The organism is Streptomyces sp. NPDC004838 (genome assembly GCF_053600955.1).
Map to the genome: position 1 here is coordinate 1 of NZ_JBSGAW010000024.1, position 41858 is coordinate 41858.

28 protein-coding genes, 2 tRNA genes, 4 pseudogenes, 1 CRISPR repeat array and 1 riboswitch are annotated in these 41858 nt (G+C 70.6%); of the genes and pseudogenes, 9 read left to right on the forward strand and 25 right to left on the reverse strand.

Annotated elements, in window-relative coordinates:
• Positions 1–446: 446 nt before the first annotated feature.
• Positions 447–1025 (reverse strand): MarR family winged helix-turn-helix transcriptional regulator, encoded by a 579-nt coding sequence (locus ACWEFL_RS24990; RefSeq protein ID WP_451716574.1) that lies wholly within the window; start codon positions 1023–1025, stop codon positions 447–449.
• A 145-nt stretch (positions 1026–1170) separates the two neighbouring features.
• Here ACWEFL_RS24990 and ACWEFL_RS24995 point away from each other — a divergent pair, with 145 nt between their 5' ends.
• On the forward strand, positions 1171–2436 hold the full coding sequence (locus ACWEFL_RS24995) for an MFS transporter (RefSeq protein ID WP_451716737.1): 1266 nt from the start codon (positions 1171–1173) through the stop codon (positions 2434–2436).
• Between the two features lie 48 nt (positions 2437–2484).
• Here the strand turns inward: ACWEFL_RS24995 and ACWEFL_RS25000 are convergent, their stop codons facing one another.
• Together ACWEFL_RS25000 and ACWEFL_RS25005 are read right to left on the reverse strand one after the other, a co-directional pair.
• Positions 2485–4404: a SpoIIE family protein phosphatase gene (locus tag ACWEFL_RS25000; RefSeq protein WP_451716575.1), complete on the reverse strand. Its 1920-nt coding sequence runs from the start codon at positions 4402–4404 to the stop codon at positions 2485–2487.
• Between the two features lie 211 nt (positions 4405–4615).
• On the reverse strand, positions 4616–6304 hold the full coding sequence (locus tag ACWEFL_RS25005) for an NAD(P)/FAD-dependent oxidoreductase (protein WP_451716577.1): 1689 nt from the start codon (positions 6302–6304) through the stop codon (positions 4616–4618).
• Positions 6305–6630: 326 nt separating this feature from the next.
• Here ACWEFL_RS25005 and ACWEFL_RS25010 point away from each other — a divergent pair, with 326 nt between their 5' ends.
• Positions 6631–7455, forward strand: a complete 825-nt coding sequence (locus ACWEFL_RS25010) for a TetR/AcrR family transcriptional regulator (RefSeq protein WP_451716579.1) — start codon at positions 6631–6633, stop codon at positions 7453–7455.
• A 677-nt stretch (positions 7456–8132) separates the two neighbouring features.
• On the forward strand, positions 8133–10472 hold the full coding sequence (locus ACWEFL_RS25015; RefSeq protein WP_451716581.1) for a sigma-70 family RNA polymerase sigma factor: 2340 nt from the start codon (positions 8133–8135) through the stop codon (positions 10470–10472).
• Between the two features lie 112 nt (positions 10473–10584).
• Here the strand turns inward: ACWEFL_RS25015 and ACWEFL_RS25020 are convergent, their stop codons facing one another.
• Both ACWEFL_RS25020 and ACWEFL_RS25025 read right to left on the reverse strand, forming a co-directional pair.
• On the reverse strand, positions 10585–11283 hold the full coding sequence (locus ACWEFL_RS25020) for an alpha/beta fold hydrolase (protein ID WP_451716583.1): 699 nt from the start codon (positions 11281–11283) through the stop codon (positions 10585–10587).
• A gap of 109 nt (positions 11284–11392) precedes the next feature.
• Positions 11393–13492 carry an asparagine synthase-related protein gene (locus tag ACWEFL_RS25025; RefSeq protein ID WP_451716584.1) on the reverse strand — a complete coding sequence of 700 codons (2100 nt, stop codon included), beginning with the start codon at positions 13490–13492 and terminating at the stop codon, positions 11393–11395.
• Between the two features lie 1626 nt (positions 13493–15118).
• Between ACWEFL_RS25025 and ACWEFL_RS25030 the strand changes: the two genes are divergently transcribed.
• The 4 genes from ACWEFL_RS25030 to ACWEFL_RS25045 all read left to right on the forward strand — a co-directional run bounded on the left by ACWEFL_RS25030 (position 15119) and on the right by ACWEFL_RS25045 (position 20807).
• A complete protein-coding gene (locus ACWEFL_RS25030) occupies positions 15119–16543 on the forward strand; it encodes an MFS transporter (protein WP_451716585.1) in 1425 nt (474 codons plus the stop codon).
• Positions 16544–16923: 380 nt separating this feature from the next.
• Complete coding sequence (gene lhgO, locus ACWEFL_RS25035; protein WP_451716587.1) at positions 16924–18141, forward strand: L-2-hydroxyglutarate oxidase; 1218 nt, start codon at positions 16924–16926, stop codon at positions 18139–18141.
• Between the two features lie 212 nt (positions 18142–18353).
• A complete protein-coding gene (trmB, locus tag ACWEFL_RS25040; RefSeq protein WP_451716589.1) occupies positions 18354–19145 on the forward strand; it encodes a tRNA (guanosine(46)-N7)-methyltransferase TrmB in 792 nt (263 codons plus the stop codon).
• A gap of 405 nt (positions 19146–19550) precedes the next feature.
• Entirely contained in the window at positions 19551–20807 is a 1257-nt protein-coding gene (locus ACWEFL_RS25045; RefSeq protein WP_451716738.1) for a PrsW family intramembrane metalloprotease, read from the forward strand.
• A 390-nt stretch (positions 20808–21197) separates the two neighbouring features.
• Here the strand turns inward: ACWEFL_RS25045 and ACWEFL_RS25050 are convergent, their stop codons facing one another.
• The 7 genes from ACWEFL_RS25050 to ACWEFL_RS25080 all read right to left on the reverse strand — a co-directional run bounded on the left by ACWEFL_RS25050 (position 21198) and on the right by ACWEFL_RS25080 (position 27690).
• On the reverse strand, positions 21198–22235 hold the full coding sequence (locus ACWEFL_RS25050) for a M23 family metallopeptidase (RefSeq protein WP_451716590.1): 1038 nt from the start codon (positions 22233–22235) through the stop codon (positions 21198–21200).
• 11 nt (positions 22236–22246) lie between these two features.
• A riboswitch (cyclic di-AMP (ydaO/yuaA leader) is annotated at positions 22247–22393 on the reverse strand.
• Positions 22394–22736: 343 nt separating this feature from the next.
• Entirely contained in the window at positions 22737–23828 is a 1092-nt protein-coding gene (locus ACWEFL_RS25055) for a PP2C family protein-serine/threonine phosphatase (protein ID WP_451716592.1), read from the reverse strand.
• A 270-nt stretch (positions 23829–24098) separates the two neighbouring features.
• Positions 24099–24172, reverse strand: a tRNA-Met gene (locus ACWEFL_RS25060).
• Positions 24173–24453: 281 nt separating this feature from the next.
• Positions 24454–25209 carry a MerR family transcriptional regulator gene (locus tag ACWEFL_RS25065; RefSeq protein ID WP_451716593.1) on the reverse strand — a complete coding sequence of 252 codons (756 nt, stop codon included), beginning with the start codon at positions 25207–25209 and terminating at the stop codon, positions 24454–24456.
• A gap of 148 nt (positions 25210–25357) precedes the next feature.
• Positions 25358–26590 carry an RNA polymerase sigma factor gene (locus ACWEFL_RS25070; protein ID WP_451716595.1) on the reverse strand — a complete coding sequence of 411 codons (1233 nt, stop codon included), beginning with the start codon at positions 26588–26590 and terminating at the stop codon, positions 25358–25360.
• 172 nt (positions 26591–26762) lie between these two features.
• Positions 26763–27185 (reverse strand): YciI family protein, encoded by a 423-nt coding sequence (locus ACWEFL_RS25075; protein WP_451716597.1) that lies wholly within the window; start codon positions 27183–27185, stop codon positions 26763–26765.
• A 265-nt stretch (positions 27186–27450) separates the two neighbouring features.
• Complete coding sequence (locus ACWEFL_RS25080) at positions 27451–27690, reverse strand: hypothetical protein (RefSeq protein WP_451716598.1); 240 nt, start codon at positions 27688–27690, stop codon at positions 27451–27453.
• Between the two features lie 365 nt (positions 27691–28055).
• Between ACWEFL_RS25080 and ACWEFL_RS25085 the strand changes: the two genes are divergently transcribed.
• On the forward strand, positions 28056–28697 hold the full coding sequence (locus tag ACWEFL_RS25085) for an HNH endonuclease family protein (RefSeq protein WP_451716740.1): 642 nt from the start codon (positions 28056–28058) through the stop codon (positions 28695–28697).
• Positions 28698–28791: 94 nt separating this feature from the next.
• On the opposite strand, the gene ACWEFL_RS25090 is transcribed toward ACWEFL_RS25085, so the two are convergent.
• The 10 genes and pseudogenes from ACWEFL_RS25090 to ACWEFL_RS25135 all read right to left on the reverse strand — a co-directional run.
• Entirely contained in the window at positions 28792–29829 is a 1038-nt protein-coding gene (locus tag ACWEFL_RS25090; RefSeq protein ID WP_451716599.1) for a methyltransferase domain-containing protein, read from the reverse strand.
• A gap of 187 nt (positions 29830–30016) precedes the next feature.
• Positions 30017–30289: pseudogene (locus ACWEFL_RS25095) on the reverse strand (dihydrofolate reductase family protein); the annotation flags it as partial.
• Positions 30290–30601: 312 nt separating this feature from the next.
• A CRISPR array of direct repeats spans positions 30602–31118; the repeat unit is 29 nt; unit sequence GTTTTCCCCGCGCAGGCGGGGGTGTTCCG.
• 58 nt (positions 31119–31176) lie between these two features.
• A complete protein-coding gene (locus tag ACWEFL_RS25100) occupies positions 31177–31752 on the reverse strand; it encodes a hypothetical protein (RefSeq protein ID WP_451716600.1) in 576 nt (191 codons plus the stop codon).
• Positions 31749–33002 carry a DUF7224 domain-containing protein gene (locus ACWEFL_RS25105; RefSeq protein ID WP_451716602.1) on the reverse strand — a complete coding sequence of 418 codons (1254 nt, stop codon included), beginning with the start codon at positions 33000–33002 and terminating at the stop codon, positions 31749–31751. The genes ACWEFL_RS25100 and ACWEFL_RS25105 overlap by 4 nt, the downstream gene beginning before the upstream one ends.
• A complete protein-coding gene (locus tag ACWEFL_RS25110) occupies positions 32999–33745 on the reverse strand; it encodes an ABC transporter ATP-binding protein (protein WP_451716604.1) in 747 nt (248 codons plus the stop codon). Before ACWEFL_RS25110 ends, ACWEFL_RS25105 begins: the two co-directional genes overlap by 4 nt.
• 86 nt (positions 33746–33831) lie before the next feature.
• Positions 33832–34191: a hypothetical protein gene (locus tag ACWEFL_RS25115; protein WP_451716606.1), complete on the reverse strand. Its 360-nt coding sequence runs from the start codon at positions 34189–34191 to the stop codon at positions 33832–33834.
• A gap of 343 nt (positions 34192–34534) precedes the next feature.
• The gene (locus ACWEFL_RS25120; protein ID WP_451716607.1) at positions 34535–35095 is read right to left on the reverse strand and encodes an N-acetyltransferase family protein; all 561 of its coding nucleotides are present in this window, start codon (positions 35093–35095) and stop codon (positions 34535–34537) included.
• A 93-nt stretch (positions 35096–35188) separates the two neighbouring features.
• Positions 35189–35767 carry an HD domain-containing protein gene (locus ACWEFL_RS25125; RefSeq protein ID WP_451716609.1) on the reverse strand — a complete coding sequence of 193 codons (579 nt, stop codon included), beginning with the start codon at positions 35765–35767 and terminating at the stop codon, positions 35189–35191.
• Between the two features lie 13 nt (positions 35768–35780).
• A pseudogene (locus ACWEFL_RS25130) lies at positions 35781–35882 on the reverse strand (transcriptional regulator); the annotation flags it as partial.
• Positions 35883–36085: 203 nt separating this feature from the next.
• Positions 36086–36250 (reverse strand): annotated as a pseudogene (locus tag ACWEFL_RS25135) (4a-hydroxytetrahydrobiopterin dehydratase); the annotation flags it as partial.
• Positions 36251–36293: 43 nt separating this feature from the next.
• Between ACWEFL_RS25135 and ACWEFL_RS25140 the strand changes: the two are divergent.
• Positions 36294–37508 (forward strand): hypothetical protein, encoded by a 1215-nt coding sequence (locus ACWEFL_RS25140; RefSeq protein WP_451716610.1) that lies wholly within the window; start codon positions 36294–36296, stop codon positions 37506–37508.
• Between the two features lie 204 nt (positions 37509–37712).
• Here the strand turns inward: ACWEFL_RS25140 and ACWEFL_RS25145 are convergent.
• The 3 genes and pseudogenes from ACWEFL_RS25145 to ACWEFL_RS25155 form a co-directional block, all read right to left on the reverse strand.
• A tRNA-Lys gene (locus ACWEFL_RS25145) sits at positions 37713–37785 on the reverse strand.
• A 295-nt stretch (positions 37786–38080) separates the two neighbouring features.
• Positions 38081–41101 (reverse strand): FG-GAP-like repeat-containing protein, encoded by a 3021-nt coding sequence (locus ACWEFL_RS25150; RefSeq protein WP_451716611.1) that lies wholly within the window; start codon positions 41099–41101, stop codon positions 38081–38083.
• A 494-nt stretch (positions 41102–41595) separates the two neighbouring features.
• A pseudogene (locus tag ACWEFL_RS25155) lies at positions 41596–41858 on the reverse strand (DEAD/DEAH box helicase); the annotation flags it as partial.

Consider the following 41858-nt stretch of genomic DNA (forward strand, 5'->3'; position numbering starts at 1 on the left):
AACATATCTGGCGTTGACTTTTGGCACGCTGTTGAGTTCTCAAGGAACGGACGCTTCCATCAGACCCTTCCAGGCCCTCCGGGCTTTTCCCTTCGGTCTTGCGTTTCCGACTCTATCAGATCCTTTCGGGCCTGATTCCCGGTCGAAATCGGGTTGTCTTTCCGACCCTTCGGCCGTTCCGACGTTCAAAACTCTAGCGGATTTCCCCGGCGACTCCTAATCGGGTCTTTTCGAAACGAATTTCGGCATGCCGAAATTCATCCCGGCTGGGGGATCGTGCAGAGTTTTGGGTGCCGCATCAGCGGCGGGAGTGTTCATCGCGGGGCCGTTCCGGTCCCGTGACAACTCGAAGAACCTTACGGAACGATGGAGGGCGTGTCAACTTCCCTCGTTGCCCGCGCGCCAAACCGGTCAGGGCACATCTGGTGGATCCCGGTCGGGCCCGGCTAGTCCAAGTCCGTGAGGCGGCCGCCCGCGTCCGGTTGGGTGTGCTCGACGCGGCGCAGGACGCGGATCAGGAGCTCGCCCAGAACCACGCGCTCCTCGGATGAGAGGTCCTGGAGCAGGTCCTCCTCGAAGATCGTGGCCATGCGCATGGCCTCCAGCCACTTCGTACGGCCTTCGTCCGTCAGCTCGACGATGACGCGGACCCGGTTGTTCTCGTCGCGGTCGCGGGTGACGAGGCCCTCGCCTGCCATCCGGTCGATGCGATGGGTCATGGCGGCCGGGGTGAGGCCGAGCCGCTTGGCGAGTTCGCCAGGGCCCATGCGGTAGGGGGAGCCCGAGAGGACCAGGCTCTTGAGGACCTCCCACTCGGCGTTGCTGATGCCGAGGGCGGCGACCTGGCGGCCGTACGCGACGTTCATGCGCCGGTTGAGGCGGCCGAGGGCCGAGACGACCTTCTCGACCTGGGGGTCCAGATCGCCGTATTCGCGCTGGTACGCGGCGATCTGTTCGTCGAGGCTCGGCTCCGGGTCGGGGACCCGGGCCGGAGCTACTGGGTCCTCGGGGCTCGCGGTAGGCATGCCCCTGAGTATCGCATGACGTTCATTGGCGTTGAAGTCCTTCGACATGTATTGTTAAGCCTCTAACTTTAGCGTTGAAGTGTTGAAACTTCACTCCTTCGGCTTGATGAGGCAGGTGAGTGTGACCAGGGAGATGGGTGCAGCGATGCGCCGGATCCAGGCGGGAAGCGCGCTGAGCGCGTTCGGACTCGGATTCACGGTTCCGTTTCTGTACATCTATGTGGCGTACGTACGGGATCTTGGCTCGACGACGGCGAGTGTCGTCATCGGCGTCTTCGCGATGGCCGCGCTCGTCGCCCTGCCGTTCGTCGGGCGGGTCATCGACCGCCGGGGGCCGAAGCCCGTCCTGGTGGGCGCCTCGGTGGTGGCCTCGCTGGGAGCGCTGTCGTTCGGGCTCTCCGCCGACACGGTGACCGTGGTTCTCTCCGCCGCGCTGCTGGGCGCCGGTACGGCCGTGACACAGCCGGCCCTCGCGACGATGATCGTCTGGTCGTCGGACGCCACGACCCGTACGCGGGCCTTCGCCTTCCAGTTCTTCCTGCAGAACCTGGGCCTCGGCATCGGTGGCCTGATCGGCGGGAACATCGTCGACAAGAGCCGTCCCGGCACCTTCAGCCTGCTGTTCGGCATCGAGTCCGTGATGTTCCTGGTGCTCGCCGGAATCGTGCTCTCGGTCAGGCTGTCGCGCCCGGCTCCCCTCAAGGGGCCGGTTCCGCAGGCACCCGCCGGTGGGGGCATGAAGGCACTGCTCGGGCACAAGGCGATGGTTCGGCTGAGCATTCTGGGGTTCATCCTCTTCTTCGCCTGCTACGGACAGTTCGAGTCGGGGCTCTCCGCGTACGGCACCGAGGCCGCCGGGATCGAGCCTTCGATGTTCGGTACGGCGCTGGCCGCGAACACCGCCGTGATCGGGATCGCGCAGTTCGTGATCCTGCGGTTCGTCGACCGCCACAAGAGGACGCGAGTGATCGCCGCGGTGGGTCTGATCTGGGCCGTCGCATGGGCGGCTGCCGGATACGCGGGGCTCGGCGCGTCGAGCCAGGCCATGGCGACGGCCGCCTTCATCTCGACGTACGCCCTCTTCGGGCTCGGCGAGGCGATGCTGGCGCCGACCGTCGCGCCGCTCGTCGTCGATCTGGCCCCGGATTCGATGGTGGGCCAGTACAACTCCGCGTTCGCGCTGGTCAAGCAGCTCGCGCTGGCCATCGGTCCGGCCGTCGGCGGGCCGATGGGGGCCGCGCTGCACGGTCCGTACATCGTGACGTTCGTACTGTTCTCGCTGGGCATCACGGTGCTGGCGCTACGGCTGGGACGGCATCTCACCCCCGCACAGGACCAGCCCTCCGCCGCGGAGAAGACGCGGGTGGTGGCCCAGTACCAGCCCGCCGAACCGGTGAAGGCCGCGGCGTAACCCGTACCGCTCGGGCCGCGGGCTACAGGGCTGCCGCGGGGCACAGGGTTACAGATGCTGCGCGGGATGTACGGGCAGGGCGAACTCGCACCAGACCGCCTTGCCGCCGCCCGGGGTCCGGCGGCTTCCCCAGGACGAGGCGATCGCCGCGATGATGGAGATCCCGCGGCCCGCCTCGTCCTCCGTCTCCGCGCGGCGGGGGCGCGGGAGGTGATCGTCGCCGTCCGTGACCTCGATGATCAGGCGGCGGTCGGTGCGGCGGAGCCGCAGGCGCATGGGCGGGGTGCCGTGCTTGAGGGAGTTGGCGACCAGTTCGCTGGTCGCCAGGACGCCCAGGTCGTGCAGCTCCGGCGAGAAGCGCCAGGAGGCGAGGACTCCGGACGCGAAGGCGCGGGCGCGCGACGCCGCCTCGACGCCGCCGAGCAGTTCGAGCGCCGCGTTGTGGAACAGTTCGGCGGCCACTCCTGTACGCGACGGGTGCCGGACGACCAGCACGGCGACGTCGTCGTCGTGGTCGGCGGTGATGCCCATGGCACGGATCAGCCGGTCGCAGACGACCTGCGGGGTGCCGGTCGCCCCGGCCAGGGCGCGCTCCAGCGTGGCGACTCCCTCGTCGATGTCCTCGCTGCGCCGCTCGACGAGACCGTCTGTATAGAGGACGGCGCTGGAACCGGGCGGGAGGTCGATGGCGCCCGAGGTGTGGAGCCAGCCGCCGGTGCCGAGAGGCGGGCCCGTCGGGTCCTCGGCGCGGTGGACCGTGCCGTCCGCGTCGCGGACGAGGACGGGGAGATGGCCCGCCGAGGCGTAGACGAGCCGGCCCTCGTTCGGATCGTGGACCGCGTAGACACAGGTGGCGATCTGGCTGGCGTCGATCTCGGAGGCGAGGCCGTCGAGCAGCTGGAGCACTTCGTGCGGCGGCAGGTCGAGGCGGGCGTAGGCCCGTACCGCGGTGCGGAGCTGGCCCATGACGGCCGCGGCCCGCACTCCGCGGCCCATCACATCGCCGATCACCAGGGCGGTGCGCCCTCCTCCGAGCGTGATCACGTCGTACCAGTCGCCGCCGACCGCCGCGTCCTCGCCGCCCGGCTGGTAGGTGGCGGCGACCTGGAGATCGTCGGGCTGCTCCAGCTTCTGCGGGAGGAGGGACCTCTGGAGGGTGACGGCCGTGTCGCGCTGGCGGCGCTCGCTGGCGCGCAGGCGCTCGGCGGCCTCGGCGTGGTCGGTGACGTCGGCGATGAAGACGAGGAGCCCGCTGCCGCCGCTTTCCTTGGGGATCTCGACGGGCAGGCAGGTGACGGTGTACGAGCCGGCGTCGGGGATCCTGCGGGACTTCACGGTGCGGGGCTTGCCGCTGCGCAGGACCTGGTCCATGAGCGGAGGCAGGCCCAGCTCGGTCAGTTCGGGGCAGGAGACGGCGGCGATGCTGCCGACGGGGCGGGGGCCGAAGGCGGTGGCGTACGCGTCATTGACGTACGCGATGCGGTGCTCGGGTCCGTACAACAGAGCGACGAGGGCGGGCAGGCGGCCGAGGATCTCGTGGGACGGGAAGTCCTCCAGGGCGGGCGCGGGGGACGCCGGCCGCGTTTCGCGCTCGGCGCGGGCGGCGGGAACGGGGCGCTCGCCTCGGGATTCCGCGCGGTGTTCCGGATGGTGGCCGACTCGCGGGCCGATCCCCTGATCGGCGCTCCGGTCGGCTCGTCGGCCGGTCCCGGGGTCGGCTTCGCCGTCGGGGCCTGCTTCAGGGCCGTCTGCGGGGCGGTGGTCGGTGCCGCGATCGGCCGGGTGGTCCGCGTGGTCCGCGTGGCCCTCGTCGTACTTTCCGCAGTGCTCCCCGGTGCGCTCTCCGCCGTTCTCCCCGCTCCACGGGCCCCGCGTGTTCTCCGTGCTCTCCGCGCTCTCCGTGGATTCCTTCCGGTCCTCGTCACGGGCTTCCGCCCTGCTCTCTCCCCGCTGGACCGGCCGGGTCATGGGAAAGATCCCGCGGTCGGTCCTCCGCGCTGCCGCGCGGCGCTGCGTACCGGGGAGCCTTGCGCTCCAACGCGTGAAGTTCACTGACTTACTAGCCTCAATGGTTGTCGCCAAGGGTCACGAGGGTCACTCTGTGCAAATGTGAGCCCACCTATGGTCACACGTCCAGTGTGACCGAACGGACTGACAGTCGGTGTCGACTGGGCGTCTACTAGGTATCTCTGGGGTCCGTGGGATCGGTGTGACGATCGGATCGATCGGTGGGGTCGCTGCCGTTTTCCGGTGCACCAGGGCGTTTCCCGGGGCTGTTTCCGGCGCTGTCCCCAGGACGGTTTCCGGGGCTGTTCGTTCGGTCGCTTCCGGTGCCGTTCGCTCGGTCGCTTCCGGGGCTGTTCGCTCGGTCGGTCCTGGTGCTTCTTCGCGGACCGCCGGGCTGCGGGCCGTCGGCCTTGAGGTGGAGTCCGTGTCTGCCGCCCGCGGCGAGTTCGAACTCCGCGCGCGGGTGCTCCAGCGAACCGAGCGAAACGATTTCCCTCTTGAACAGCCCGGCGAGGGTCCACTCGGCGAGTACGCGCGCCTTCCTGTTGAAGGTGGGAACCCGGCTGAGGTGGTACATACGGTGCATCCACCAGGCGGGGTAGCCCTTGAACTTGCGGCCGTAGACATGGGCGACGCCCTTGTGGAGGCCGAGCGACGCGACGGAGCCCGCGTTGGTGTGCGCGTACTCCTTCAGGGGCCGACCGCGCAGTGACGCGACGACGTTCTCGGCGAGGACCTTGGCCTGGCGCACGGCGTGCTGCGCGTTGGGGGCGCACTCCGCGCCCGTGACGACGGACCTGACGTCGGGGACGGCGGCCGCGTCACCGGCCGCCCAGGCGTGTTCCGCCCCCGCGACGGCGAGCCGGGCCGTGCAGCGGACACGGCCCCGTCCGTCGAGGGGCAGATCCGTGGCGGCGAGGAGGGGCGCGGGCTTGACGCCCGCGGTCCACACGACCGTACGGGACGGGAACCGGCTGCCGTCGCTGAGCACGGCGATCCGGTTCTCGCAGGAGTCGAGCCGGGTCTCCAGGCGTACGTCGATGTTGCGGGAGCGCAGCTCACGGATGGCGTACGTGCCCATCTCCGCACCGACCTCGGAGAGGATGCGGTCGCCGGCCTCGACGAGGATCCACTTGAGGTCCTCGGGCTTGATGTTGTGGTAGTAGCGCGAGGTGTAGCGGGCCATGTCCTCGAGTTCGGCGAGCGCCTCGACACCCGCGTAGCCGCCGCCGACGAAGACGAAGGTGAGGGCCGCGTCCCGGACGGCGGGGTCGCGGGTGGAGGAGGCGATGTCCATCTGCTCGATGACGTGGTTGCGCAGGCCGATGGCCTCCTCCACCGCCTTGAAGCCGATGCCGTAGTCGGCGAGGCCGGGGACCGGGAGGGTGCGGGAGACCGAACCCGGCGCGAGGACCAGCTCGTCGTACGCGAATTCGACGGCCCCCGTGCCTTCCTCGGCGGTGGCGAGCGTGGTGACGGTCGCGGTGCGCTTGGCATGGTCGACGGATGTGACCTCGCCGATGAGGATCTGGCATTTGCCGAGAACTCGCCGCAGGGGAACCACCACATGGGCGGGGGAGATCGATCCGGCCGCCGCTTCCGGGAGAAAGGGCTGATACGTCATATAGGGGTCGGGCGTGATCACCAGGATCTCCGCTTCGCCGCGCGCCAGCTCTCCCTTCAGCTTCCGCTGGAGATGCAGAGCCGCATACATCCCGACATAACCACCGCCGATCACGAGAATGCGCGTACCGTTGACGCGGGTCGGCGGCGGGGTGCCGCGGGTCGAGCCCTGGGTGCTGGGGGTGGAACCCCGGGAGGAGCCGGGGGTCGAGCCCTGGGAGTTGGCAGCCGTCACCATCCCATGAGGCAACGGTCCCCGGCGTTTGTCCACAGCCCCGGCAAATTGTGTGACCGGAGGCTTGGACTGGGCGCGCGCCGGGCCGCTCCCGAGAAATAGGGAAGGCGCGCAGGTCAGGTGGCGTGGAGAGGGCGGTGCCAGGGGGCGTAAACAGGAGTGTTCCGGTCCTTGCTCCGATCGGGGGGCGCTCCGTGCGGAACTACCCCCTTCTGAATTGACCCTGGCTCAACTATGTTCGTACCTCGTCGGGGTGCCTGGCCAAGGCTCATCCGGCAGACCAGGTGGGGAGGTCTCCGGGGGGAGACTCAGTGACCGGGGGAACGTGTATGACCATTCAGGATTCTCATTGGCAGGCCGCCGTGTCGCCGACCGCGGACGGCCAGATCGGGCACGGCGGAGCAGCCGGGCACGGTGGGCATGTGAGCAGCGAAGGGAACGGACGGGCGGGATCGGGCGGGGCCAGCCGCTCGACGCCCCTGCGGGTGGACGCGCAGCGGAATCTGGAGCATGTGCTCAGGGCCGCTCGTGAGGTGTTCGGCGAGCTGGGGTACGGAGCGCCGATGGAGGACGTGGCGCGCCGGGCCCGGGTCGGCGTGGGGACGGTGTACCGCCGCTTCCCCAGCAAGGACGTGCTCGTGCGGCGGATAGCCGAGGAGGAGACCTCCCGGCTGACCGAGCAGGCGCGTACGGCTCTGGGGCAGGAGGAGGAGCCGTGGTCGGCCCTCTCCCGCTTCCTGCGTACGTCGGTGGCCTCGGGCGCCGGGCGACTGCTGCCGCCTCAGGTGCTGCGCGTGGGCGTGGATTCCGACGAGTCGACGGCCGTCGCGGGGGACGAGGCGCGGGTGCCGCATCAGCGGGCGGGGATTCAGGCCCCTGGTCCCGTTCCCGAGCTGCGGATCGTCGGGCAGCGTTCGGCCTCGTCAGCGTCGGCTCAGGATCTGGACGACGGCGGTGCGGGCGATCTGCTCGAAGTGGTGGGGCAGTTGGTCGACCGGGCGCGCGCGGCGGGTGAGCTGCGCACCGATGTCACCGTGGCGGATGTACTGCTGGTCATAGCCACGGCCGCGCCCGCGCTGCCGGACGCGGCGCAGCAGGCGGCGGCGTCGGCGAGGCTGCTGGACATCCTGCTGGAGGGGCTGCGGTCCAGGTAGGGCCGGTACGGCGGTGACGGCGACCGTGACGGTGACGGTGTGCCGTGGACCGGGGTGTGCTGTGGACCGGGGGTGTGCTGTGCCCTGGGCCTTCTCCTGACCGGCTGGGCTCTGCCCCCGGCCGACGGGGTGGCGGGTGGCCGGGCGGGCGCTCGGGCCTGGGCAGGGCCTGGCCGCGGGCTTCGGGTCTGACCGCGGGCTTCGGGCTTGGCAGGCCGGAGCTTGGCAGGCCGGGGTTCAGTGGCTTTCGGTACCGGCCGCGGTGTCGACGCCGAGCCCTCTGCGGCGTGACCGTCCCTCGCTTCCCGGCTCCGGCGGCCCGACCGCCCCCGATGGCCTTCCATGGCTTCGCGGCGCCCGGTGGGCTCCTGCCTCTCGGGGGCCGACTGTGGAGTCCGGCTTCCGCGGTGATCCCCGAACCGGCCTCCGCCGAGGGCCGGTTGGGACCGCGCTCCGCGGCCTGCGGGTCGCCTGGAGGCGGGGGCCGGGTCACCATGACAAGTAATTGAGCCATACACTAAAGGGTGATGGATAGCGCACGGATTCGACAGAACTCCCCGGATGAGTGGTTGGCACAGACAGAGGTCTTGATGCGCTCTCACCGTGTGGCACGCTGGCCCGGTGTTCGTGTCTGAGGGTGCTGACGGGAGCTTCCGCCATGAACGAGGGCTTCCGCTATGAGCGGTGACGGGCAGGACGCGCGGGACCGGTCACCCGGTGCCGGGGACGACGGGGGCCCGGTCGGGGCGCCATCGCGACAGGCCCCAGGACAAGTCGGGCCCAGTGGTTCCGGGTCGGCGTCCGGGTCGGCGTCCGGTTCCGGGGCAGGCCCCAGGGCAGGGGCCGGGTTCTCCGGAGCGGCCCGCAAGACCGATCCGGCCGGGGCGGCGGGCTCAAGCGGGTCAAGTGGCTCGGCGGGCACGGGGGTTTCCGAGTACTCGGTTCCCACGCAGGGGACGAGCGGCCTCAAGGCGGACGACTCCGCGTCGGGGAGCGGCTGGGCGGACGGCGTCCCCAGCGCCTCGTCCGGGACTTCCGGCGCCTCGTCCGGGTCCTCCGGCGGCGCGGCCCGTATGAGCGGCCCTCACGGTCCCGGCGTGGAGAGCCATGCCGTGCCCCAGCAGCGCGAGGGCGGGGCCTCCCTGCTTCCGCCGCCGCGTGAGCCGGTGCCGGCGGACGCCGAGTTGATCCAGCGGATGCGCAACGGCGACAACAGCGCGTACGAGGAACTGTTCCGGCGGCACTCCGATGCCGTGCGCCGGTACGCGCGCGGTTGCTGCCGGGACGCGCACACGGCCGACGATCTGACGGCCGAGGTGTTCGCGCGGACCCTTCAGGCCGTTCGTGGAGGCGCGGGGCCGCAGCAGGCGGTACGGGCGTATCTGCTCACCACGGTGCGCAGGGTCGCCGCGACCTGGACCAAGACCGCGAAGCGGGAGCAACTGGTCGAGGACTTCGCCGTGTTCGCCGCCGAGGCCGAGCGCAGCACGGATGTCGCGACGGATGACACCCTCGGCCTGGGAGCCGATGTCCGCGCGATGCACGAGGCGGAACGGTCGCTGGCCATGCAGGCGTTCCGGTCGCTGCCCGAGCGGTGGCAGGCGGTTCTGTGGCACACGACCGTGGAGGAGGAGTCGCCCAGCGAGGTCGCGCCGCTGTTCGGCCTGACCGCGAATGCCACCGCGGTACTCGCCAGCCGGGCCCGTGAGGGGCTCAAGCAGGCGTACCTCCAGGCTCATGTCAGCACCTCCCTGACCGCTGGCGGGGACTGTGCCCGTTACGCGGACCGGCTGGGCGCGTACGCCCGTGGCGGGCTGCGGATGCGGGCCGAGCGCGGGTTGCGCAAGCACCTGGAGGAGTGCGCGAAGTGCCGGGTGGCGGCAGGCGAGTTGGAGCATGTGAACGCCGGCATTCCGGCGCTGCTGCCGGTCGCGGTCCTCGGCTGGTTCGCGGTCGGTTACTCGCTCAAGGCGGCGGGAGTCGCCGCCGGTGGTGTCGTGGGCGCGGCAGGAGCGGGGGCGGCCGCCGCCGCCACGGGAAGCGTGGCGGGGAGCTCCGCTGGAACGGCGGGCGGGGCGGCCGGCGGAGCGGCGGGCGGGGCGGCCTCCGAGGGGCTGGGCACGCCGGTCAAGGTCGGCATCGGTGCGGCGCTGGCCATCGCGGCGGCGGCGGGAATGGTGTTCGCGCTCACGGGCGCGCCTCAGCCCGCGGCCGATTCGGAGGCGAAGCCGGCGGTCGGCGGTCCCGCCGAGCCGGGGAATCCCGCGCCGCCCGAGGATCCGGAGCAGCCGGCGCCGCCCGGAGCGAAGCCCGCGCCGAGGCCCGGCGCTGGTTCTGGGCCCGGAGCTGGGCCTGGAGCTGGTCCCGGCGCCGGTCCGGACAAGCCCGTGCCGGGGTCGTCCGCAGAGGCGACGCCGGGTGGTACACCGAATCCTTCGTCGGTCCCCCCGTCGAAGACGACGCCGTCGGAACCGGCGCCATCGGGCTCCGATCCCGCCGTGCCGACGGGGTCGAGCCCGCCCGCGACCAAGCCGACGCCCCCCGAGCCGAGTTCGGAACCACCGACGCGGCCTCAGCCCGAGCCGGAGGTCTACCAGCTCAACCGGCTGAAGTACAGCATCTTCGGCGACCAGACAGGTCCCGAGGTGGTGCTGGCCGAGAGCACCTGGCTCTGGCAGCGGACGAGCATGTCGATCGGCGGCGACAGTTACGCCCACGGAGTGACCGTGCACGGACGGTCGTCCATCACGATCCAGCTCAACCGCGCGTGCTCCACGTACAACGCGAAGGTCGGCGTCGACGACCTGGCGCTGGGGCTGGGTGCGATGCGGTTCTCCGTGTACGGGGACGGTACGCGTCTGTGGCGCTCCCCCGTCGTCCGCGGCGGCGACCCGGCGAGGACGGTCCACGTGGCGATCTCGGGCAAGAAGAAGATCCGCCTGGTGGTGGAACCGCACAAGCCGCTCGACGCGTTGGTGCTGGCGGGATGGGCGGAGTCGCGGATCAGTTGCGGGTGAGGTGATCGGTACGCATGCGTCTGTACGCATGCGTCCGTACGCGTGCCTCCGTACGCATGGGTACGGCGGCGGCGTGGCGGCGGCGTGATGGCATGGGCCCGCGGGCCCGCGGTCAGTGCTCGGCCGCGTCCAGGAGGATCCGTGCCAGCTCGTCCGGCTCGGAGAACATCGGCCAGTGGCCGGTGTCCATCTCGACCAACCGCCAATGATCGCCCCTCAACAGGTCGGCCACGTCGTCGCTCGGCTCCGGACCGTCGAGCAGACACTTCACATACGTCGTCGGGAGTTCGCCGAGCGGCCGGGCCAGGACGGCCGGGTCGGCCAGTGAGGCTCCCGGATGCGGCGTCGATCCGCCCACGATCCGGGCGATCTGCTCGTCCGTGAGCCCTTGACCGGCGCAGTCGGCCTCGGTCAGCGGCGCCCAGAGACCGTCGTTCCCGGCGATGGCCGCCTCCAGCTTCGCCGGGCCCTCCCACCAGGTGGAGACGAACGACTCGCCTTCGGCCGGCACGGCGGAGTCGACGAAGACCACTCGGGCCAGTCGGTCACCGATCCGCCCGGCGGCCTGGCCGACCGGGATGCCCGAGTAACTGTGTCCGACCAGCACGACATCGCGTAGATCGAGGCGCTCGACCTCGTCGACGATGTCCCGTATGTGAGTCTGCTTCCCGACGGGCACGGCCCGCTTGTCGGCGAGCCCGGACAGCGTCAGCGGGTGAACGCCATGACCGGCCTCACGCAGCGTGGGCACCACAGCGTCCCACGCCCACGATCCGAGCCACGCGCCCGCGACCAAGATGAAGTTCGACATGCCCGCACCGTAACGGAGGGCTCTGACAACGACCGGCGGAGACTCTCGATACGCGCCCCGGGGGCTTCGTCCGGATCAGGCGAGCCCGGCGGGATCCGAACCGGAAGGCTCAGGTGCGCAGGCTCGGGCGGGGCGGGACGCCACCGGCCACGGCCCGCTGCCTGGGGGCCGCGGTGCCGGTCCAGCAGGTGCCTCGGCGGGAGAGGAGGCGGCGGAGCCAGAGTTCGGTGGAGACGAGGTCGGCGAGGCCGTCGAGGGGCAGGGGTTCGCCCTCGGAGGCGGCCCGGAGCGCCTTGCGGACGACACGCGCCTCGATGAGGCCGGCGTCGGCGAGAAGGGGCGCGTCGAAGAGGGCCATGAGGTGGGGAAGGGCGGCACGGAGGCCCTTGCGTGCCGTGGCCGTCGAGGTGGCCTGGGTGGAGGTGCCCCATCCGGGGGGCAGGTCGTGGATGCCCGCGCCCGCGAGGACCGTGCGGAGGATGTCCCCTCGCGCCCCCGGCCGGACCCGCAGCGATTCGGGGAGGTCGCGGCAGGCGCGTACGACCTGGTTGTCGAGGAAGGGCGCGTGCAGGCGCTGGCTGCGGACCTCCGCGGCCTGTTCCAGGATGCGCTGATCCGTGGCCAGCCGGGCCAGCGCGGCGCGGGCGCGCGCCTCGCCGGGACGCTGCACGGGCACCGGCCTGGTCGCCGCCTCCGTCAGACGAACCGATACTTCAGCGAGGGCCTCACCCGTGAGCCAGCGCGCCGCCGGGCCGGGACGCGACCAGGTCAGCGCGGCCAGGGAGGCGTCCACCGGGCCCACGCCGTTGGCGCGGGCACCGGAGCGGTTCGCCTCCAGCAGTCGGTCGGCCGCCGTTTCGAGACCGGTGCGGTACGGCGTACGGGCCAGCCTGCGCGCGGCCCGGTAGACGGTGAGCGGGATGAACAGGGACTGCGGTGAAGGCCCTTCCGCCCTGGCGAGCGCGGTCACCGGGCGCAGCAGATGCCGGCGTCTTCGGTCCAGCAGGAGATCCGCGAGCCGCGCCGGGTGCGCGTCGAGGACCTGTCTGGCCCCCGCGCCGGTGAAGTGGTCGGCGCTGCCGGAGGCGAGCCGGGCGCGGTGGCGTTCCGCGGTGACCAGGGAGGGCGCGGGCTCGTCGGTGAGGGGCCCGTTCTCCAGGCCCGCGTACGGGAGCGCCTCCTCCCCCGACGCGACGACGACATGGTGCAGCCGGGGGTTCTCGGCGATGGCGCGCGCCCGTTCCAGTTCGGGCTCGCGGCCGTCCTCGGTGAGGTCGTTGAAGGTGACGGCGAGAAGGCGTTCACCGGCTCCCGTGCCATGGCCGAGGACCGTGCCGGGCACTCCGGGCAGCCCCGCGGCGAGCAGTGCCAGCGTTCCGGAGGCGCTGCCTCCGGAGAGGTCGGCGCCGATGCCGGGCGCGGGCGCGCCTCTGCGGGCGCGCCGTTCCGCGGGCCCCATGCCCGGTACGGGCCCCGGGTCCGGAGGCAGGGTCTCCGGCGCGTGCCGGGGTGCGGTGAGCCTTGCCCGTACCGCTTCGATCAGCGCGTCCCGTACGCCGTCGACCGCGCGGTCCGCCTCGATCTGCGGCCCGGCGACGGCGAGGGAGGCGACCGGCTCGTATCCGGTGATCTCGCGGGAGCCCTCGCGCAGGATCAGGGCGTGGCCCGGCGGGATGCGCTTCACACCGGCGTACGGGGTCGAGTCGCGCAGCGCCTCCGGCGTCTCCGGGCAGGCGAGCAGCGCGGCCAAATGTCCGATGTCGAGCTGCGCTTCGATCAGATCGGCGAGCGGGAGTGCGGCGGTGGCGTACGCGGTGCCGTTCGCCCAGGGGGTGTAGTAGACGGGCCGCGCGCCCGCGAGGTCGCCGGCGATCGTGATCCGGCGTCCGGTCTGGACGACGGCGGTGTAACTGCCGGGCCACGCGGTCAGATGCCGCAGCGCTCCGCCGCGCGCCGAGAGCAGTCCGGCGCGCAGTTCGTCATCGCCGACCGCGCAGCACCCGAGAACGGCGATCCTGGTGAAGGGGTCGATGCTGACGACGCGTACCTCGTCGGGCCGCCAGTCCCCCACCGCCCAGAGCGGATCGGGGTCGCCCCACAGGAGCTGGGAGCCGACGGGATGGACCGAACGTCCCTCGTCGGAGGCGCCGACGACCCCGGCCGAACCGAAGTTCGCGGCGATACTGCTCCACCCCACCAACCAACGCACCGCCGCCTCCACAGGCTGTGGACAAAATTCGCTCACCGAGCCGAGCCGGGCCGGGCCGGGCCGAAGGAGTCGGGCCGAGCCGAGTCGGGCCGGATGGTGACTCCCGGTCTCGTCGGCTTCAGGACTTCCCGCGGTCCGGGCAGTGCCGACGGTCCCCGGCGGTCCAGGTGTCCGGATTTCCGGGTACCTGGACCGCCGGGGGTCGTCGGAGGTCACTGGGCTACCCCGGCTGAACCCGGCCGTTCGGGAACATGCTGCCACGAAGGAGCGGAACAAGACGGACCCCGGGTAGCACGAGCAAAAAGTGAACGCGCCTGAGTCATGACCGATTTGGCGACGGTTCAGAAGACCGCGGAAGGATCACGTCAGCCCCATACATGTACAAAGACCACGAGAAGGACAGTCGACATTCGGCCATTTTTAGGGCGATCGGAACCGCCGTCCATCGGCACGGAGCGACACCGAACCGGTGCACAACCGTCCGGATCCGCGCCTCCCGGCGTGCCGGCGCCGCGCCCCGACGCGCGCTTGGATGCGGGCTGACTCGGCGCCCGCTCCGCATCCGTTCCGCGCCTGTTCCGCGCCTGTTCCGCGACTCCTCCACGCCCGGAACCGGGCCGGGTCCGGGCCTCGTCCGGGCAGCGTCCGCACCGGATTCACACGGTCCGTCTGTCGGGCCCGCGCAGGCCCGGCGCGGGATCGGCGCTGAGCCGACCACCGTGACCGATGCCGGATCACGTCGGCGGACGTACCGGCGGACCTGCGTATGAACGTCCCGTCGGCGCGCTCGGATACGCCAGTCCGGGAGGCGGGGTTCGCCTCCCGGACCGGTCCGCCGCCCGCGGGGATTGAAGGCGGCGGTGTCCCCCAGCCCACTGGTTCCAGTACGCAGCGGGCCGACCCACGCAACTCTCATGGAAGCCCTCGCACCACCCTGCGGCCAGAGCGCACGAACGGGCGCACGGCCACACAACGGGAGCACGACGAGGGGCGGTGAGGGGTACGGAAGGCGAGGCGGCGGACGGCCCTGGGCCCGCGCACGGACGAGCGGGGACGGCGCACAGGAGGAGTGCGGAAGGAGTGCGGAAGGAGTGCGGGAGGAGCGCGGGAGGAGCGCAAGACGAGCGCGGAACGGCCTCGGCAGGAGTACGGCGGGCCCGCTGGACGAGTTCGGGAGGCGGCACGGGAACCGCCCGTACCGCGGTGGCCGTCGGCGATGCTCCGGCAGCGGCCGCGGAGGCGGCGCGCGGACGTCACGGTACGGGCCGGAGGAGGTGCGCAAGGGGGCGCGCCGATGAACCCGCCGCGGTCACGCCATCCGTGGCCTGTTCACCGTCCGTCCGCGTCCGGTTCGCTCCAACGCACAACAATCTCGCCATACGGAACACCGCCTCTTAACGGTCGGGATGTGGCGAACTACGCTGGGTTTACTGATGTTCTCAACCGACGGGCATATTCCGAGGGGCTCGGCCAGGAGCTTTTGCAACCGGGATCCACACCGGGGCAGGAGCGGAACCCGAAAGGGACCCGGCCGGGGCAGCGGAAGCCGCCCGCCGGGGAGACTCAGCACGAATGCCGCGCGCCGGACAGGGACGCGGCGGCCGTCTGTGTGTCGAGGGGTGGCGCATGTCCAGGGAGCAACGCGGGCCGAACGAAAAGCTCGGCACCGTTCTCGCCCTCGCGGGAATCAGCAACGCCGGGCTCGCCCGGCGGGTCAACGACCTCGGAGCGCAGCGCGGTCTGACCCTCCGATACGACAAGACGTCCGTGGCGAGATGGGTGTCCAAAGGCATGGTGCCCCAGGGCGCCGCGCCCCACCTCATCGCCTCGGCGATCGGTGCCAAGCTGGGCCGTCCCGTGCCCTTGCACGAGATCGGACTCGCGGACGCCGACCCGGCCCCCGAGGTCGGACTCGCCTTCCCGCGTGATGTGCGCGCGGCGGTGAAATCGGCCACCGATCTGTACCGTCTCGATCTGGCGGGCCGGCGCGCCGGCAGCGGCGGAATCTGGCAGTCCCTGGCCGGTTCCTTCGCGGTGAGCGCGTACGCGACCCCCGCGTCCCGCTGGCTGATAACACCCGCCGACCCGTCGGTCGAGCGCACGCCGGAGGGCACGGCCGCGGAGGAGTCCCCCACGCGCGTGGGCCACAGCGATGTCACCAAGCTGCGCGAGGCGGCGGAGGACGCGCGCCGCTGGGACTCCAAGTACGGCGGAGGGGACTGGCGTTCGTCGATGGTCCCCGAGTGCCTGCGGGTGGACGCCGCGCCGTTACTGCTCGGGTCGTACTCCGACGAGGTCGGCCGCGCCCTCTTCGGCGCGACCGCCGAACTGACCAGGCTCGCCGGGTGGATGGCCTTCGACACCGGCCAGCAGGAGGCGGCGCAGCGGTACTACATCCAGGCGCTCCGTCTCGCGCGCGCGGCGGCGGACGTTCCGCTCGGCGGCTATGTACTGGCATCCATGGCGCTGCAATCCATCTACCGGGGCTTCGCCGACGAAGGCGTCGATCTGGCGCAGGCCGCGCTGGAACGCAACCGTGGCCTCGCCACCGCACGGACGATGAGCTTCTTCCGGCTGGTGGAGGCCCGGGCGCACGCCAAGGCCAACGACGCGGTCGCCGCGGGGGCCGCGCTGAAGGCGGCGGAGGGCTGGCTGGAACGGGCGCGGGAGGGCGATCCCGATCCGTCCTGGCTGGGCTTCTACTCGTACGACCGGTTCGCCGCGGACGCGGCGGAGTGCTACCGCGATCTGCGGGCCCCCCGCCAGGTCCGGCGCTTCACCGAGCAGGCGCTGTCACGGCCGACGGAGGAGTTCGTCCGCTCGCACGGCCTGCGGCTCGTGGTCAGCGCGGTCGCCGAGCTGGAGTCGGGGAACCTCGACGCGGCGTGCGCGGCGGGGACGCGCGCGGTGGAGGTCGCCGGCCGGATCTCCTCGGCGCGGACGACGGAGTACGTACGGGATCTGCTGCACCGGCTCGAACCGTACGGGGACGAGCCACGGGTGGTGGAGCTGCGGGAGCGGGCGAGGCCGCTGCTGGTGGCCCCGGCGTAGCGGGCGGGACGGCGAGCGGGCGAGTGCTTGCGGGCGTGGCGTGCTCGTGGGCGTGGCGTGCTCGCGGGCGGATTCCTGCGGGCAGGTGCTCGCAGGCAAGTGCTCGCAGGTGGACTCTTGCGGGTCAGTGCCTGCGGGTGCTCTTCCGTGGCCTTCCGGGGCGTCCGCCTCCGGGCGTCCTCCGGCTTTCGGGGCGTCCGCCGGTTCGCCCTCCGGTTCGCCCGCCGAGGCCGGAGGCCGCTGGCGCACCCGCCGGGCGCAGGCGGCCCTGGTCCGTCATCGCCCGCGATCTTCAGGGTCTTTCTCACGTCTGGATTTCAGCTGGTTTAACGCCATTGTCAGCGGGCCAGTGCACTATCGGGGTGGGAGGTGACGCGGTGATGGCGTCCAGGCATGGTTTCGACTGTGATGTGCTGGTGATCGGTGGCGGGATCGTCGGTCTGTCGACGGCCTACGCGCTGACCCGCGCCGCACCCGGGACCAGGGTCGTCGTCCTGGAGAAGGAGCCGGGGACGGCCCGGCACCAGACCGGGCGGAACAGCGGCGTCATCCACAGCGGGATCTACTACCGGCCGGGATCGCTGAAGGCGCGGTTCGCGGTGCGCGGTGCGGCCGAGATGGTGAAGTTCTGCGCGGAGTACGGCATCGCGCACCAGGTCACCGGGAAGCTGATCGTCGCGACCGGGCGGGACGAGCTGCCACGGCTGCACGCGCTCGTCCAGCGCGGCCGGGAGAACGGCATTCCGGTACGGGAGCTGGGCCCCGCGCAGATCACGGAGTACGAGCCGCAGGTGCGCGGCCTCGCGGCGATTCAGGTCGGCACGACGGGCGTGTGCGACTTCGGGGCGGTCGCCGGGCGGCTGGCCGAGGCCGCGGACGGGGCCGGGGCCGAGATCCGCTGCGGCGAGGAGGTCACCGTGGTGGACCGGCGCCCCTGGGGAGTCGCGGTGCGCACCGCCTCCGGAACGGTGCTCAGGGCGCGGGTGCTGGTGAACTGCGCGGGACTGCACTGCGACCGGGTGGCGCGGCTGGCGGGTGACGATCCGGGCATGCGGATCGTGCCCTTCCGGGGCGAGTACTACGAGCTGGCGGACCCCTCGCTCGTACGGGGCCTGGTGTACCCCGTACCGGACCCGGCCTTCCCCTTCCTGGGCGTCCACCTCACGCGCGGCATCAACGGCGGCGTACATGTGGGGCCGAACGCGGTCCCTGCGCTGGCGCGCGAGGGGTACGACTGGTCCACGGTGCGCCCGCGCGAGCTGGCCGGCACGCTCGGCTGGCCCGGCTCGTGGCGCATCGCGCGCCGCCACTGGCGGTACGGCGCGGGCGAGCTGCACCGGTCGCTGTCGCGCGGCGCCTTCACGGCGTCGGTCCGCCGTCTCCTCCCCGCCGTGACCGAGGCCGATCTGCGGCCCGCTCCGGCGGGCGTTCGCGCCCAGGCCGTGCTCCGGGACGGGACCCTGGTGGACGACTTCCTGATCCGCGAGACGCGGCGCGTCATCCACGTCCTGAACGCGCCGTCACCCGCGGCGACGGCGTCACTGCCCATCGGCCGGGAGATCGCCGACCGGGCGAGACGCCTGCTGGCGAACGTGTAGGGGCGGAGCCGCGTCCGTGTGAGGGGCCGCGTCCGTGTCCAGGGCCGCGGCCGTGAGGGCCCGTATCCGGAGGTGCCGCGTCCGGAGTGGCCGTATCTCACCGGTGCGGGGTGCCTCCGGTGCGGGCCCCCGCCGGGGCTCCGTCCCGCGTCCCGCGCCTCAGACGCCGGCGGGGCCGCACGCGCTCGGCGCGCCGTAGAATCGATCGCACTGTGTCCACACTCCGAAACGCTCCCAGCGACCCCACCCCGCCCCTCCGCCCCCGGAGCGCCCCCCGCTTCCCCGGAGGGCCGCTCGCCGACCCCGCCGGGTCGCATCATGAGCGCCGGATCCGGAGTTTTCAGCCACGGCGGAGCCGGGTGACCGCAGGGCAGGAGGACGCCCTCCAGCGGCTCTGGCCCGTGTGGGGTTTCGACATCGACGGGCGCCGGACCATCGATCTGGAGGAGATGTTCGGCGGGCTGCCCGTCGTACTGGAGATCGGCTTCGGGATGGGCGAGGCCACCGCACGGATGGCCGCGGACGACCCCGCGACCGGCATACTCGCCGTCGATGTGCACACGCCCGGACAGGGCAATCTGCTCGGTCTCGCGGAGCGGAACGGACTGTCCAACATCCGGGTCGCCAACGGTGACGCGATCATCCTCCTCCGCGAGATGCTCGCACCCCGCTCCCTGGACGGACTCCGCGTCTACTTCCCCGACCCCTGGCCCAAGAAGCGGCACCACAAGCGGCGGCTGATCCAGCCGGAGTTCCTCACGCTCGCCGCCGAACGGATGAAGCCCGGCGCGGTCCTGCACTGCGCGACCGACTGGGAGCCGTACGCGGAACAGATGCTGGAGGTTCTCTCCGGGCATCCGGAGTTCGAGAACACCCAGGAGGACGGCGGATTCGCCCCCCGCCCCGGCTTCCGGCCGCTGACCCGCTTCGAGGGGCAGGGACTGGACAAGGGCCACAGGGTATGTGACCTGCTCTTCCGGCGTCGCGCCCAGGAACCGTCCTAACGGCTCGCCCTTGGGAACCGCCTTGGGCGCGCGCCCTGGCAGCCCGGCGACCCGATTCGGCGGGCTGTTCCAGAAACCGTCTCGGGAACGGCTCCGGCAGCCGTACGAGACGCCCTCCCGGTTCCCTCCTGGTCCCTCCCGGCGCTGCCCGTGTGGCGTGAAAAGGCCGGATGCCCAGCCGGGACGGTCTGAAGCGCTTCGGCGTGTAACCGCCGGTCACCCCCTGCGCCATCGCCAGGTGTCAGTACTCCTCGTTAGGGTCGATGGGTGTACGAGCCGTCGCCCCAGCATCAGCCGCCGCATCCGGCAGCCCAGCCGCCGCCCCGTGCGGCGGATCCGCCTGTGCTGCCCGCGCCCCCGCACCCCGTTGTTCCGGCGTTCCAGGAGCAGCCGCTCTTCGACGCCATGCCCGAGCAAGCCCGCTGGCGCTACAAGCCGCGCCGGGCCTCCCGGCTCTGGCGCAGCAAGGCGATCCGGGCCGGAGTGCTGATCACGCTCCTCGCGCTCTCCGGGCTCGTCATCCTCGCCCTCGTGCGTGAACAGACCGGTACCGAGGGCTTCCTCGTCGGTATCGGGCTCGCCACGCTTCCCGTCCCGCTGCTCGCCGCGGCGTTCCGCTGGCTGGACCGGGTCGAGCCGGGCCCCTGGCGGAACCTCGCGTTCGCCTTCGCCTGGGGCGCGTTCGCGGCGGCGCTCGTCGCGATCATCGCGAACACTTTCGCGACCCGCTGGATAGCGACCGCCACCGCCGACCCCGCGAGCGCGGACACCCTCGGCGCGACGGTCATCGCCCCGATCGTCGAGGAGAGCGCGAAGGCCGCGGCGATCATGCTGATCTTCATCTTCCGGCGGCAGGACTTCACCGGGCTCGTCGACGGCATCGTGGTCGCCGGGTTCACCGCCACCGGCTTCGCCTTCACCGAGAACATCCTCTATCTGGGCACCGCGTTCGACGAGGACCAGGCGATGGGCTCATCGGGCTTCGCCTCGGTGACGGTGGCGACCTTCTTCGTACGGATCGTCATGTCGCCGTTCGCGCATCCGCTGTTCACCGTGCTGACCGGCCTCGGCTTCGGGATCGCGGCGCTGGCGGCCCGTCGGCAGCGGATACGCCGGGTCGCGCTGCCCCTGCTCGGCCTCGCCCTGGCCATGGGCATGCACGCGCTGTGGAACGGCTCGACCTCACTCTTCGGCCCTTGGGGCTTCTATCTGGTGTACGGGGTGTTCATGGTCCCCGTCTTCGGGCTGCTCACCTGGCTGACGATCTGGTCCCGGCAGCGCGAACTGCGCACGGTCTCCACCGAACTGCCCGCCTACGCCGCCGCGGGCTGGATCGCGCCCGCCGAGCCGCCGGCGCTTTCGTCCATGAAGGCGCGCAAGGCCGCCCGGACCTTCGCCATGCAGCGGCAGGGACCGGCAGCGGCACACGCCGTGTCGGAGTACCAGCGCTTCGCGACCTCGCTGGCGTTTCTGCGCCACCGGGCGCGGCGCGGCGCGGCGGACCCGGACTTCGCCGAGCGGGAGCAGGAACTGCTGCACCACATGTGGCAGCGGAAGGACATGGCGGGCCCGGCGCTGACGTACGCGGCGCGCGCGACGGGACGGGTGTGGGCACCGCCCCCGTACCGCGACTACGAGGGGTACAACCCCTACCGCGCCTGACCTCACCGGCGACCCCGGCACCGGCCGAACGAGGGAAACGACGGAACAGCGGGAGAGCGGAACGGCAGGTCGGCAGTGCGGGGAAGACCGGCAGCCCTGACGTCGGGGGGTGAGCGCCAGAGCTGCCGGAGATCGTCGTGCACCTTCTGAGGATCGCGGAGGGCGGCTCGCGGAGCACGGGTCAAGGAGCACGGAGCGCGGGTCAAGGAGTACGGAGCGCGGCTCGCGGAGCACGAACGCCGTCCGCCTCCGGACCGCGCAGGACTCGAGGCCACGATTCCGCGTCCACGATCGTGGGGCCATGCGCCGCAGACCGCGGGCCATGCGACCGCGGGCCCCCACGGGCCGCCGCAGATGTCGGCGACCCCGTGTACCGCGTGTCAGCCCGTGTCAGATGTTGAGTCCCTTGCTCCGCAGCCACGCCGCCGGGTCGAGCGTCGAGCCGCCCGCGGTGTGGACCTCCAGGTGCAGGTGAGCGCCGGTCACATTGCCGGTCGCGCCGACGCGGCCGATCGTCTCGCCCGCGCCGACCTTCTGGCCCGCGCTCGCGGTCATCGACGACAGGTGCGCGTACCAGACCTCCGTACCGTCGTTCAGCTCCAGCACGATGCGGTAGCCGTACGATCCGGAATAGGCCGCCGACTTGATGGTGCCGCCGGCCACGGCCTTGACCGGGGTCCCGCTCGGGGCCGCGAAGTCGAGGCCGGTGTGCTGGCCCGACGACCACAGCGAACCGGACTGGCCGAAGGTGGAGGTGATGGTGTACGAGGAGGTGGGCAGCGAGAAGCTCTTCGCGAGCTTGGCGAGGCGTTCGGCCTCCGCCTTGGCCTTGGCCGCTGCCTCGGCCTTCTTCTTCTCGGCGTCCGCCTTCGCCTTGGCCGCCGCCTCGGCCTTCTTCGCAGCGGCCGCGGCCTTCTCGGCGGCTGCCCTCTCCGCCTCGGCCTTCTTCTCGGCCGCCGCCTTGGCCTGCTGCTGCTCGGCCTGCTGAAGGATCCGGGAGCGCAGGGCCTCGCCCGCGCCGTCCTTGGTGTCGCCGGCGCTCTCGGCCTCGGCCGCGCCGCCGATGGTGCCCATCGCGGCGAGCGCGGTGTTGCCGCCGTCCGCGTCCTCGGAAGGGGTCAGGCCGTCGGGCAGGTTGTCCGAGATCTGGTCGGGAAGCGAGATGGAGAGCGCGGGCTTGTTCTGCGCGGTGGCGATGCCGCCCGCGCCGACCGCCGCGATCACGCCGACGCCGAGGACCGTGGAGCTACGGGCGAATCCGCCCCGCTGCTTCATGACACGGTGCCGTCCGCGTACCGGACGGACGCTCTCCTCGGTGGGGTTCCATTCCCCGAATGACCGCTCGGCCCCCTCTTGGCTGAAAACGCCGGTGGTGGAGGGCCTCACGGACCTGACGGGCGCTTCCGGGGCAGGGCTGTTGGACGCCACTGAGGCGTACTCCTTTCCTTCCTTCTCGCCTACCGGGTTAGCTGACGGGTTCGGAGCAGGAAGGTCTCCTACGAGAGTCTCCGCAGGGTGCGAAGACGCCCGATTCACCCCAAAAGGTGGTTCCCCGGTTCCCTTGCGGGATTCGGCGCATGCGCGCGGTGCCGCCCTGACGGCGGCTGGGACGACCGCGCTGCGTTATCGAACGTTAATAGACTGGGGGGCCGGATTCCAAGCCGTTCCGGGTGATCGTTAACGCGCTCGCGCCAGACCAACCGGGACACAAGAGGCCGGAGTCGGGCGACTTGAACGTCACTTCAGCAACATCACACGCCTGACAGTTCGTCAAATTCTATGCGGAGAGCCGTCCTTCGACTACACATGGTGCTGACGGCCCGGTGAGAGAACATTCATGCGATCGTGGCCCGCCTCTCACCACCGGGCCCTCGGTCACCCTCATGGCTGTGGGACAGCCGACATCGCGCTCCGGCGTGTCAGCCGTTGTTAGCCCGGCCGGGTGACCGCCAGCAGCGCCAGATCGTCCGTCAGCCCGTTGCGCGTATGCCGTCGCACATCGTCGACCAAGTCGTCCAGCAGCTCTTCCGGTCCCGGAAAGGGCCGCCCGGTGAGGCGGGCCGCGGGGTCGTAGAAGAATCCGGCCTTGTTCCGCGCCTCGGAGAGGCCGTCCGTATAGATCAACAGCGTCGCCCCGGTCGGCAGGGGATGCGTCTCGGCCCGGTCCGGCCAGTGCCCCAGATCGCCCATGCCCAGCGGAAGCGCCGCCTCCAGCGGCGCCAGATAGTCCACCCGGCCGTCGCCGTACAGCAGCAGCGGCTCCGGGTGTCCCCGGTTCACCAGCCGCACGGCACCGCCGCCGCGCGGAATCTCGGCGAGCACGGCGGTGGCGAACCCCTCGAAGGCGTCCAGACTGCCCTGCCGCTCGGCCTCGCGGATCAGCGCCCGGTCCAGCCGCCCGGCGACCGCTTCCAGTGAACTCTCCTGCTCAGCCGCCTCCCGGAACGCCCCGATGATCACCGCCACCGCCTCGACCGCCCCCAGCCCCTTTCCCCGTACGTCCCCGACCACCAGCCGTACACCGTGCGGAGTGTCCTGTACGGCGTAGAGATCCCCCCCGACGAAAGCGTCCGCGAGCGCCGCCTCGTAACGTGCGGCGGTACGGAGCCCTCCGATCTCCGCGGAGGGGGTGGGCAGCACGGCCCGCTGGACGGTCTCGGCGATGACCCGGGCGGACGCGAGCCGCTGGCCGCTGCGCTGGACGACGCGATTGATGAGTAACGCCAGCGCGGAGACGGTGACCACCGTGCTCAGCTCGGTGTACGAGTGAGGCTGCCCCGCAGTCCCGTTGTAGACGTTCAGACTCAGCTCGGCCAACGTCACCATGATCCCCGTCAGCAGGGTGTTGAGCCACGAGAAGAAGGGTGCGGCGACCAGCGGAGCCGCCGCGAACATCGGCACGGCGGTGTAACTCGGGGGAAGTCTGAGGTCGTAGGCCACTCCCACGACGATCATCAGTACGGGCAGCATGCGGACGAAGCGGCGCGCACCGTACCCACTGCGCTGCTCTTGGTGCGCCAAGGGTGCACTCCTCCCCGGTCCGCCAGCGGCAGCGGACGGTACCGCGCCCCTCTACAGGCTCGCCGCGATGGGGCTCGGGGGCGAGCCGCCATCGGCCGAATGGGGTAACGCGGTGCGCTGCGCGGTCGGTACGCACGGTCAGTACGTGCGGTCGGTACGCGGGGTCCGCACGCGCCCGTCGGCACGTGCCGTCCGTACGCGGAGGCCCGACCGGACGTGGATACGACGGTGGCCCGGCACTCTCGCCGAGTGCCGGGCCACCGTCTTCAGTAGCGGGGACAGGATTTGAACCTGCGACCTCTGGGTTATGAGCCCAGCGAGCTACCGAGCTGCTCCACCCCGCGTCGTTGGACATAACCTTACGCCATCCGAAGCAAGATCCACTCCATTTTTCCGGCGCGGTACGGCACGAGGTCGCGGATCAGCCGGTATGACCGGAACCGGGATCAGACCGGACCGACGGCAGCGGGGCGGCGAGCCGGTGACGACGGGGTCGGGAACAGAGGAGCAGGAGCAGGATCGAGAGCAGGATCGGGGTCGGATCCCGCTCGGGTCCTGCTCGCGTCCTGCTCGCGTCCTGCTCGGGTCGGGTCGGGTCGGCTCGGGTCGGATCGGGTCACCGGGTTCAGTCGGTGAGGTGCCGCTCCCCGTACACCTTCATCGCGTCCCGGACGAAGGCCGCGGTCCCCTCCCCGTACCGGTCGTAGTTCTCACCGAAGCGCGAATCGGCGACGTACATCTCACCGAGTCCGACGAAGTGCCCCTTCGAGGGGCCACTGCCGCCGCCCGCCAGGGACTGCCACGCGTACATACGGCGGGTGATCTCCTGCGCCTCCTCGCTGTCGGCGGACCTGCCGTCCCGCAGCGCGCGGGCGTAGTCGCGGGCGATGGTGTCGTGCTCCTGGAGGTGTTCCTTCTTCTGCCGGTCGGTGAGCTGACGCCACCAGCGGTCGCTCTTCTCGTACGCGTCCCGGCCCCAGCGCTCGGTCACCTCCTGCTCGTACTGCGAGTGATCGAACCCGTCGAACACTTCCTCGGCCATGAGTTCCTCTCCTCTCTCGGTCTTGCGGAGAGTGGTCCGCACCGAGGCGATCTGCCGCCGGATGCGCTCTCGCTCCTGCTCCAGCAGCCCCAGATGGGCCCGGAGCGCGGCGGCCGTGTCGCGCTGCCCCTCCAGCACCTCGGCGATCGCGGGCAGACCGAGTCCCAGTTCCCGCAACAGCAGGATCCGTTGCAGGCGCACGAGCGCGTCCGGCCCGTAGTAGCGATAGCCGTTGGCGCCGATACGGCTGGGCTCCAGCAGTCCTACGTCGCCGTAGTGCCGCAGGGTGCGGCTCGTCGTGCCGGCGCGGCGCGCGATTTCCTGGATCGACCACTCCATGCCCTGAACGCTAAATCTTGACGTTGCGTAAAGGTCAAGCCCGGACGGCCCGCACAGCCCGTGCCCGGATCACGGCCCGCACCACGGAAGAGCGCCCGCGCGACGGGGAGTCGGCGGCGGGCGCGGGGAGCCTGCGGCGGGCGCGGGCTCAGGGCTGGAGCCGCGCCGCGCGGGCCGTCAGATAGCGCGCCTCCGGAACGCTGAGCGTGCGCCGGGCGGCGAGTCGATAGGCGGCACAAGCGCCGTCCGGGTCCCCGGCCTTCTCCAGCAGATGCGCGCGTACGGCGTCGAGCCGGTGGTGCCCCTCCAGCCGGTCCTCCAGCTTGGCCACCTCGGCGAGCCCGGCCTCGGGCCCGTACACCATCGCCACGGCGACGGCTCGCCCCAGTTCGGCCATCGGCTCCGGAGCCAGCCGTACGAGCAGGTCGTACAGCGCGAGAATCTGCGGCCAGTCGGTGGCGTCCGCGCTCTCCGCCTCGTCGTGGAGCGCCGCGACGGCCGCCTGAAGCTGATACGGGCCGGCCGGCCCCTGACGCAGGGCCTCCTCGACCAGCGCGACGCCTTCCTCGACGGCCTTGCGGTCCCAGCGGGTGCGGTCCTGTTCGTCGAGCGGGATCAGCTCGCCGTGCGGCCCGGTTCGGGCGGCGCTGCGGGCGTCGGTGAGCAACATCAGCGCGAGCAGCCCGGTGACGGAACCCTCGCGCGGCAGCAGCCGGCGTACGGAGCGGGTCAGCCGGATCGCCTCGTACGCCAGGTCGGAGCGGTGGAGGACACTGCCGGACGTGGCCGTATAGCCCTCGTTGAAGATCAGATAGAGGACCTGGAGCACGGCGGCGAGCCGCCGGTCGCGGTCCTCGGGCCCCGGCGCCCGGAACGGCACCCCTTTGATCTTCTGCTTCGCGCGGCTGATCCGCTGGGCCATCGTCGCCTCGGGCACCAGATGCGCGCGGGCGATCTCGGCGGTGGTCAGCCCGCCGACCGCGCGTAGCGTGAGCGCGATCTGCGCGGCCGGGCTGAGGTCGGGGTGACAGCAGAGGAAGAGAAGGGTGAGGGTGTCGTCCTCGGACGGCGCGCGGCTCTCGCCGGGCGGGGGCGCGGTGAACGCGTCGCGTGGCGCGAGGTTCGCGACGGTCTCCTCGCGTCGCCGCCGGGCCTCCTCGCTGCGCAGCAGGTCGGTGAGCCGCCGGGAGGCGACCTTGATCAGCCAGCCGCGCGGGTTGTCGGGGATCCCTGTGCCGGGCCACTGTTCGGCGGCGGCGAGGAGCGCTTCCTGTACGGAGTCCTCGGCGAGGTCGAAGTGACCGTACCGGCGCACGAGCGCACCGAGGACCTGCGGCGCGTGCAGGCGCAGCAGGTCCTCGATCGTGGTCGTGCGGTTCATTCAGTTGTGGATATCACACCGGACTGTCACTCACCCCGGCGATCCCGACCGGCCGGGCATCCACCGGTCAGGCATCCACCGGTCGGACATCCACCGGTCGGACGTTGACCGGTCAGGCATCGACGGGTCGGACATGGACGGGTCAGGCATCGACGGGTCAAGCGTCCTCCGGTCAGGCATCGACCGGAGGAGCGTCCTGGATGGGGATGGGCCGGATGACGATCGGGAGCGGGACGGTACCGGCGGGGCACGGGCAGGAGGCGACGCGGGCGGCGATCTCCGTCACCCGCTCCAGGCTCTCGCAGTCGAGGACCCAGTACCCGGCGAGGACCTCCTTCGTCTCGCCGTAGGGGCCGTCCGTGATCACCGGCCGCCCGTCCTTACCGGCCAGGACGTACCGGGTCTGGGCGGGCTCGCCGAGCCCTTTCGCGTCGACGAGTTCGCCGGACTCGGCGAGGTCGTTGTTGACGGCTCCCATGAACTGGAACATCGTCTGGAGGTCCTGCTCGCTCCAGGCCGGGTTGCCTTCGGAGCCCTTGCCCGACATGGCCTCGTAAGCGGCCTGGGTGCCCTGGACCATCACCAGATACTTCATGACTTCACTCCCTCGGATGCGGGGTCGCCCTCTCCCGGGCAACTCTCACAGGGGACGTCGGAACCGATGACGGGTTCTCTACACATGCCGCGAAAGAACTTCGGATTTTTTCGACGCGCGTGGGCGGGGAGGGCGCGGGGGTGGGGGACGGACGGGTCCGGCGGGGACGGACGGGGCCGGCGTGCGGGTGGGCGGGTCCGGCGTGCGGGAGGGCGTGCGGGTGGACGGACCGGACCGGTGGCCCCGGAGGCCGGGGCCGGATCCGCTACTGGACCGCGCCGGCGACCTGGGCGACGGGGTCCGTGAGCGGCGCGAGCTGGTTGGGAACCTCCATGAGCTGATTGAGCCGGTTCAGCTCGTTGAGCTGGTTCAGCCCACTCAGGGAAGTCGCGTCGGGGGCGGCCTGCCCGCTGGTGTGCCCCGCCGCGGCCGCACCGGTGACGGCCATGGCGGAGGCTCCGGCGGCGAGGGCGAAGGCGGCGAGCATGCGCTGTGTCTTGGTCATGCCGGGGACAACGGCCCCGAGGCGCGGGGGGTCACGGCCACCGGGCGCGTACCAGAACGCCCAGGAAGGGAACCGGGTATGAAGAATCGTTTCTACGGTGAACTGGCGCGCCCGGATGGCTCAGTTGTTCGGTTTGATTCCCCTCTTGAGAGTGAGACGCGCGTACTCAAGTTGACGTGATCAAGAACCTGAAGCGCACCACTCTGGCCGCGGCCTTCGTCCTCCTTCCCCTCGCCCTGACCACGCCCACGGCCTCGGCCTCGGCCCATGCGGTGCCCTCGGCTCCGGTGGTTCCGGTGGCCCCGGTCAACCCTCTGGCACCGGCGACCTCGGTGGCCCTGACAGCGCCTGCCGCTCCCGGAGCCATTACCGCGCCCGGCGACGTGCAAGCGGCTCGGGCGCCTCAGACGGCTCGGGCGGCTCGGGCGGCTGAGACCGTGCCGATCCTCATCGCGATCAGCCGTCTGTCCGTCGCCAAGGAGAGCAGGGAGGGCTACCAGCGGGACCTCTTCAAGCACTGGAACGCCGGTCTCGACCCCCGTGACGGCTGCAACACCAGAGCGGAAGTGCTCATCGCGGAGGCGGTCGAGGCCCCTGCGGTCGGAGCCAAGTGCGCGCTGACCGGGGGCTCCTGGTGGTCGTACTACGACGACCGGACCGTCACCCCCGCCACCGCGCTGGACATCGACCACATGGTCCCGCTGGCGGAAGCCTGGGACTCCGGCGCCTCCGCCTGGACCGCCTCCCGCCGCGAGGCGTACGCCAACGACCAGGGCGCACCCGCCTCCCTCGTCGCGGTGACCGCCCGCTCCAACCGCTCCAAGGCCGACCAGGACCCGGCAGAATGGCTTCCCCCGTCTCCGGACGCGCTCTGCCGCTACCTCTCGGAGTGGACCGCGACCAAACTCCGCTGGGACCTCGCGGTGGACGAGACGGAACAGGACCGGCTGTTCACCCTGGCTATCGGCTGCATCGGCGACGAGGTCACGTACGAACCGGCCCCGTAGCCTCTGAGCGGGCCCTCTCCTCGGGGGCGAGGGCCCGCCATATCCCCTGACCGCTGGCCCCTGGTTGCTGAGCGGCGACCGGCGACCGGCGGGCCTATTCGGCCACTTCCGCGACGACGACGTACAGCGTCACGGCGGCGAAGAACGGTTCCTCGGCGAGGTGGTCGAGCCACTGCCGGGAGACCTCGGCGGAGAGGTAGCCCGCCGCGACGGCCCGTTCCGTAGTGCGCTGCAGACCGAGGATGGCGTCCGCGGCCCGCACATCGCGGAAGACCGACGTCACGGGGACGACCGCCGGGACGGTGAATCCGGCGTCCGTCGCAAGCCGGGCGAGTTGCCGCCCGATGACACCGTTGCGGACGATCCGGTCGGTGATGTGCCGGGCGTACGCGCGCGGGACGTCGAGGTCCGGGTAGTCGACGGCCAGCGAGTCCCAGTCGGGCTCCCCCATGACCAACCGCCCGCCCGGCCGCAGTACGCGCCGGGCCTCCGCGAGCGCCGTGGCCGGATCCGCCACATGCTGGAGCACCCGGTCGGTCCGGGCGCGGTCGACGCTGCCGTCCGCGAGGGGCAGTCGGTGGACGTCTCCGTCCCGTACGTCGACGGCGGACAGTCCTGCCGTACGCTCGCGGGCCCGGCCGGTCATCTCCGGGCTGGAGTCGACGCCGATGACCGCGCCGGAGTCTGTGACCGCACGGGCGAGGGCTTCGAGGTCGGTCCCCGGCCCGCAGCCCAGATCGAGGACGGTCTGACCGGGCCGCGCGTCGAGCGCGTCGAACAGGACGCGCTTGTACGCACGACCGACGTCGGAAGCGGCGGTCCGGTCCAGATAACCGACCTCATCGGGAACCGCGGTCTCGAACACATGCCCGCTCACCCTGGCCATGGAGCGCGCCTCCCGTTCCAGGGCCGCCCGCCCCTGATCCGTGAGCCGGAACGGCCGCTGCCTGCCCTGCCCTTCGAGCGGCTCCACCAGATTCTTCGCCTCCAGGCGCGCGATGGCCCCGTACAGGCTTCCGGGTCCAAGACTCCGGCCGGACAGCTTCTCGATGGCGGTGTTGATGGCGTAGCCGTGCAGGGGCCCGTCGGCGAGGGCGGAGAGCACGAGCATCTGGGCGTCGTTGGTACGCATGACGCTATACTACGTGCTGCGTACTACGTGGCACGTAGTATCTCAGTATCTCTACAACTCCTCCGCGAAGGAACCTCATACGCCGTGTGGCGTTCCCCTGCGCTGCCCTCCTGCCTCCCCTCCCCAGTTCCAACGCCGGGTGGTCAGGGCCGGCCGGTGAACCGTTTCGATCAGTCCGGTCCGGCGCCTACGCGTCGTGCCCGTACGTCCCGTACTCCGGAAGACCCGTCGACTCGTAGACATGCACGGCGATTCCGCTCGGCGTCGTCTCGTTGTGCAGCAGGCGCAGGCCGGCCGGGGTACCGCCGTCCGGGAACAGGCGCCGTCCGCTGCCCACGACCACCGGGGCCATGGCGAGCCGCAGCTCGTCGATCAGACCGGCGGCCAGCAGGGACTGGCCGAGCCGGGCGCTTCCGTGGATCTGAAGCTCGCGGCCAGGCTGCCGCTTCAGCTCGGCGACTCAGACTCCGTGAAGTGCGGAAATTGATCGGTCACGCCTCGGCGCACCCTCGGACAACGCGATCCCACTACCAGCGGACGAACGGACCGATGGACCAAGGGCCGGGAGTCAGGGGAACGTTGACGATCGAGTCCTGGGGGCATGGTGCTCGGTTCGCCCCAGGATTCAGAGAGGAGCACCGCGCCACCCTCGCCGGGGTGCGATGCGGGTGATGGAGACGTTTTCGCCGCGTGCCTCTGACACCATGGAGCCGTGAGAACGAGCCATGGTCAAGTAACTGCAAAGCCGCTCTGACGTCGCAGCTCAGGAAGGGTTTTCCCCGCGCAGGCGGGGGTGTTCCGTCCTTGAGCTGATCGCCGACGGGCGTACGAACGTTTTCCCCGCGCAGGCGGGGGTGTTCCGACTCACGGTGGTCACAGGTCGTCTCCGTCCGGGTTTTCCCCGCGCAGGCGGGGGTGTTCCGCCGCTGGCCCCGCCCCGATCCGCAGGAGCACCGTTTTCCCCGCGCAGGCGGGGGTGTTCCGGGCATCTTCGTAGCGGCGGACGCGGCGAACACGTTTTCCCCGCGCAGGCGGGGGTGTTCCGGCGGTCGGCTGGGTGCCCAGGGCGACGCTGGAGTTTTCCCCGCGCAGGCGGGGGTGTTCCGGAGGAGAGGGGCAGAGATCGGGGCTCTGGTCAGTTTTCCCCGCGCAGGCGGGGGTGTTCCGACGGACCCCCGGCGGGTCCCGGTCCCGTACGGGTTTTCCCCGCGCAGGCGGGGGTGTTCCGGCGGCCTCCGTCTCACTGGCGAGGCAGGGCCTGTTTTCCCCGCGCAGGCGGGGGTGTTCCGTCCCTGAACAATCGCCGCGGAACCCCGGACCGATTGGCGGATTCCGAGGCTCCGCCGCTCAACGGGTCGCCGAGTCGCGTGCGCGCGGCAGCAGTAGCACCAGGACGAGACAGGCGACCGCCACCAGCCAGGCCGCCGGACTGCCGGGCGGGTGGAGGGGTACGGCCCACCACATGTGCGCCGTACGGCCGTCGGGGTTGGAGGCGCGGCCCAGGATGAGGTTGAGGATGAGGAACATCAGCCCCGAGGCCACCGCGACGGCCTCGTTCGCCACACGGTGCGCGATGAGCGCCAGGGCGAGCAGGAGTGTGGTGTTGCGGGCGATGTCCAACCCCACGGCCGGTACCGCCGCGTGCATGAGAACCACGGTGAGGACGACCGCGCCCCGGTCGAACAGGTGGACCGGTAGCACCGCCGTGCCCTCGGCCTGGTGAAGCCGCCGCTCCAGACAGTAGACGACAGCGGCGACGATCAGGACCGGGGTGAAGTAGGCGAGCTGGGCACTGCCCATACCACCGGTCAGGCTCGGCACCGGGACGTCGCTCGCACCCACCGTCCAGCACAGCACGACGACGAGCGCGACCGCTGAAGGAACGGCCCACCAGTGACGCACGGTGAGCGCGTAGAACTTCATGAGGCTCCCTTGGCGCAGCGTTCCTGGCGCACCGCCGCCGTGGCGAACCAATCAGCCTGTTGGTCGACCGGAAGCCGCCGGATCTTCTGGAGCGCCGCCCATTCCGGAGGCGGCATCGCCGTCCGTACGGATTCCTCGTCCACTCCGATCACCAGTGCGGCCCAGGCAGCGGCGGAAGAGCCCGGTTGCCCGCAGTCACGCACACCGGCGAGCGCGGCCGTACCGGCCACCGCCGACTCCGCCATGTCCGCCGCGAACCGCGCGGGGTCCTGAGCTCCGCGCTGTGGCGGAAGCGTCCAGTACAGCGGCCATGTGCCCGGTTCGAGCCGGGTCTTCACCGAGGCGATGCGCAACTCCTGCGGGGCGGCCACCCCTGCGTCCCTGAGCCGCTGGACCGGTGCGAGGGCATCGCGTCGAAGCTGTGGCAGGTATGACGCGTACTCCGGCGGTACGCAGAGTCTCGGTGACTGCCCAGCGCAGGTGTAGCCGACGCCGCGGGGGTTCGACGGGCGCTGGTATCCCCAGTCGCTGACCACGGCACGGCCGGCGACCAGGGTGACGGCCGCGGTGGCGCAGGCGGCCGATACCGCCCAGGGCCTTCGACGCGTCCTGGCCGCGAGCCACGCGGCGGCGGCAAGGCCGCAGGTGACGGCCCACGGGACGACGTACACCGCCGGAGTGCGCACATCGGTGACGGTCGACAGTCCGTCGATGAAGCCGCCCAGGTGCCGCACCCATGGGTTGTCCGTGGCGTGCGGCAGGGACAGCCAGGCCCAGCAGCCGATGCCCGCGGCGGGAGCCGCGATGCTCCTGGGCAGAGCCTGCCCGAGGCACCGGCCGATGACCAGCCAGCCGCAGGAGAGCACCACCAGGTGCGCCACGGCCAGCCATCCGCCGCCCGTCGGTAAAACGCCCACGGATCGGCGGGCCATCACGAGCGACCCGACGACGAGAACGAGCAGCAGCATCAGTACGGGCGCGGACGACCACAGGAACCGCCGGAACGCGTTGCGGCGGGCGGTCCGGCCCCATGCGTCGAGCACGCGGTGACGGCCGGCCTCCCAGGCGGCGGCTCCGGCCACTGCCGGGGCGACGGCGGCAATGCCGTAGGCGGCGAGTTCCCCAGAGTGAATCCCGTATTCCGTTGGTACGGGATACGCGGCGTCGTCGATGTAGAGAACCGCGTAGAACAGGATCGGAAGTACCAGCCAGGGCGCTGAGGAGGCACGGAGATTCGCCCAGGTGATCACTCGGCCGCCTCCAGGAGCGACGCGTAGGCGCTCTCCAGCCGCCGGCCCGGAACGCTGTCCGGGGCCGCCCGGTTCGCGAAGTCCCCGACCGAGCCCCGGTACCTCGGCCGTCCCGATTCGAGTACCACGACCTCGTCGAAGGCTTCGTCGAGATCGCCGATGTCATGCGTGGAGACGATCACATGGACCTTGCCGCGCAGCGAGATCAGCAAGTCGAGAAAACGCCGTCGCTGATGCGGGTCGAGCCCCACGGTCGGTTCGTCGAGCAGCAGCACCTCGGCGTCGTGAACCAGTGCCTGCGCGATGGCGACCCGCTGCTGCTGACCACCGGAAAGGGTTCTGATCCTGCTGTCGGTCTTCTCCGTGAGCCCGACCCTTTCGAGCGCCTCCGGCGCCGCCCGCCAGGCGTCCCGTTCCCGCAGCCCTTTGAGCCAGCCCACATAGGCCACATGCTCCCGGCACGTAAGCCCGGGAAGGAACCCGGAACGCTGCGGCAGCCAGGAGACCTTGCTCCGGTAGGTCCCGGCGTGCCTGCGAACGGCCGGGTCGAGCCTGCCGTACCGGATACGCCCCGCCTGCAAGGTCAGAGAACTGGCGCCGAGGGCCAACAGAGTGCTCTTGCCCGCGCCATTGGGACCGAGAAGGACGGTGTGGCCGGGCGAGAACGCCAGATCGAGCCGGTCGAGGACCACCCGGGCCCTACGGCCGTATCGGAAGGTGCAGGACTCGTACAGCAGGGGCATGTGAAGGACCTCGCGCGCTGGGGTCGGGACCCCTTCCCGGCGGGTGCTCATCCGGCACGGAGCGCCCGCCGAGAAAGGGGCGGGCTTCAGTACGTCACGGTCAGCGAGTTGACCGACACCCACAGGCTGACGGCGCCGTAGTTCACCGCGAAGTAGTAGTCACCTGAACCGTGGTTGGACCAGTTCCCGGAAGACGTGGACGTACTGCTGACAAAGCAGTTGGTGAAATTGGCGGTCGAGTACTGCGGGTCGGGGCCGAAAGTGTCCTTGCGGAGAGTGACATTGACGCCGCTATTGCTGCCGCTGTCCTCGCAGCCCGTGAACTTGATGTTGGTGGCACCGCCGGTGTCATACCAGCGACGGGATTCAAAGCCGGGACCGGCATTCACCAGATAGCTGGACCAGCTCGCTGCCTGAGCCGGTGAAATGAGGAGGCCCAGAGCCATGGCAGCACCCGTCACCACCACGGTTGTGCAACGTCTGGACTCACGCAGAGATAACAAGCGAGTTGATCTCATACACGCCTCCCGGAATAGCGGAATTGAACGACTCGAAAGGACACTCTTGACCAATCCCTGGCCAGAAAACAGAGAAAATCCGGCCGTCCCTGCGCAGGGCCGGTAGCGGAGTCCACTGCCCCATCGTGCGGCGGGTCCAGCCCCGCAAGCCGCGCCACCCGGGCGGCGGCATCGGCGGGGCGTGAGCACGGTCGAGCAGCAGAACCGGGTGCGGTTTTCCCCGCGCAGGCAGGGGTGTTCGCGTCCCGCCGGAGGGCCGGCACCTGCCCGGTCAGCCGTCTTCGGTCCTGAGGAGCAGCAGGTCGAACTCGGGCCCGTCGGGGGTGTTGCGGTACGGGCCCGCGTACTCGTATCCAAGTCGGGCGTACAGGTCGTGGCCGCGCCGGTTGGACGGCAGTGCGAGCAGGGACGACCAGCGCGGGGCGATGGCCTTGAGCAGTTCGCCGTGTATCCGGGAGCCGATGCCCTGGGACTGCCATGGTGGCCGGACTGCCAGCTCGCACAGGCCCATCAGCCGTTCGGTGCGCGCCCCTTCGGGCACGTGGTCGACCAGGCCGGGGCCGAACCAGTAGTCGGCCGAGCAGGGGAAGGCGTAGCCGAAGCCGACGGCCGTCCCGCCCGCGTAGGCGACGACCAGGGTGAACCCCTGGCGCTTGAGGTGCCCGGTGATCTGGCGGTGGAGCGCGGGAACGGACAGGCCCTCGGTCTCGGCATCGGGGTTGCCGACCAGCTCGGGGTGCGCGTCCGCCCAGATGTCGGCGACGACGTCGAGCATCCGCGGGACGTCGCCCGGTCCGTAGGTGCGGATCACCATGTCGGCGCTGGTGGCCACCGATTCCTCCTCAGCTGATGCCGGTGGTGGTGCGGTACTCCTCCAGCCGGTCGGCGACCGCAGGGACGGCGGCGTGCCGTCGCACGTCCCGGCTCAGGAGCCCTCGCCCATGGCGGAGCGCAGCCAGTCGAGCGGCCCCTGCGCGAGGAGTTCGTCGGCGAGCCGCTGGGCGGTTTCGGTCGTCAGGCGGGCGCGGCTGTTGTCGATCCACCGCTGTGCGCTCTCGTACCCCTGTGCCCGGTACTCGATCCCCTGAAGCATGCACTCCAGCTTGTCGGCGTCACGGGCACAGATGGCCTCGGCTGTCTCCTTCGCCTCGTACTCCGCGACCAGCTCGCGCACCGTCGACGCGAGCGCCTCAGGCATCCCGGCCGTCTGGTCGGCTGTCACGGCGAGCGGATCAGCGCCGGTCGTGTACTTCTTGCCGAGGTGGTTCACGTCCCCGGTGCGGGTCTCCTGCGAGTCGTGCCACACCGCGAGGAACGCCGCGCGCGCCGGGTCCGCACCTTCGAGCTTCGCAATGACGGACGCGATCAGAGATGTGCGCCACGCGTGCTCGGCAACACTCTCGGGATCCCGGATGCCAGCCATCCACCAGCCGCTCCGGCGGGTGTTTTTCAGTGTGCCCGCCTCGTACAGGAAGTGCGCCACAGCGGACAGGCCGTCAGCCACGGTCCGTCTCCTCTCACGCCTCGGCGAGGCGGATCGCGTATCGGAAGCCTTCCAGCTCACGGCGCGCCCGCGCCAACAGCTCTGGGCTATCCAACATCACCGGCAGGCGATCGCGTGCTGTCCGGCGCGTGAGAGCGGCCAGCCTCCGCGTCGCGTGCTGACAGAGCTCGCGGATCTCGGTCGCGACCCGTTGCGAGTACGAGGCGGGCACGCTGAACAGCGACTCGCAGCAGGCTGCAGCCTGACGTCCAGCCCCGTGGGCGCGGCCCGCGGCCGCTCACGCAACCCAGCGCCGGCCGGTGGGCGGGTGGCCCGTGCTCAGTCGTTGACCGGCTCGGCTCCGTGCGCCGCCGCGATCGCGTCGATACGGCGCGCGAGATCGAAGTCCGCCGCGGTGAGCCGGTGGCCCGCATCGTGGGTGGTGATCCCGAACCGCACGCGGTCCCATCGCAGATCGATATCCGCATGGTGGCCGATCAGCCGCAAATCGGGTGAACACACAGAGGATCTACCGGAAGATGCCTACGTGAGCACCCAAGATGAACCCACCGTTGTCCTAATCACGATGGACCGAGAGACGGCGTCCATCGTCTTGTCGCGCTCCGACGGCAAGGAGGCACGGTTCCCCATGAGCTCTTCGCCGTTCGAGACCAGCAGCGCGCTAGCGAGACTGCATGTCGCATTCCCTCCCAAGGTGCTGCTGGCCAGCACGCTCTCGGGTGACGACATCCTATTTGAACTACCACAGCACGACGCCTCACAGGATCAGTTGGCTGGGCGCCTCGTCGTGTACCTCGATCAGAATAAGTGGAGCGAGATCGGAAATGCGTTTCACGCACCCTCAAAGGTTGGCGAAGAAAGTCGTAAGGCCGCCGAAAAGCTGGCCCAGTGGGTGACTGAGGGACGCATCATCCTGCCTGCATCTGCTGGCCATCACAACGAAACTACAAAGCGGTTCGATACTGAAAAACGATACAAGCTCGGCCTGACGGTTCTGCAGTGCAGTCGCGGCTGGCAGATGCGGCACCCTCTTCAGGTACGAAGCAACGAGCTCTACGACAACTTCTGCCGCCGTTCTGGCCAGCCTGCGAAGGCCCGCTCAGCCCCGGTGTTCACCCTGGCCCCGGATGCCTTGCACTCAACTGCCGAGCGCGGTATGCAGCACTATTCGGCGCCAGCGGACTTCGATCCAGCCCAATCGTTCGTGACCGAGGCCTTGGTCGCGGCCACTGTTTCGATCGACGTAATGCTGGACACAGAACGAATCGGTCCAGGCCCAGAGACGGGCTGGGTCGAGGCAAATCAACGCTTCAGCGACTGGCTCGACGAGCAAGACCTCGACTCTCAGCAGAAGCGTAAATCCATTGACGCCTTCTTCCTGTCCGACGTCAGTAAGGAAATAGCCAAGGAGGCTTATGCCGCAACCCTCACCGTTGAGGATTGCGGCCACTGGTTCCGGAAAGAAGCAACTAGCGATATCCGCACCCTTCCGGCTCTTGGCCTCTTCCGCGAGATGATGCACAGTCGCCACCTGAACAAAGGAACAAAGTGGCGAATAAATGATCTTACGGACATGTTCTACTTGTCCTGCGCAGCGGGCTACGCCGACTTCGTCGTGTGCGAACGGCACATGCGTGATCCCCTGGCTCACGGCCTAAAGCGCTTGGGGCTGAAGACTCCGGTCTACCGCCACCTTGCCGACGCCGTGGAGGCCATCGAAGAGGCACTAGCAGGCCCGTAGTCGGCTTGCCGAGACACCCACATCACGGGGGGCGCCTGTCAGCGCTACCTACCGCTGGCAGGCCCCCGCAAGAATGCATCGTTAGCGCCTGCCGCCGGGACGCCCGCTCACGCACGAGCCCCCCAACACCGAAGCGCCCCACCTGGCCTCAGCCGGATGGGGCGCTTCTTCGCAGGTCACGGGCTTGCACCCGGCCCCGCGCGGTAGGCCGTGTGGGACTCGAACCCACAACCAACGGATTAAAAGTCCGCTGCTCTGCCAATTGAGCTAACGGCCCTCGGCGAAGTACCCCCTGAGCATAGCCGGACCGGACCCCTGAACCGATCGGGTATCCGGGTCGCGGTGTGGTGAAGTCCGTCGGCGGTGGTGGGGCGGGGGTGCGCTGGCGGTCCGGAAGCGCGTCTGTGGCCGTTCCGCGGCCCGGAACGGGGCGGCTCCCGGCCGGTGTGACTTTCGCCGGCGGAATGGAGACGGACGCGGGGTTCTACGGGCGGGCGGTCGCCCGGTCATGGGAGCACCGCCGCCCCACAGGTCACCGGCCCGCGCCCGCGGGCCGGTGACCGCGCGTCGCGTCAGTGCAGCGTCGTGTAGCGCTGCCAGCCCGTGCCCACCTGGACAGTCGCGCGGAACGATCCCTTTCCGGTGCCCATGTTCCCGAAGAGCCTGCCCTTCGTGTCACGGGAGAGAAGGTCGTACTTGCCGTCCGCGTTGAGGTCGACCATGCCGACGAACGCGTTCCGGCCGACGCCCCAGTCCTTGAACACCAGTGCGCGGGGCGCGAAGCCGCCCTTGCCATTGCCGTTGTAGCGCCACAGCTCGCCCCCGGCGTCCCTGACCAGGAGATCGCCGTGGCGGTCGCCGTTCAGGTCACCCGCGCCGATCAGCGTGAGGCCCTTCCAGTTGCCGGAGAACTTCACGCCCGGCTTCAAGGTGCCCGAGCCCTTGTCCGCGTACATGTAGAGAAGGCCCGTGGACTTCTGGCGGGCGAGGAGGTCTGGGCGGCCGTCGCCGGTGAGGTCGCCGGGCGTCAGAACGGTGTCGAAGGTGCCGAATCCGGCGCCGATCTTCAGCTTCAGGGAGGTGGGACCGGGCACGCCGGCGCAGTTTCCGCTGTACCGGTTCAGGTCGCCCGTGTCCGTACGGACGACGATGTCGTTGCAGCCGTCACCTGTCATGTCGCCCATGGGTACGACGGCGTTGATGCCAGTCCAGCCTCGCGAGACGGTCGTGGAAAGGCCCGAACTCCAGTCCCGGGTCAGCTGCTCGTGCGCGATGAGGTCCTTGCCCGATCTGGTCAGAACCTCCGGGACGCCGTCGCCGTCGTGATCACGCGGGCCGTCGAGACCGCCCGAGATCGCGACCTTGCCGGTCCATACCTGCTTCAGTCCGTTGCCGTCACCGCCGTCGGCGCCGAGTGTCACGGTGTAGCCGCCGCCGCGCACCTTCTTCCCGGAGTCGTTCCTGCCGTCCCAGCTCGCCGTGATCTTCGCGCCCGTGCGTTCCGTGGACGAAATCGTCCGTACAGTACGGCCTTTCGCATCCTGGACGACGACGCGCCACCCGGCCGGCGGACGGCTCAGCTGGAAGGCGCCGTCCCAGGTGGACTCCTCCCCCGTACGGTGGAGAGCCGCCGTGGAATCCGCCTCCGCCTCGATGACACCCACCGGGCTCCTCGGCACGGTCACCGGCCTGATCCGGACCGCCTGGTCGGCATCGGTGAACGCGACATGGCCGCCGAACTTGTCCACGGCCCACTTCCCGTTCGCGGGCAGCTCGGCGAACTCGGTCGTCGTCGCCGTGCCGCTGCCCGTGTGGAAGTCGCTCAGCAGCAGCTTCCCGCCGTCCTGGCGTACGACGAAGCCGTCGCCGAGGCGCGCCGCCCCGGCCGCCGGAAGAGGGGTGCTGATACGGGTCTTCTGGTCCCACACACCCGACTTGGCCGTCTGACCGCTACCGCAGCTCCAGTAGACCCAGCGTCCGACGGCCTGGAGGTCGTTCGGCACACAACCCGAGCCGAGGGCCAGGTCCGGCGAGGACTTCCGGGACTTGAGGTCGTACGAGACCACGCTGCCGGTGGTCTTGCCCGGGGTCCACAGGGTGGAGCCCCAGACGGTCGCGGCGGTCACCGGGCGGGTGAGCACGACGTTGTCGCCGTTGTACACCTCCAGATCGCCGATCCGCTGCCTGCCGTCCCGGCCATTGATCACGGAGTAGCGGCCGGTCGCGTCCACGAGCCTCGCCGTGCCGGGCACATGGACGAAGCTGAAGCTGCTGAGGGTGATCGGGACATGGATGCCGTTGACAGCCGGGTAGGCGGAACGGCCGTCACCGATGGCGTGCAGGTCACTGGGTGTGTCGTTGACCAGGCGGGACCGGTGCTCGCGCTTCCCGATGGACAGGGTTCCCGAGCCGGTCACTTCGTGGTCGTACATGGACACCAGCGGCGATTCCTCGGCGAGTGCGATGTAGCTGAGCTTTCCGGCACCGAGTGCGAGGGCGTCCACCTTCGACTTCACGGGCGGCAGCGCACGGACCGTGGTGAGTTCCGGGGTTCCGCCGGGGGCCGCGGTAACCCGCCGCACCGCCCAGTCCTTGAGGCCGCTGCCGGCGGTCACCAGCACGCTGCCGTCGGGCGCGACGGCGAAGTGGGGGCTGGAGTAGCGCGCCAGCTCGCGCGTCTGGCCGCCGCCGATCGGCGTGGCGTAGAGCCGTACGCCGGGAAGGGACGGATCGCCCGTGTTGGACCGGGTGTACAGGATCCAGTCGCCGACAACGGAGTACTCGATGATGAAGCCCTCGCCGGCGGCCCGCTTCGGCACCTCCGTGACAACCGGCAGCGCCTCGGGGTTGCTCCGTTCCAGGGTGGTGAACCTGTCCTCGTACGCCTGGAAATTCAGCAGATGACGCTCGGCTACGACTCTGAGGTCGTCGAGCGCCTTGTGGACAGGGGTCACACGTCCGGTCTCGTAGTCGAGGTCATACGGAACAGCCCAGAATTCGTCGGTATCCCCGATCCGCAGGATCGCGCCCCGGGCGTCCTGCTCCCTCGGGTAGACGATTGCCTGCCGCTGCCCTTCTGGCAGTCCGGTGATCGGCTGCTCGTCGATCGTCCCGTCGGCGGTGCGCCGCAGCACGCTCGCTGAGCCGACGGTGCCGTCCTGCTTTTCCTGGTAGACGATGACCGAGTCAGCGGTGTACCCCTCGGTCCACACGTACCCCTGGGGCACGTTCACCGTGGTGACCGAACCGTCGGACAGATCGGTGATGCGGACGTCGTACGACCCGTCGGGCTTCAGCTCGTAGTCCGACTCGGCTCTGAGTCCCGAGTGCCCCAGTTCGTCGGCGATGACGGGAGCCACAACGCGGCTCTGCCCCGTCGCGTAGTCCGTCCAGTACTTGAGGCGTTTGCCGTTCTCGACCCGGGTGCTCAGATAGCCGGTGGCCCCGGCCTCGACCGGTTCCTCGATCGTCATCGTCGGCAGGAAGAAGGGTGGCAGCACGGCGTCCTGGTCCCCCGCGCCGGGACCCGGTGCGTCCGCCGCGACCGCCGCCGGAGCGGTGACGGTGCACAGCCCGCCGCCGACGGCGATCACGACCGCCGTGGCGGCCGCGCGTCTCAGAGCGGTACGCCTCAGAGCAGTACGTCGGAGAGCAGCGCGTCTGAGAGCAGTACGTCTGAGAAAGGAGCGATGTTGCACTGAAGGTCCTCCCCAAGTGCCCCGTCGGGCACGAAAAGTCGTTGTCCCACCAGGTGGCGGGAAGGCCGCACTCGGACGACCGGTGCCGCGTCACGTGCCGTGTCGGCGCCGCGGCGTGAACGAGTTGGCGGCCGGACCGGCGACGGGGACACGTGTCATCAATTCCGGAGCGCCGGAGACGACGGTGTTTCACCGTTGCCCGGAGATACCCCACCCTGACCGGCACTTGCTCTGCCCCACCTCAAGCACCGGATGGTAACAGCGACCTCATCAGTAGCAACAGCACTTTCACACACCGAATTGAACGCGTTCAACGCGGCGGGCCCGCACCTCGCATGGAGGTACGGGCCCTGACGGCGTGCCGGTGACGGTGCCGGTGCGACGGATCGTCAGCCGTTGCGCTTCCAGCGCGGCTTGTCGTCGCGGCGGCCGAAGGTGCCGGTGTTCGTGCCGGTGCTCCGGTGGTCGTCGCGACGGCCGTGGGGGCGGTCCGACGAGCCCGCGCGGTAGCCGCCCGAGGGGCGGTCGTCGCGGCGGTCGCGGTTGAACGGGCGGTCGCTGCCCCGGTGGCCGGTGGTGGGGCGGTCGTCGCGGCGGAAGCCGCCGGACGGGCGGTCGTCACGACGGTCATCACGACGGAAACCACCGCCCC

What these genes read in the sequence shown, in the direction of transcription:
- ACWEFL_RS24990 (WP_451716574.1), bottom strand. Translation starts at nt 1,025, where the DNA reads ATGCCTACCGCGAGCCCCGAGGACCCAGTAGCTCCGGCCCGGGTCCCC.
- ACWEFL_RS24995 (WP_451716737.1), top strand. Translation starts at nt 1,171, where the DNA reads ATGCGCCGGATCCAGGCGGGAAGCGCGCTGAGCGCGTTCGGACTCGGA.
- ACWEFL_RS25000 (WP_451716575.1), bottom strand. Translation starts at nt 4,404, where the DNA reads ATGACCCGGCCGGTCCAGCGGGGAGAGAGCAGGGCGGAAGCCCGTGAC.
- ACWEFL_RS25005 (WP_451716577.1), bottom strand. Translation starts at nt 6,304, where the DNA reads ATGGTGACGGCTGCCAACTCCCAGGGCTCGACCCCCGGCTCCTCCCGG.
- ACWEFL_RS25010 (WP_451716579.1), top strand. Translation starts at nt 6,631, where the DNA reads ATGACCATTCAGGATTCTCATTGGCAGGCCGCCGTGTCGCCGACCGCG.
- ACWEFL_RS25015 (WP_451716581.1), top strand. Translation starts at nt 8,133, where the DNA reads ATGAGCGGTGACGGGCAGGACGCGCGGGACCGGTCACCCGGTGCCGGG.
- ACWEFL_RS25020 (WP_451716583.1), bottom strand. Translation starts at nt 11,283, where the DNA reads ATGTCGAACTTCATCTTGGTCGCGGGCGCGTGGCTCGGATCGTGGGCG.
- ACWEFL_RS25030 (WP_451716585.1), top strand. Translation starts at nt 15,119, where the DNA reads ATGTCCAGGGAGCAACGCGGGCCGAACGAAAAGCTCGGCACCGTTCTC.
- lhgO (WP_451716587.1), top strand. Translation starts at nt 16,924, where the DNA reads ATGGCGTCCAGGCATGGTTTCGACTGTGATGTGCTGGTGATCGGTGGC.
- ACWEFL_RS25045 (WP_451716738.1), top strand. Translation starts at nt 19,551, where the DNA reads ATGCCCGAGCAAGCCCGCTGGCGCTACAAGCCGCGCCGGGCCTCCCGG.
- ACWEFL_RS25065 (WP_451716593.1), bottom strand. Translation starts at nt 25,209, where the DNA reads ATGGAGTGGTCGATCCAGGAAATCGCGCGCCGCGCCGGCACGACGAGC.
- ACWEFL_RS25070 (WP_451716595.1), bottom strand. Translation starts at nt 26,590, where the DNA reads ATGAACCGCACGACCACGATCGAGGACCTGCTGCGCCTGCACGCGCCG.
- ACWEFL_RS25075 (WP_451716597.1), bottom strand. Translation starts at nt 27,185, where the DNA reads ATGAAGTATCTGGTGATGGTCCAGGGCACCCAGGCCGCTTACGAGGCC.
- ACWEFL_RS25080 (WP_451716598.1), bottom strand. Translation starts at nt 27,690, where the DNA reads ATGACCAAGACACAGCGCATGCTCGCCGCCTTCGCCCTCGCCGCCGGA.
- ACWEFL_RS25090 (WP_451716599.1), bottom strand. Translation starts at nt 29,829, where the DNA reads ATGCGTACCAACGACGCCCAGATGCTCGTGCTCTCCGCCCTCGCCGAC.
- ACWEFL_RS25100 (WP_451716600.1), bottom strand. Translation starts at nt 31,752, where the DNA reads ATGAAGTTCTACGCGCTCACCGTGCGTCACTGGTGGGCCGTTCCTTCA.
- ACWEFL_RS25110 (WP_451716604.1), bottom strand. Translation starts at nt 33,745, where the DNA reads ATGCCCCTGCTGTACGAGTCCTGCACCTTCCGATACGGCCGTAGGGCC.
- ACWEFL_RS25115 (WP_451716606.1), bottom strand. Translation starts at nt 34,191, where the DNA reads ATGGCTCTGGGCCTCCTCATTTCACCGGCTCAGGCAGCGAGCTGGTCC.